Here is a 44,409-nt window from a genome sequence, read left to right on the forward strand (position 1 = left end):
CACGGTGTCGCTGTAGCCCTTGACGATGCCCTTGGAGGCAGCCCAGTTCACAGCGTCGGTGTACCACACGCCGCTCTCCACGTCGGTGAAGGACAGGGTAGCATCAGCCTTGGGCTGGCCTTCCAGCCGCCACAGCATGGTGACCACCATGGCACGGTTGGTGGTCATGAAGGGAGCGAAGGTGGTGGAGGCAGTACCGTCCATCAGCTTGTTGTCATAGGCATACTTCACAGCCTCATAGAACCAATCGTCGGCCTTCACGTCGGTGAAGGGCAGACCAGTGCTCACAGAGCCGTCATCCTTGGTGAAGGAGGCCTTCACAGTAACGGCGGAGGCGGGCATGGTGAAGGTGTACTTGCCGTTGCCCTTGTCGGTGAGCTTGAGCTCATTGCCGTTCTTGTCGGTGACGGTAAGCGTATCCAGCTTGTAGCCCTCGTCAGGCTTCACGGTCAGAGTGACGGTGATGCCCTTGGAAGCGCGGGTACGGCTGGGAGTCACGGTGCCGTTGTCGCTGTCCTCCACGGTGATGACGTAGGCGGTAGAGACGGTGGGGCCCTCAGGATCCACGGGGGCGCCCTCTACATCCACGGGCATGACGGCCTCGTAGGTCTGGCCGTTGTAGAGTACGGTGCCGCGGACGTACTGAGTGTCTTCGGCGTTGGGGTTGTAGGTGGTGCTGTCCCAGGTCACATCGCAGGCGACGCCGAAGCCGGTGGACAGCTCCAGGACCACCTGCTCAGGCAGGTTGAGCATCTCAAAGGAAGTGCCGTAGTCCACGCCCAGGCTGGTGGGGTTCACCAGCACATTGACCACAGTAGGCTCGCCGGACAGGTTTACAGTCACGGAAGCGGTAAGGTTCTCTTCGTTGAGGATGCCGGTACCGGACAGATCCAGTGTGCCGGTCAAGGTCTGAGGCTCAGTGGAGGCGGCATCATAGACCTCTTCGCTCCACGCCACGGGGAAGCGGAGGGTGGTGCCGTCGGACAGGGCAACTACGGCGCACGCAGGCAGCTCCAGATCGTTAAACGCGGTGTTGAGCCGACCGTAGGCCACGGAAGGCATTACGGTCTCCACCACCACATCTTCAGGCTCGCCCGGCTCAGTGGGATCCAGGTAGCGGGTACCGGTGACCTCCAGCTCGTTCAGGCCGATGGAGTGGCCGAAAGCGCTCTGGTTGATACTGGTGAAGTAGAGACGCAGGTAACGAGTACCCTCCGGAATGGCGGCTTCAAAGTTAGTCAGGGCATCGGTGCGGCCGTCGCCGCTCATACCGGTGTAGGTTCCGATGGTGGTCCAGCAGCTGGCGTCCTTAGCATTCTGGCCCTCAAAGGCGCTCTCATCGCTTACCGTACCTACATTGACAGTGCTGTAGTCGGTGGGTACAAAGTCAGAACCGGCCACTTGTACCACATAGTCGCTGGGCCATACCTTGGCATAATAGCTGGAGGAAACCTCAGTGATGTCGCACACATCCTCGCCCAGATCCACCACGATCCAGGAGTCGGCGGTGTCATCGACCTTCATCTTGTTGCCGCTCCAGCGAGTGTCAAGTTTACCGTCCACAGCATCAGCGGCGAAGGTCTGATGATTGACCTCAAGGCCGGAAGCATAGACAAGATGCTCCAGAGCCAGGTTCTCCTCTTCGCCGGCCGTCGTTACAGCGTCAGAAGACGTGTCAACGGGGTCGTTTACGGTGACGGTAGCGCTCAAAGCAAAGCCGCCGGGGTTGGACAGACCGCCGGAGAGGTCATAAGACCCAGTAAAGGTATACTGGCCGGCGGTATCAGCCTCGTAGTTGTCGCAGGTCCAGGTCACGGGGATCGTGACAGTATTGCCGCCGCTGAGCACAACGTCCGCCTGGAAGGGCAGACCCACCTTATCAATGGGGGTACCGTTGGGCACAGAGATGACGAGGGGAGTGGTATCGGCTTCGTAGATGGCGGGGAAACGCAGGGGAGCGGTGCCCACAGGCACTTCCGCGGCGGTGCCGCCTTCTGCCAGGATCAGCTCAGCGATGGCGGGCGCGGTACCGGGTTCCCAATTCAGGCGGACGCCCAGCAGGGGGCCGTAGCCTGCGGTGGGGAAGGTGTTGACGCCCTTATCCAGAACGCCCACGGTGATCCACTGCTCCTCCAGGTTCTGGACCTGGACCTCAGCGCCGCAGATGGCGGAGGGATCCTGGAGGATGGAGAGTTTTTCATAAGTCTTGGGTTCGGAGATCAGGTACTGCAGGTAGCCGCCTTCCTCGTCCACCTGATCCAGGGTGAAGAAGGTGGACAGCTTGCCGTCCACAATGAGGTCGAACTCTCCCTCGGGGGTTCCGGAGAAGCCGCCGGAGGGACCGTCCTGGTCCAGGTTCTTGTTGACCTCCAGCTCGTTCATCTTGATCCAGCCTGCGGCGGTCAGGGTGATCTCAATCTTGATGTAGCGGCCGGACACGCCGTTGCCGTTGCAGGCATAGTAGCGATAGGGCGGATCCATCTCGGAATTATCAGTAAAGTTGCCGATCACGGTCCAGCTGCCGTTGGGATCGCTGCCGTCGCTGACGCTGATACTGGTAAAGCGGGGGTGGTCGCCCTGCTCGGGGAAGAACAGAGTCACATCGTACACAGGCTGCTTGGCGCCCATGTCAAAGATGATATACTGGCCTTCCGTCTGTTTGGCGTCGGTCCATGCCAGGCTGCTGCGGTTGCCGTCCACAATATTGTTCCAGGAACCTTGGTAGAGGCCCATATTGGTGGACTCGTAAGAAAGGTCGGTCTTGATGAAGGCGGCCTTGGCGGAGACGGAGGGCAGGTCCCCGGTAACAGGGGTACCGCTGTTGTTCACCAGACGTATATAGCGCATGGTAGCGTCGCTCTCGGGGGCGCCGTCGGTCCAGATCACCCCGTTGGCGGAGTACTGGAGGGTAAGGCCTTCGGGCAGAGCGCCGTCCAAAGTAATCTCGCTGACACCCATGATCTCGGGCAGGCGGATACCCACATATTCACGGTTGGCCAGAGTGACGCCGGGCATGGCGGACATGGTGTAGTAGCCGCCGTCCTCGATCACGGTGCCGGTCAGTTCGGTGTTGGTGTAGAAAAGACCCTTTTCTGTCTCAGAATCGCCGGCGGTCTCCACGGTAAACTCGCGTACGTCGGTCCAGAAATCCGGCTTATTGCCGTAGCCGGTCTCCAGCAGGCGCAGGCGCACATAACGGGCGGCCAGGGAGAGACCGGATACCTGAATGTCATGGGAATTGACCTTCTCGGTCAGCGCGGTCCAGTGCTGGCCGTCCACGGAGCACTCCAGCACGGCTTTGTGGAAGTAGTCGTGATAGCTGTCGGTTTTGCCCTGAAGCACATGAACGGAGTGAAGCTCCTTCACCGCGCCCAGGTCGATGCCGAAGTAGTCGCCGGCCTTCTGGTTGACGCTGAAGGAGGCGTACGTGCTGGGTTTGCCGTCAAACATCTTATCGGACTCGGCGCTGGCCACCATCTCCCTGCCGCCCAGAACGGCGTAGAAGGTAGGCTCTTTGTTCAGCCCGCCGGGGTTGAGCAGCGGTACGATCTCGTCGGTCACATAGTCCATCAGATCGGTGGCGAAGGGCTCGAGATACCGGCTGCCGGCCTTGGCGGTTACGGTATCATAATTGGGGGTTTTGTAGTTGTCCCACTCGTCCAGGCCGATACCGGCGGCGGAATAGGCGGTCCAGGCGCCGTCCAGATCGCCGTTGTTGATGGCGATAGCAGCCTCGATCCCGCTCTTGGAGGCGTTGACGACGCCCACCAGGGAGTTGAGCCAGGGAGTCAGTTCTGCCACCAGGTTCTTATTGGCACAATCAGCCTGGAAAATCTCTACGGACGAAAGAATGTGGTCAAACTCAGCCAGAAGGGCCACAATCTCAGGGTCATCTGCCTTGGCTGTGCCGGCCAGGACCTTGGCCTGGACAGAATCCAGAGTGTCCTTCAAGTACTCAGACTCAGGGAAGCCCTGGGGCACACGACCGGAGTCGGGGCAGTTGGACACGTTGCGGGCAATGGTCAGATAGGCGTCATAGACCTCGGGCTGAAGGTACTTGAAGCAGTCCTCCCAGAGGGTGTCCATATAGCTGGTGTAGTTGTCCCGGTTCCAGCCCCAGGAGAACATCTGGAAGTAGGCCACCTTGTTGGCCTCCGGGTAGTCCACGGGGTTACAGATGATACCGGCCTGTCCGGTGATGTTGTCGGCATCGGCCAGGTAGTGGCTGCTGACGCCCAGATAGATGCCGGCCTTGTCGTGCTCGGAGCAGGGATAGTTCAGCCAGGTCACGGGATAGTGCTCGGACTTTTCATAAGGCCAGCTGATGTTCTCCTGTGTAATGGGGGAGTTGACGTCGGAGCCGGTCCAGTAGATGTAGATATCCTTGTCCAGACCAGCGCTCTTCAGATCAACCAGCTCGGCGCCATTACCTGCCCAGCCAACATTATAGCCCTTGGGGCAGTAGACGAGGGGACGACAGTCACCCTTGGACTTGAGCCAGGCGTTAATATCGTTGAGGAGCTTGGCCTGAGTAGCGGGTACGCCGCTGTTGTAGTCATCGTTCAGGATGTGGAAGCTGCGTACGCCTACATCGTACAGCTGCTGGAACTTGGCCTTTAGCTTTTCGAGATTCTGGGCATAGAGTTCATCACTAATCGTGGTGTCTCTCTGCCCCAGCACCATACCAATGCCAATGTGGACAGACCAGGTGTACTCCACATGCATTTCCTTGCCGACTTCAACCAGGTGCTTGATCTGATCCAGCTCTTCCTGGGGATAGGGCTTGTCCCAGTTTGCACCATGATAGGGATCTGTCTTGGACGCGAAGACATAGATATTGCCCTTCACATCCCGGATGGAGCGGATCTGGCTCTCGCGGCCCTCATAGGTATGGCCTCCATAGAAGCCCTCGATAAAGCCGCGGAAGATGGTGTTGGAATAGTCCTCGATCACTACGGGCAGGAATTTATTGCCGTAAAAGGAGGTAAACATCATCTGCAGGGTGGACACACCATAATAGACGGCATCCACGTTCTGACCCTGGATGGTGATGATGCCGTTGGGATTGGTATCGGCATCGGCACGCAGCAGATAGGAGTCATACTTGTGGACGGTACCGGGCTCATTGGCCGGATTGAACAGGTCGGGGTAAGCTTTCGGCTCGCCCGCCTGACCGTCTACCAGGGTGTTTTCGCCCTTGATGCCCAGCAGAATGTTGGTTTTGGAGGGATCCAGAGTGGCGCTCACGACCATGGTGCGGTCAAAGCGGGTCAGGATCTCTTTCAAAAAGTCTACGGTGTACTGGTCTACATTGGTACTCTTTACCACGTTGACCTCTTTGGTCATGGTAAAAGAGCCGGTTCCGTACTCCACGGAGTGGGGCACGGGATAGATCTCATAGGCGTTGGGATCTTCTGAGTATCCCTCCGAGAGATCTACCGCCGGGGGAGGCAATGTGAGCTCAGTTTCTGCTGCTGCCGTTGGCAGTGGGCCTGTAAGCCCCAAAGCCAGCGCCAGAGTAAGCAGCAGGCTGAGGGCTCTGCCCATTTGTTTTTTCATCCTACTTCCTCCTTTTCTAATCTACAAAAATCCTCGTCAGTGGTATGGCGGGGACTATTGCCTGGTTTGCTTGTGCACTATAGCCAAAAAATCCCATTATTTTATATTGGTAGTTTTATATTGGTAGTTTTATATTACTCCATATACTTCCGATCAGGAAAGTATGAAATTTTATCATACTTTAATAACAGCGATATACCAGCGATGGCCGGGGACAATGTCCCCGGCCATCGCCTGGAAAAGAAGTAAAGAAATATGGGTGGTCTTACGCGGTCAAAAAACGCATGAGAATAGTGGCAACCTCAGAGCGGGTGGCGGTGCCGGTGGGATCCAGCTTGCCGCCATCTTTGCCGGTGATCAGCTCAGCGCCAACCGCCCAGGTCATGCCGTCGGCCGCCCAGGTGGACACGGCGCTGCCATCGGTGAAGGTGGTCAGGTCGCCCTTGGCGGACACGTCATACTCCTTGTACTCGGCATAGCGGTACAGGATGGTGGCCAGCTGCTCGCGGGTTACGGTGTCGTTGGGAGCAAACACGGTGTCGCTGTAGCCCTTGACGATGCCTTTGGAGGTAGCCCAGTTCACAGCGTCGGTGTACCACACGCCGCTCTCCACGTCGGTGAAGGACAGGGTGGCGTCGGTCTCAGGCTGGCCCTCCAGCCGCCACAGGATGGTGACGACCATGGCACGGTTGGTGGTCATGAGGGGGGCGAAGGTGGTGGAGGAAGTACCGTCCATCAGCTTGTTGTCGTAGACGTGCTTCACGGCCTCATAGAACCAGTCGTCGGCCTCCACGTCGGTGAAGGGCAGGCCGGTGTCCACGGGGGTGTCGTCCTCCACAAAGGAAGCTTCCACGGTGACGGCGGAGGCGGGCATGGTAAAGGTGTACTTGCCGTCGCCCTTGTCGGTGAGCTTCAGTTCATTGCCGTTCTTATCGGTGACGGTGATGGTATCCAGCTTGTAGCCCTCGTCAGGCTTCACGGTCAGGGTGACGGTGAGGCCCTTGGGGGCGCGGGTGCGGCTGGAAGTCACAGTGCCGTTGTCGCTGTCCTCCACGGTGATAGCGTAGGAGGTGGAAGGCGTAGTAGCGTTCTCCAGAGCCTGCATGGCCTCCTCCAGAGCGGCCACGGCAGCGGTCACCTCTTCAATGGTGGCCAGAGGACTGTTGTTCAGAGCGCGGGCATAGACCACAGCCTGGAACAGGTCGCCTTCCAACCCGGTGCTGGTAAAGTCCAGTCCCTTTTCGGTCACGATTTCCTCTGCCTTGGCCAGCAGATCGTTGAGAGCAGTTTTGTCCACCGTCTGGCAAACCAGGAATTCCTGGATGTCATAGCGGCTGCCGTTGAAGGCCACGCCCTGGAATTTTACATAGCGGGCGCTGACGGGGTCAAAGGAACCGTGGCTTACGCCGTTTTCGTCCCGGTCGGAAGCGCTGCCGGTGTAGACCACATCCCAGGTCTCGCCGTCCATAGAGGTTTCGATCTGGTACTCTCTGGCATAGTTGCTGCCCTTCCACTGGATGAGGGTCTGGTCGATGAGCCGCTCCTGGCCCAGATCCACCAGCAGGTAGCTGTCCGCGGCAAAGCCGTACCAGGTGGAGTGGATCTCAGAGTTCTTGTTGGTGTCACCGGAGACGGTCTTATTTACATAGTCAAAACCGTCGCCGTCCACTGCCTTAGCCGCATAGTAGATTCGGTTGATGGCCTGATCCTGAGCGGGCTTCTGATAGCTGGTGGAGCTGGCATCCTGAGCAACGTTTACCAGGTTGTCACCCTCCAGCAGCCCGGCCTCGGCGGCCACCTCCTCGGCGGAGAGGGCCTTATTGTAGACCTTCAGACCGGACAGACTGCCGTAGAAGTTTTCGCCGATCTGCTCCAGCGGCAGGACGAAGGAGGAGTAGATGGAATTCATGTACTTGGGCGGATAGGAGGCACCCTCGCTCTTGATGGACAGGAAGGTCACGAGCTGTCCGTCCACATAGAGCTTCATGCCGTGCATGGTGCCCACCAGGGTAATATTGACCTCCTGGTCGGCGGGGAGCTTGTACCCCAGGTCGCGGATGTAGTAGTTGACGTCGGCGCTTACGTTGCCGTTGTGACCCACCAGCTGGAGCCGTCCGTCATAGCCGGAGAGCAGGTTAGCGTCGTTGGTGGCGTCATTGTCTCCGTAAGCGGCGGCAGAGGCATCAATGTCCGCCTGGGTAAGGGTCACGTCAAAGGAGACGGTGAAGGGATAGCCTACGCTGCCCAGACCGGTCTCCATCAGGGTATTGCCGTCAAAGGTGAGCACGCCGTCCTTGACAGTGCCGCCGGTAAGCGCGGCGTTATAGCCGTTGCCGCTGGCATCATAGACGGTCTTGCCGTCGGCGGATACGTTGTTGAAGTCATAGTCCACAACCAGGGAGGACTTGGTATCCACATCCATGGCGATGCCGGTGCCGGGGCCCTCAGCCAGGTCGTTGGAGCGCAGCTCAAACTCCTGGAAGGTGTCGTCGGTGTCGCTGCCCCAGCACTTCTCGCTGGTCACGGGGATGGCGCGCATAATGCGCTGATGGAGGTCCAGTTCGATGATGCCCTCGGAGCTTTCGTCGCCCCACAGGCAGGTGGTGCCGCCCAGCAGGTTGGGCTCGCCCTTGAGCAGATTGCCTTTGGTAAAGACGGTGGGGTCCCAGCTGTTGTAGATGTACTCGGCATTGACCACATCCCGGCGTTCCCGGGCGGGGTTGCCGTACATAAAGGCGTCCTCGTCATTGATGATCTGGAAGCCCTGAGCGGCCCGCTTGATGGGGTCGTCGTTGCCGGAGCTCCACATATCGATCTGATAGTTCTCGGGACCCAGAGCCTCTACCTCTTTATCGGTGAGCTGCATCCGGTTGAAGGAGGCCCACACACGGACCTTCTCTTTGCCGTTGTCCATGACCGTCTGGCGCATGGTTTCCATGAAGTCGATGAAGCCTTCCTTGGTGCCGGGTCTGTTGTGGTCCCAGTACTCATCGCAGCCGATGTGGACAACATCGCCCTGGAATACGGGGTCATCCCCGCGGGTGTACTCATCCCACAGAGTCTGGGCGAATCTCTTTGCAATGGGCGCCTTATCCGGGTCGGTCAGATTCAGCAATTCCTTTTCGGTGGGATTGCTGATGTCCACACCGTTGCCCTTTTCACCCAGCCACTCAATGCCGTCCGGATTTTCCTGGGCATAGCGGATGTAGACCAGGGAGTGACCGGGCATATCCAGCTCGCTGATGATCTGGACACCCAAGTCCTTGCTGTCCTTCTGGAACTGGATCCATTCCTCCTGGGTATAGAAGGGCACCTCGTAGACGTCCTCGTAATAATTGTAGGCGGTCAGGTCGGGGCCTAGGCTGGATTTGCGGATTTCGGCGCCCAGACTGGGGAACTCCTTGCTCTCCAGGCGGTGGAAGCCCTCATAGTCCTCGGGATGGCTGTTGGCGCTGCCGTCCTTGACGGAACGGTTGTCCGCCAGATGGACGTGGAACTCATTCATCTTGTACCACAGCAGGATCTTGCTGTAGTCCTCCAGCAGGTCCAGCCGGTAGGGGGTACGGGCCACATCCAGGAATAGGCCGCGCACCTCATAAGCCGGGAAGTCCCGGATGACGCCCATGGGGATGGAGACATGGTCCTCCGCCAGCCACAGCATCTGCTCGGCAGAGATGGTGCCGTACAGGGCGCCGGTATAGGTGGAGCTGTAGATCTTCAGGCCGTTCTCATCGGTGACCAGGACATAGCCTTCCTTGCCGGTCTGGTACACATCCTGGGTTTGGGATTCGATGTAGATGTCGTTGGGGCCGGCGGTGGTGCCGGTCTCCACGGTCAGGGTGATGCCGCTGATCTCCTTTACATCTTCCGCCATGTTGTCGGCCACTTTGTCCAGACCCACATTGGCGGTGTCGTTGAGCACGATCTTGGAGCTGGTGGTCAGGGTAAAACTGCCGTCATAGCCAAACCACTCCTGCACGGAGGGGACGATGCCCGGCTTGGCATTGGAGCCACGGGTCTCAAACCAGTCGGTTCCGGCGTAGGCGGCGCTGCCGCTGTGATCGGGGATGGTCACATTGATGTTTTTCCGCGCGGTGTCCTCCGGATCGGTATCACTGCTCATCTCCAGCAGCAGGGCTACCTCCCGCTGGCCGATGTTAGTGCCCAGAATGGTGCCGTCATTGGCTACGACCTGCTCCAGCTCGCTGCCAACGACCTTCAGGGTAAATCCGTCGGCCACTTCCGGCAGCGGGATCTGGGTATCGGAGGGGCCGACCTCAGGCAGAGAGGCGATCTTGTCCAGCTCCGAATCGGCATCCACGGGAGGCACATAAACATTGCCCTGGATGGAGATATCGTCATAGTAGCCGGGAGCAACGCCGGCCGGATTGGTCCAGTCATCGCCAAAGGTCAGCTTGTCGAAGGATGTGATATCGGTGGCGGTGTTGATCAGCTTCCCATCAATATACATCTTCATGCTCTTGCCGTCGGAGCAATCCCATTTGAACTCGTGCCAGCCCTCAGAGCGGGCCACTCCGGTGGCCTTATAGTTACCCGCGCCGGGATAGCGCATCATGTACTGATTGGCATTCTGCTTGCTGTTAATGCCGATGCCCGCCATCTTGCCCGGCGCATCGGAGCTTTCCACAAAGGCCACATGGAGGGTCACACCGGACGTAGTCTTCATGGTATCGTAGTACCATACCGTAATGACGCCGTTGAGAACCTCATCGTTGGACCAGACCAGCGCGGTTTGCTCTGCACCGGCAGAAAAGCTGTTGCCGCCGCCCTGCGTGTGGTTCTGGTCGGCGCTGGTTTCCGCTGTGGCATATTTTTTGGTCCAGTGGGAATCGATCCCATCCTCAAAATCGTCCAGGAATTCCACATCCCAGGTAACCTGAGGAGCGGCAGCGGTGGTAAAGGAAATGCTGGCGGCAGTGGAGCGATTGCCTGCCCCGTCCAGCGCCACGACCTTTGCCGTATACTCAGTCTCAGAGGCCAGGCCGGTCAGGGTAAAGGAGGTTGCTACTGTGTTGCCTCTGGGGTCAGTCTCGTCCCCCACATACACGTCGTAGCCGGTCACACCCACGTTATCTGTAGCCGCGGTCCAGGTCAGCACGGCACCGTCGCTGGTGGGCTTGGCGGTGAGACCGGTGGGAGCGGTGGGAGCCTCTTCATCCAGTTTTACAGGCCCATAGATTTCAATTTCCTTTAGATTGACATTGACGCCGGGGGCCTGTGCGTTTACCTTCTCGCAGTAAAAACGTACATACCGGTCTACTGTTGTGGCGGTAAGCTTGGGATTGCTTTCAGTGGTGATGGTGTCCACATTGGCGGCGGTAGCTGGATTGGTGTTGCCGCTCTCATCGGCGATGGTCTGACCATCCGCGTTTTCGACTGCCCCATTAAAGGAGCCACGCTCCACACGCACGATGGTTTTCCAGTCCTTGGAATCCGGGCCGCCGGTAGGAGAAGTCTGGATCTCATACACCATGGGCCAGACCTTCATGTTGTAATACAACTTGATAGAGCTGATGTCGTGGGTTCCTTCACCCAGATCGACCTGAAACCACTGATGCGTCTGCTCGGCGGTATCATCAACCGTGCCCGAAGTTTTCATGACGCCGGAGGCCCATTGTTTGTCGAATTTTCCATCCACGGCGAGGCCGGCGGTGGTTCCATCACCATCCTCAGAGGATAGTACAGGCCGGCCCAAGGCCAAATTGCCTGTTTGTGTCGTCCCTTCTGCTTGCGTGAAATGGACGTCTTCGTTTTGTGTTGATCCGTCAGCTGGCGCTGCCATTGCAGAGAACGGCAGACAGCCTGTCAGCATAAGTAAGACCAACAGTGTGCTGAGGATTCGTTTGCTTGCGGTATACTTCATTTGTAGTTTCCCTCCCTGGTTATAGACCTCCTGGTCTATATTTTAGAGAGACACTTTTGGGGTTGCAAGTATGATTTTTTGTCATACCTTTTTGAAATATTGAAACTTTTTTCGGTATGTAGTATAATATAAAAAAGTTTTTCTTTCATAAGCCGCTACCAGCGGAAGGAGTGATACAGCATGACCCAGGAAGAGCGCCGGAGCCAGATGAGAGAGCGGATTATAGCAGCGGCCTGCCATGAATTTGGGAGTAGGAGCTATGAAGCGGCCTCTGTCAATCGTATTTGTCAGCAGGGGGAGTTCTCCAAAGGCGTTTTGTACCATTATTATTCCAGCAAGGACGCGCTGTTTCTGGGCTGTGTAGACCATAGCTTTCAGAGAATGACCGGCTATTGCAGGGAACACTTGCCGGATTCGGCCCCCGTTACCTGGGAGACTGTTCTCTACTACTTTCAGTGCCGGCACGACTTTTTCCTGGCCTATCCGGATTTGCAAGGGGTGGTTTCTCTTGCCTTGACAAATCCGCCTGCCCATCTTGCGGAAGAGGTTACCCGCCTGAAGCAGCCCTTTGATCAGCTCAATTACCAACTGCTGGACGGCTATTTGAATGTTCAGAAAAAGGTGGCGGGGATTCCGCTGGCGGATATGCTTGCGCTGATGGAGTTCTATCAATCCTACTGCAATAGTTGCAGCCAGATGAGAGAGGCAGCGGCCCAGGGGATAGAGGCTTGTGAGGAATTGCGGAAAACTTATCTGGATGCGTTTTTGCATGGCGTGATCCGTGACAGCGACTCCTCCGCCCAACCGGCGGACTGATTGCGCTACAAAAAAGAGGCTCTGCCCATCCATAGGGGCAGAGCCTCTTTTTGCATTTTTTACACGGCAGGCCGGTACATCCAGCCGGACTGCTGGGCGGTGTTGGAGCTGGTGCCGCTGAGATCCGTGGTCTGGGTCATCAGCTGGGCGATCAGATCCGCCACGTCGGAGATGGGGATGGCGTAGCCCATGCCCTCCACGTCGGTGTCGGAGAGCTTGGCGGTGTTGATGCCGATGAGTTCTCCGTCCAGATTCAGCAGCGCTCCGCCGCTGTTGCCGGGGTTGATGGCGGCATCGGTCTGGATGTAGGTGGAGGTGGTGCCGTTTTCATTGGTGAGACTGCGGTTCAGCGCGCTGACGATGCCGGTGGTCACGGACTGGCCGTAGCCCAGAGCGTTGCCGATGGCCACCACCTGCTCGCCCACCTCCAGCGCGTCGGAGTCGCCCACGGCGATGACCGCGATCTGGGAGAGGGTGTCATTGGATAGGTCGGACAGGGCTACCTTGAGTACCGCCAGATCGGCCTCCTCGTCGGCGCCGCACAGCTGGGCCTCATATACGGCGTTGTCCACAAAACTCACCGACAGGGTGGTGGCATTCTCCACCACATGGGCGTTGGTAACAATGTAGAGGTAGGTTCCGTCATTGGCGATGATCACGCCTGAGCCGCAGCTGGTGGTCTCCTGCAGCTGGGCCTGTCCCCCGTTGGGGCCAAAGCGGTTGAAATAGCTGCGTACCTCCTGTACGGAAATATTGGTAATGGCTACCACACTGGGCAGAGCTGCGGCGGCAATGTCCGACACGTCCATACCGTACCGGGTGGAGGAGTAGGAGGTGCTGGCCAGACTGGTCACTACCGTGCCCGAGGAGGCAGCGGCTGTGCCGCTGTCGGTGCCCTCAGCCTGGGGCAGCAGCCGCCCCACGCCATAGAAGGCGCCGGCGGCCACCCCACCGAACAGGGCGGCGCTGAGTACCAGGCAGGCCAGCCGCCGGAACGGCCGGGGTCTATTTCGCTTGTTGCGGGGGTGGGGAGGATCGGTTCCATGGGGGTATATCTGACATCCATCGATAAGACTCCTTTCCTGTTTCACGGGGTGTTTCAGTTTCTGTGTTCAGGATAAGGGGTCAAACCTAATTGGAGTTAAAAATCCGAAAAAATCAGGCCGGCAGACTGACCACAATGGACAGGGTGGTTTTCTCCGGACCTTCCGCCCGGATTTTTCCCTTGTGAGCCTGCACGATACTGCGGGCAATGGACAGGCCCAGGCCGTAGCCGCCGGTCTGGCTGCTGCGGGACTGGTCGGTGCGGTAAAAGCGGTCAAAGAGATGGGGCAGCTTGTCCCGCTCCAACGGCTGGGCGGTGGTGTTGGATACCGTCAGGATCAGATTGCGGCCCTGCCGCTCCAGCTTCAGCGCCAGACGGCCTCCGGCGGGGGAATACTTCAGGGCGTTGTCCAGCAGGATGGACAGCAGCTGGCGGATGGCCTTCTCGTCCCCGGTAAAGGAGAGCATGGGCTGGATATGGAGGGACAGATCCTTGTTCTGGCTTTTGGCAGGGGCCAGGAAGGACTGGGCCATCTCCTCGGCTACGTCGGAGAGAGGAAACTCGATGCATTGCAGTTTGGGCTGTTCCTCCTCCATCCGGGAGAGGTAGATGAGGTCGTTGGTCAGACCGGTCAGCCGCTGGGCCTGACGGCGGATGTCGGCCAGCCACTGGTTCTCGCCGCATTCCATCTCTGCCAGATCCGCGTCGGCGCTGATGATGGTCATGGGGGTTTTCAGCTCGTGGCCGGCGTCGGTGATGAACTGCTTCTGCTTTTCATAACTCTCCGCCATGGGGCGGACGATCCGGCTGGACAGGATGAGCAGCAGCACCAGCACCGCGCCCAGCCCCACCAGGGCCAGCGTTACACTGGCCAGCAGGGTGGTGCGGAAGGAGGACAGGCTCCGGCCACAGTCCAGAAAGATGGCCCGGCTGCCCAGCTCGTCGGTCTGGACCAGATAGCGGTAATTCCCCCAGAAGCCGGAGGTGTGCCCGGAGGCCAGCGCGGCCTGGGCGTAGGCCGCTGCCTCCTGGTCGTCCACCGCCGCGATCTGCCCTGTATCGGTCTGGAGCACCTGCCCGTCCGTTCCCAGCAGGACAGAGAAGAAACGGGACTCATAGGGGGTCTCCGGCGAGATGCCCCGCTGGCCAAAGAAGTCCTTTTTCCCGCCGGGCAGGCTGTCCGGGGGAAGGTCGCCGGAGGGGGTCTCCCCCTGTCCCGGATGATTCTTGGGGAAAGCCCCGTCGTTGGCGTCCAGCAGGGCCAGCACGGCGTCGGCGTCGGATACCACCTTATGATAGCTCATCAAATTGACTCCGCCCAGGATTACCAGCAGCACAAGGGCCAGGGAGAGCATACAGGCGGCAATAAGCTTGCGGCGCAGGCGTTTGATCATGACTGTTCCTCCAGCGCATAGCCCGCGTTCCGGGTGGCCTTGATCTGGATGTTGGCCTTGAGGGCGGTCAGCTTTTTCCGCAGGTAGGAGATGTACACCCACACCACGTTCAGTTCCACATCGCTGTCATAACCCCAGATTCGCTCCAGAAAACGCTCGGAGGGAATAAGCTGCCGGGGGTTGCGCAGCAGCAGCTCCATCATCTGATATTCCTTGTTGGCCAGGCGGAAGCTGCCGTGGGGGGAGGAGAGCTCGAAGGTGGCCTGATCCAGGGTGATGTTGCCCAGGGTGAGGCGGCTGGTCACCTGGCCCCCGGCCTGACTGCGGGTCATGGCCCGGATGCGGGCCATCAGCTCGGCGGTGGAGAAGGGCTTGGTCAGGTAGTCGTTGGCCCCCATATCCAGACCGGTCACCTTGTCCTCCACCTCCGACTTGGCGGTGAGCAGCAGCACCGGAATGGGATTGCCCCCCTCCCGCAGCCGCCGCAGCACCTCCAGACCGTCCAGCTTGGGCATCATGATGTCCAGGACCAGGGCGTCGTAGTTGCCCGCCTCCAGGTAGGCCAATGCCTCCTCGCCGTCGTATACCGCATCCACAGAGTAGTTGTTTTTCTCCAGCAGGGCAGCCACCGCCCGGGACAGGGAGTGTTCATCCTCTGCCAGTAAAATACGCATCTTTATCGCCCCTTCTGTTTCTATAGTAACGCCAGCATACCCCGGCGGCCTTAACTCTAATTAAAAGGATAGCACCGGGAGAAAATCTTGTCAGTAAAAAATTGTTTTGTTTTTAAGTTCAGTTAGGGCTGCGTTTTTACACTGAGTTTACCCTATCCCAACAAGGAGGTAGATCTCAGTGAAAACCAAGACGGTTTTTCAGCGCTATGAACTGAAATATCTCATGACCTGCCGGCAGCAGCAGGCCGTTCTGGTCGCCATGGCGGAGCACATGGTGCCCGATGAATACAGTCACAGCTCCATCCGTAACCTTTATCTGGATACCCCTGACTACCGGCTCATCCGCCGCAGCCTGGAGAAGCCGGTCTATAAGGAGAAGCTCCGGGTACGCAGCTATGGCCGGGCGGGAGAGACCGGGTCGGTCTTTGTGGAACTGAAGAAGAAGTACCGCTCTGTGGTGTACAAGCGGCGCATCTCCATGCCCCAGGACCGGGCCCTGAGGTGCCTGGCGGGGGCGGACTTCTGGCCGGATACCCAGATCGGGCGGGAGCTGGCCTACGCTGTGGAATTTTATCAGACCCTGTACCCCGCTGTGTTCCTCTCCTACGAGCGGGATTCCTACCGCGGGATGGAGGACCCTGACTTTCGGGTGACCTTTGACGAAGCCATCCGCTACCGCCGGGAGGCGCTCACCCTGGACTCCGACCCCTGGGGCAGGGCCCTCCTGCCGGCGGGCTGGGTGCTGATGGAGGCGAAGGTGGCGGGAGGACTTCCACTGTGGATGGCCCGTGTGCTGTCCGAGCAGGGGATCTTCAAAACCTCCTTTTCCAAGTATGGCGCCGCCTATCAGGACCTGATGGGGGCGGGGCAGAGAGGAGAGAGAAAGTATGCTTGATACGCTGTTTCAGGGCCTGTTTGATACTGCCCTTACCGACACCATCGCCCCCGGCAAATTTCTGCTGTGCGTGGGGGTATCCCTGCTGCTGGGGCTGATGCTGTGCGCTATGACTCTGTGGCGGTCCCGGTTCAGCCGGAGCCTGACCGTTACCTTGGCCATTTTGCCCGCTGTGGTGTGTGTGGTCATTTTGATGGTCAATGGCAACGTGGGTACCGGTGTGGCGGTGGCCGGGGCCTTCAACCTGGTGCGCTTCCGCTCTGCCCCCGGCTCCGCCCGGGAGATCGGGGCCCTCTTCGTGGCCATGGGGACCGGCCTTATCACCGGCATGGGCTACCTGGCCTACGGGGCCCTGTTTACCCTGATTCTGGGGGCGGCCATGATGCTCTACAATGCCGTCAGCCTCCGGCCCGGAACGGGAGGCTCCACCGAGCGCACCCTCCACATCACCATTCCGGAGGATCTGGACTATGCGGGTGTATTCGACCCCATCCTGCGCCAGTACGCCCGCCGGTACACCCTGACCCAGGTCAAGACCACCAACATGGGCAGCCTGTTCAAGCTGACCTACGACCTGACTCTGAAGGACCGGAACCAGGAAAAAGCCTTTATCGACCAGCTGCGCCTGCGCAATGGAAACCTGGAGATCGCTCTGGGCCACCAGGACAGCACTGCAGCCACCCTGTAAAAAGGAGATGAATCTGCTATGAAGCGAACAAAACGAGGATTGACTGCAGCTGCGCTGTGTGCCCTTGTGACACTCAGCGGCTGTCAAAGCCAGTCTGCCAGCCAAGCAACCCCGGTGCCGGAGACCACCGCCGCCCAGCAGGAGACGGCCACAGCCGTTTCCGCTGCCGGCACTTCCGACCTCTTCAGCGACCGGGATCTGGCGGGCACCTATGACGAGAGCCAGGCCGTTCAGATCCAGCTCAACGGGGACAGCGCGGCGTGCGACTCCGCTGCCGTCACCATCCAGAACGGCCAGATCACCATCGGGGCAGAGGGGGTCTACCTTATTTCCGGCACCCTCACCGACGGCCAGATCATTGTAAACGCCGGCGACACCGATAAGGTGCAGCTGGTACTGGCGGGAGCGGATATCACCAGCAGCACCTCCGCCGCCATTTACGCCCTGGAGGCGGATAAGGTCTTTGTGACCCTGGCGGAGGGAACGGAAAATACCCTGACCAACGGCGGAGAGTATATCGCCATTGACGACAACAACATCGACGCCGTCATTTTTGCCAAGACCGATCTGACCCTCAACGGCTCGGGCAGCCTGACCATCAACGCCCAGGCGGGCCACGGAGTGGTATCCAAGGACGACCTGGTGATCACCGGGGGCAGCTATACCATTACCGCAGCCAGTCACGGCCTGTCCGGCAAGGACAGCATAGCCATTGCCGCCGGAACCTTTACCATTACCTCGGGGAAGGACGGCATTCATGCGGAAAACAGCGATGACCTCACCCTGGGCACCCTCTATATTGCCGACGGCAGCTTTTCCATCCATGCCCAGGGAGATGGAGTCAGTGCCCAGGGCGCGCTCCAGATCGACGGCGGTACCTTTGATCTGACTACCGGCGAGGGAAGCGCCAGCGTTACGTTCACCACCGACGACACCTTTGACCGGGGCGGCGGGTGGACGGAGCAGACCCAGACCACCACGGAGGAGGACACCACCAGCCAGAAAGGCATTAAGGGGGAGAGTACCTTCACCATCAACGGCGGCACCTTTACCGTGGATACGGTAGATGATTGCCTCCATGCCGGTGGGGATATGCTCCTTGCTGACGGCACCTTTACCCTGAACAGCGGAGACGACGCCGTCCACTGCGACGCCGCCCTCACCATCCAGAGCGGTACCTTCACCATTCCCTACTGCTATGAAGGCATTGAGGGCCTGTCCATCACCATTGAGGACGGTATTTTTGACATCGTCTCCAGCGATGACGGCCTCAACGCCGCCGGCGGGGCGGACAGCTCCGGCTTTGGTGGCTTCGGCGGACGGCCCCAGGATACCTTCGCCTCCGACTCCGACAGTTTTATCATCATCAATGGCGGCACATTTACCGTAACCTCTTCCGGTGACTGCATCGACTCCAACGGGGACCTGACCATCAACGGCGGTACGCTGACCCTCACTTTCAATGGCGCGGGAGACACCGCGCTGGACTGCGACGGTACCTATACCAACAACGGCGGCGACCTTACCACCAACGATGGCTCCGAGAGCAATCCGGGCCAGATGGGAGGCGGTATGGGCGGCGGTATGGGCGGACAGCGGCCTGACCGTCAGCAGTCCGGTACCCAGCAGGCTCCCGCCGGGACATAACGCAAAATCAACAAAATACAACATTCAGAAGGTATTTCTGTGAGTTACCGCAAACCTTTGGCGCTGTTTCTGAGCTGCGCCATAACGCTCTCCCTGTGTGCCTGCAGTCAGGCTGACAGTGGGGAACAGGAGAGTGAAGAGCCCCAGACCACCGCCGCCGTGGCCGATGTCCAGGAAAAGGCCTATATCGAAGAGACCCTGAACCTGGCCAACAACGCTGACCAGGCCTGGACCTATGATGCCGATGCCGACGCCTGGGTCATGTCCATCGTGTCGGCGGTGGCCTATCCGGAACTGCCCGATCAGCAGGGCGTGTCCGTCTGCGTCCCCGGGGCCTATGTCACCGGCATTGACACCGACGGCGACGGCTCCGCCGATGTGACCGGGGCAGACACCGGTCAGGATGCAGTCTCCGGCTGTCTGGTCATCGACTATGAGGCGGAGATCACCAGCACCAACGGTCAGACCTATACCGCCGCCACTGCTCCCGTCATCCTCAACACCGGCGCGGCGGGCTACGGTTCCCAGATGAACGCCCTGGCCGCCACCACCTATGCCGCGGAGGGTTATATCAATGTGGCCTGCGGCAACCGGGGCAAGCAGGATACCGTCACCGACGAAAACGGCGACACCTATTATACCGGCGACGCCCCCTCCTGTCTGGCCGACCAGAAGGCGGCCGCCCGCTTTATCCAGTACAACATCCTCCTGGGCAATCTGCCCGGCTGCGGGGAGTACCTGGTCTCCACCGGCGGCTCCGGCGGCGGGGCCCATGCCGTGATGTTTGCCGCCACCTCCGACAGCCCGGATTTCTATGACTATCAGATCGAGGCAGGCGCGGTGGGCGTCTATTACACCGAGGACGGAGGCTACTCCACCTCTGTTACCATTGACGGCACCGACTACCAGATCTCCGACGGGGCCTGGGGGTGCATTGCCTACAGCGCCATCACACCGCTTGCAGAGGCTGATATGGCTCTGGCTTTTGAATATTCTCTGGACGCCGATTACGACTTCTCCACGGAATTCCAGGCCCAGCTGGCGCAGTATCTGTCGGCGGCCTATATGGAGTATATCAATGCCCAGGAGCTTACCGTCAACGAGGCCGATGTGGGCTTTGACCTGAACGATGACGGCGACATGGAGGACACCATTGCCCTGACCATTCAGTATGACCCGGAGGCCTACCCTGAGACCAACGGCTATTACGGCACCTATCTGGATCTGTATCTGGCGGAATTTACCCAGAATCTCCAGTGGTATGTGGACAATCTGGACTACGCCTCCGACTGGACCTGGTTTGACGAGGAGGGTAATGCCCTCAGCGACGAGGAAGTGGCGGCTATGACCAGCCAGGACAAGGCGCAGGCCTTCCTGGAGGGCCGCTACGCCAAAGGCACCTCCGCCGGCGGCCCTGGAGGCGGCATGATGGGCGGCGGCCGTGGGGATCTGGGCCAACCTCCCGAGGGCCTGGAGGAGGGGCAGCTGCCGGAAGGCATCCAACCTGGCCAGGGCGGCGACGCCGGCAACCGGGAGATGATTGTAGGTACCCCCGATGCGGGCACTACCCAGGCCTCGGGCAGCACAGTGGATTCCAACAACTACGCCACCTATGAGGAGATGGTGGAGGCCTACCGGGCTGACATCGAGAGCATTCAGGCCGGAGATGAGTACGGCAACAACCTGGTGGAACTCTACAATCCCCTGAACTATATCGGAGCTGAGGACACGGAAGACCCCACCTGGGTCAAGATTCTGTGCGGCGCGGCGGAGGGCGACATCTCCATGTTCAACTCTCTGAATCTGCAGATCGCTATGCTGAACGCCGGTATTGACGCCGAACTCCAGTGGCAGTGGGACGGCGGTCATGTACCTTCCGAGGTGCTGGGAGACTCCTTCAGCCTGTATGTGGATCAGATGTACGGCCAGTATGTGGAGGGCGCGGCAACCGTCACCAAGGCTGAGGCCCAGCCCCAGACCACCAACGGTACCGCCACGGAGGCCAGCGGCACTGACCTGACCGGCTGGGTCAGCATGGAGAACGGCACGGTGTCTTTCTCTCTGGCCGACGCGGCCGCCTACCGCACGGCCGGAGCCAGCAAGGCCATGCCCGGCTTTGACGTGATCGATTACGGCCAGGAGGACTATGTGTTCGGTACGGCGGAGCAGGATGCCCGCCATTGGGACAGCGTGCTGCTGGATATCTTCGAGACCTATGCCGACGTGCTGGCACCCCTGTTTAACAACGGAATAGCCTCCTGACGAATGAGAATAAAAGCCATCCGCCGGAACAGAATACCCAGGAGGATGGCTTTTACAGAACAAAGAAAAAACCCTTGAAACCGTTTGGCTTCAAGGGTTTTATATGGTGGACGATACAGGACTTGAACCTGTGACCTCCCGCACGTCAAGCGGATGCTCTACCAGCTGAGCTAATCGTCCGAACAGCATGGACTATTATAGCGAAAATAAAAGAGCTTGTCAATACTTTTTTAAATTTCTCTTTTCAAGGCCGGAAAGTGCTGGTATACTGAGAAAAACGCCATAAACAAGGAGGAAATGGTATGGCAGGACGGGTGGTTCTCATTACCGGCGGCAGCCGGGGCATCGGCGCGGCGGCGGCCCGGCGGTTTGCCGCCGGGGGAGACCGGGTGGTGGTCAACTACTGCCGCTCCAGAAAGAAAGCGGAGGCTCTGGCGGAGGAGATCGGCGGCTGGGCGGTCCAGGCCGACGTGTCAGACTCGGCCCAGGTACGGAATATGGTTGACAATGTGTTGGATAAATTTTGTCAACTTGACATTCTGATATGCAACGCAGGCATCGCCCAGCAGAAATTATTTGGCGATCTGACGGACGAGGATTGGCGGCGGATGTTTGCCGTCAACGTGGACGGAATGTTCTACACCATCCGGGCGGCGCTGCCTCATTTTATCCATCGCAAGGCGGGAAAAATTTTGACTTTGTCCTCTATGTGGGGACAGGTGGGAGGCTCCTGCGAGGTGGCCTATTCTGCCGCAAAAGCTGCTGTCATCGGGCTTACAAAGGCTCTGGCCAAGGAGGTTGGGCCCTCTGGGATCACGGTGAACTGTGTGTCTCCCGGGGTCATTGATACGGAGATGAACGGCAACCTGGGCCCCGAGGATCTGGCCGCTTTGGCGGAGGAGACCCCCCTGGAGCGCATCGGCCGGCCGGAGGATGTGGCGGAGGCCCTGTGGTATCTGGCTTCCGACGCTGCAAACTTTATCACGGGACAGGTTTTGTCCCCCAATGGCGGACTGATTATCTGAAAATGCCTGCCTACGTTCATAAATTGTTCATACTTCACACAAGGGCCACCTGCTGAAGGGCGGCCCTTGTGCATTTTTAAGGTTGACAATTTCCGACGACACGCATATAATTGTCAACAACTTCTTGAAGGAGGAATGAACGATGAAAAAGTCTCGCATCCTGTCTCTTGCGCTGGCGGGTGCGCTCAGCTTCTCCATGCTGGCCGGCTGCGGCGGCGGCACCGAGAGCGGCTCCGCCAATACCCCCGCCGGTGGCAATGAAACCACCAGCGGCAACACCGAAGGCACCATTCAGATCGGCGGCATCGGCCCCCTGACCGGCTCCGCTGCTGTTTACGGCCTGGCCACCAAGCAGGGCGCCGAAATCGCCATTGAGGAGATTAACGCTCTGGGCGGCCTGCAGTTCTCCCTGAACGCTCAGGACGACGAAGGCGATATTGAGAAGGCGGTCAACGCCTACGGCAAGCTGAAGGACGACGGCGCCAAGATCATCTACGGCTGCACCACCACCAACCCCTGCGTGGCTGTGGCTGCTGAGACCTTCAACGACCGCTACTTCCAGCTCACCCCCTCCGCCTCTTCCACCGACGTGACTGCGGGCAAGGACAACGTGTTCCAGGTGTGCTTTACCGACCCCAACCAGGGTATCACCGCCGCCAACTATATTAAGGATAACAACCTGGGAACCAAGATCGCGGTGATCTACAACAACGGCGACGCCTACTCTACCGGCATTTACAATGCCTTCCAGACCACCGCTGACGATATCGGTCTGGAGGTCGTGACCGTTCAGACCTTCCCCGATGACACCAACACCGACTTCAACGTGCAGCTGTCTGCCGCCAAGGACGCCGGCGCCGACCTGGTGTTCATGCCCATCTACTACACCCCCGCTTCCCTGATCCTGTCCCAGGCCAAGAGCATGGGCTATGAGCCCACCTTCTTCGGCTGCGACGGTATGGACGGTATCCTGGACCTGGAGGGCTTTGACAAGAGCCTGGCCGAGGGCCTGATGCTCATGACTCCCTTCAACGCCTGGGGCGAGGACGAGCGCACCAAGACCTTCGTCAGCGAGTATGAGGCTGCTTACGGCGGTATCCCCAACCAGTTCGCCGCTGACGGCTACGACTGTATGTACGCCATCTATGAGGCCTGCACCGCTGCCGGCGTTACCGCCGACATGAGCGCCGAGGAGATCTGCGAGGCTCTGATCGCTCAGTTCACCTCCAGCGACTTCAGCGTGGACGGCCTGACCGGCACCGGCATGACCTGGTCCGCCAACGGCGAGGTCTCCAAGGCCCCCGTGGTGGTCAAGGTCGAGGGCGGCGTGTACGTCACCCAGTAATCTGGAGCAGAATACTACCGCTTAACAGGGACTCAGAAGCGGGTTGCCGGGGGGACCCGGCAGCCCGCTTTTCCCCATGTATCCCCAATCGGATGTATGGTGGAAACATCGGCAGCCCGCAGGACCGCCGATGTTTCTGCCATACACAGAACAGAGAAAACAAGTAGAGAGGTGAATGGTTTGAGCTTCCTCAATAATCTGATCACCGGTATCAGCCTGGGCAGCGTCTACGCCATCATCGCCCTGGGCTACACCATGGTGTACGGCATCGCAAAGATGCTGAACTTTGCCCACGGCGACGTCATCATGGTGGGCGCCTATGTGACCTTCTTTGCCACCGGCAGCTTTAATCTGCCCCCTGTGGTGGGCGTACTGCTGGCTGTGGTGGTGTGTACCGTCCTGGGCGTCGTCATCGAAGGACTGGCCTACAAGCCCCTGCGTCAGGCGTCCTCCCTGGCGGTGCTCATCACCGCCATTGGCGTCAGCTATTTCCTGCAAAACGCCGCCCTGCTGCTGTGGGGCGCCGATCCCAAGGTGTTTACCCCTGTCATCCCTGAGGGCTCCCTGCCCATCTCCGGTGTGAACATCACCTATGTGTCTCTGGTTACCGTACTGGCCTGCATCATCATCATGCTGGCCCTCACCTGGTTCACCAGTAAGACCAAGATGGGCAAGGCCATGCGGGCCTGCTCCGAGGATAAGGCGGCCGCTCAGCTCATGGGCATCAACGTCAACCGCACCATCTCCATGACCTTTGCCATCGGCTCCGCTCTGGCCGCCATCGCCGGTGTGCTGCTGTGCTCCAGCTACCGGACTCTGATGCCCACCACCGGCTCCCTGCCCGGCATCAAGGCCTTTACCGCTGCCGTGTTTGGCGGCATCGGCTCCATCCCCGGCGCCATGCTGGGCGGCATCCTGCTGGGTATCATCGAGACCTTTGCCAAGGTGATCAATACCAACATCTCCGACGCGGTGGTCTTTGCGGTGCTCATCATCGTGCTGCTGGTGAAGCCCGCCGGCCTGCTGGGCAAGACCGTCCGCGAGAAAGTGTGAGGTGAGGGATATGAAGAAATTGACTTCCGGCCGGAAACGGCTGATCAACAACACCATCACCTACGCCATTGTCATTGCGGCCTTTGTGATCCTTCAGGTGCTCAATGCGGGCGATATGCTGTCCTCCTCTCTGCAGGGCCAGCTGGTGCCCATCTGCGCCTATATCGTCATGGCTCTGTCCCTCAATCTGGTGGTAGGTATCTCCGGTGAGCTGAGCCTGGGCCACGCCGGATTTATGAGCGTGGGCGCCTTTTCCGGCGTAGTGACCGCCATGTCCCTCCAGGATGCCATTCCCAACGGAGCGGTCCGCCTGGTGGTGGCCATGATCGTGGGTGCGGCGCTGGCCGGTATTGCCGGCGTCATCGTGGGTGTGCCTGTGCTCCGTCTGCGGGGCGACTACCTGGCCATCGTGACTCTGGCCTTCGGCGAGATCATCCGCAACATCATGAACGTGCTCTATGTGGGCGTGGATAAGAACGGCCTCCACTTCTCTCTGGAGAATGAGATGGCCCTCAACCTGGAGGAGGGCGGCAAGGCTATCCTGAAGGGGCCCATGGGCTTCACCACCAACGTGAAGCTGGCCTCCTTCACCGCCGGCTTCATCCTGGTGCTCATTGCCCTGACTGTGGTGCTCAACCTGGTGAACAGCCGCTCCGGTCGGGCCATTATGGCCCTGCGGGACAACCGCATCGCCGCCGAGAGCGTGGGCATCGGCGCTACCAAGTACAAGCTGATGGCCTTCGTTACCTCCGCCGTTATGGCGGGTGCCGCGGGCGTGCTCTACGCCATGAACTTCTCTTCCGTGGCCCCCAAGAAGTTTGACTTCAACACCTCTATTCTGGTGCTGGTGTTCGTGGTGCTGGGCGGTATCGGCAACATCCGCGGCTCCATCATTGCCGCCGCCTTCCTCACCTACCTGCCCGAGCTGCTGCGTGCCATCAACCTGGATGAGTACCGGATGCTGGTGTACGCCATTGTGCTCATTCTGGTGATGATTGCCACCAATAACCCGGTGATGCGCGGATTCTTCAACGGCATCAAGGAGAAATTCCGCAAGTCGCCGGAACAGCCGGCCGAGAAGGGAGGCGTCAGCCATGAGTAAGCCCAAGCGTCCCGAGACCAAGCTGGTCCCGGTGCCCAGCCCCAATATTATCCCCGAGCGCGACATCAAGCAGACCCCCATCCTGGAGTGCCAGCACCTGGGCATCGACTTCGGCGGCCTCACCGCCGTGAATGAGTTCAACATGGCCATCGGCCGTACCGAGATCGCCGGCCTCATCGGCCCCAACGGCGCCGGTAAGACCACCGTGTTCAACCTGCTGACCAAGGTGTATCAGCCCACCCGGGGCACCGTGCTGCTGGACGGCATCGACACCCACAATATGTCCACCGTTCAGGTGAACAAGGCGGGCATCGCCCGTACCTTCCAGAACATCCGCCTGTTCGACAACCTGACGGTGGAGGACAACGTAAAGATCGGCCTGCACAACCATGTCCGCTACCCCATGTGGAGCGGCATCCTCCGTCTGCCCAGCTACTGGAAGAAGGAGAAGCTGGCCCATGAGAGCGCCCTGGAACTGCTGAGCATCTTCGATATGCAGCATCTGGCCAACGCCAAGGCAGGCAGCCTGCCCTACGGCGCCCAGCGCAAGCTGGAGATCGTCCGTGCCCTGGCCACCAACCCCTCTCTGCTGCTGCTGGACGAGCCGGCGGCGGGCATGAACCCCTCCGAGACCGCCGAGCTGATGGACAACATCGTCAAGATCCGGGATACCTTCCACATCGCCATTCTGCTCATCGAGCACGACATGAATCTGGTTATGGGCATCTGTGAGGGTATCTGCGTGCTCAACTTCGGACAGATCATCGCCAAGGGCACCCCCTCGGAGATCCAGAACAACCCGGAGGTCATCAAGGCCTATCTGGGCGACCAGAAGGAGGTATAAGCCATGGCGGTATTGCTGGACGTCAAGAACATCAATGTGTACTACGGCGCCATCCACGCCGTGAAAGACATCTCCTTCCACGTGGAGGAGGGGGAGATCGTCACCCTCATCGGCGCCAACGGCGCCGGTAAGACCACCACACTCCAGACCGTCTCCGGTCTGCTCCACACCCGCACCGGCTCCATCGAGTTCATGGGCAAGCCCATTCAGGCGGTACCTGCCTCCAAGCTGGTGGCCCAGGGCCTGGCCCAGGTGCCCGAGGGCCGCCGGGTGTTCCAGCAGATGACGGTGGAGGAGAACCTGGAGATGGGCGCCTTTACCCAGCCCAACTCTACTATTGCCCCCAACCTGGAGCGGGTGTACGCCCAGTTCCCCCGGCTGAAAGAGCGCCGCAAGCAGGTGGCGGGCACCCTGTCCGGCGGCGAGCAGCAAATGCTGGCCATGGGCCGTGCCCTCATGTCCAACCCCAAGCTGCTCATGCTGGATGAGCCCTCCATGGGTCTGGCCCCCATCCTGGTGGAGCAGATCTTCGACATCATCAAGGAGCTGCACAAGGCGGGCACCACCATCCTGCTGGTGGAGCAGAACGCCCAGATGGCTCTGTCCGTGGCTGATCGGGGCTACGTGCTGGAGACCGGCCGGGTGACCCTGACCGGTCCGGGCCGGCAGCTGCTGGCCGACGAGGCGGTGAAGAAGGCCTACCTGGGCGGTTAAGCCCCAATAAAACGAGAGAGAAAGCGCGCTGCAATTTGCAGCGCGCTTTTTTAAGAAAAGCTATGGCGAAACTAAATTTAGTGTGGTAAAATGATGGGGTAAATATTGGAATGTCTGGAAGGGGAGGGATATGCAGCGGCATATTCTTCCGGACCGCGCTGTCTGAAACAGGCCCTGACAAACCGGCCAGAGCCGTTTTGGAAGAAACCGCCCTCCATGCCGGAGCGGAGATCAAAAAGGGAGGAAATCTGTATGAAAAAGACGCTGCGTAAACGTATCCTGGCTGGCGCTGCTGTTGCCGCCCTGTTGTGCGGGACGGCTGTGGCGGCCAGTACCGTCACCACCAAGATGATCGAAGCCAACTACATGGGTATCAAGATCGTGGTGGACGGGGTGGAGGTCACCCCCAAGGACGCCAACGGCAAGGTTGTGGAGCCCTTTGCCAGCAGCGGCACCACCTATCTGCCTGTCCGCGCCATCGGTGAGGCTCTGGGCAAGGAGGTCACCTGGGACGGCAGCACCGCCACCGTCTATGTGGGCGAGGTGCCCGGCCAGGCCACCGACTGGATGAAGAAGCTGCCCCCCTATCAGGTGAGCACCAATACCAAAATCTTTGACGGCAGCGACCCCAAGAGCTATATGACCATCTCCGGCAACAAAATCACCAAGGGCGTCCAGATGTCGGGCGGCTACAAGAATGAGGGCTACGCCATCTGGAACACCAACCTCCAGTATGACACCATGACCTTTACCATCGGCCATGTGGACGGCTCTAAGGAGTACAAGATCAGCCTGGACGTGTACCTGGACGGCGAGCTGGCCGAGACCTATACCATTGACTGGAGCGACGCCCCCCAGACCATCACCATCCCCCTGGACCACGCTGCCAATGTGCGGCTGGAGACTCTCAACGTGGAGGGCACCAGCGGCTGGAACCATGAGTTCGGCATCTACGACATCTCCTTCTCCTGAATCCACCCAAAGGAGCGCGCCGCAGCGGCGCGCTCCTTTTTATATGGAAAAAGATTTAACATTTTTCTGCTTTCTCTCCCTGACACAGCGTGATACAATAAACACATATAATGGATCGCTATGGACTGTGACAGGAGGGAATCAACGGAACTATGCCAAATTACTACGCGCATCTAAAATTTGGAGATAAAGTACTGGGCGGGCTGCCTCAGCCTCTGGCCCAGGTCATCGATGAGGAGCGGGAGGCCTTTGATCTGGGCTGCCTGGGTCCCGATCCGCTGTTTTTCTACCAGCCCATCCGACCCAACGCTGTCCGGCGGGAGGGCGTTAGGATGCACCGCAACTCCGCCCTGCCCGCGGTGGAGCGGCTGCGCCAGGCCATTGAGGAGGGTGTGCCCATGTCGGTGGGCTATGGCGCCGGATTTTTGTGCCACCTGGCCCTGGACAGCGCCTGTCACGGCTATGTGGACGAGCGGGCCGCCGACGGCCCCATCTCCCACATGGCCATGGAGGGGGAGTTCGACCGGATGCTGATGGAGAGCGACGGCCTGGATACCGTCAGCCAGGCCCATCTGCCCACCCCGCCCCAGAAGGGAAGCCAGGTGTGGGACGCCGCTGCCTGCGCCTATATCCACGCCTCTCCCCGGCAGGTTCGCCGGGCCTACCGGGCCATGAATTTTTACTTGGGCTTCTTTGCCCGCTCCTGCGGCACCCGCCGGGGCAAGGTCATCGGCGCGGTGAGCCGGATGCTCCCCATCCAGTCCGCCAAGGATGTGGCCCTGAAGGAGACCCCCCATCCCGCCTCCCTGGAGAGCAGCGCCGATCTGGACCGGTTGCTGGAGGGTGCGGTGGATGAGACCACCCAGCAGATCGACGCCTTTTTCCAGGCCATCCGGGAGGACGCCCCGGTGCCCGCCTGGTTTGACCGGGATTTCAAGGGCACGCCCCAGACAGGGGAGAAAACCTGGACCGCGGTGCTGGGCGGCTCCCTCTCCTGAAGCGATTCCACCATGATGCGGGCGACCATAAAGGTCGCCCCTACACAAGATACCTCGTAGGGGCGGCCTTTATGGCCGCCCGATTTTTTTAAGACGGGTCCACCGCCTCCAGCAGAAAGGTGACCGGGCGGAGGAAAAATTTTCGAAAAAGGGATTGACAAGGATGGTTAGTTGGTGTAAACTCATACTCGTTCAAAGGGGTTAGCGACAACTAATCTAACATATCACCAAGGAAAGCAGGCGGCCCGGCCGCCGTTGGGAGGGAAGAACCATGATGCCGCTGACATTGGCAAAACAGGGGGAGCCGGTGACCATCCGGAAGATCACGGGAAAGGATGAGCTCCGCCAGCACCTGGCCGAGTTGGGCTTCGTGATGGATGCCACGGTCACCGTGGTCAGCCAGCTAGGCGGGAACCTGATCGTGCAGGTGAAGGATAGCCGCATCGCCCTGGACCGGAATATGGCCGGACGAATCATGATCTGAGAGGAGCAGAGCAATGAGAACTTTGAAGGACGCCAAGGTGGGGGACACCGTCACGGTAGTACGCCTCCACGGCGAGGGCGCGGTGAAGCGCCGCATCATGGATATGGGCATCACCAAGGGTGTGGCCATCCAGATCCGGAAGGTGGCTCCCCTGGGGGACCCCATGGAGCTGAATGTGCGGGGCTATGAGCTGAGCGTACGCAAAGCAGACGCTGAAATGATTGAGATTGCGTAAGGGCTATTTGGCAGCCCGTAGGGGCGCACACTGTGCGCCCGCCTTCCCATGGGGGAAGGCTATTTTTCAGACTAATGGTTAGCTAACGCTAATCAAGAAGGGAGTAAGAAGATGGAGTTGAAGATCGCGCTGGCGGGCAACCCGAACTGCGGTAAAACCACCCTGTTCAATGCCCTGACCGGCTCCAGCCAATACGTGGGCAACTGGCCCGGCGTGACGGTGGAAAAGAAGGAGGGCAAGCTGAAGGGCCACAAGGATGTGGTGATCCAGGACCTGCCCGGCATCTATTCCCTGTCCCCCTACACCCTGGAAGAGGTGGTGGCCCGGAACTATCTGGTGAACGAGAAGCCGGACGCCATCCTGAACATTGTGGACGGCACCAACATCGAGCGCAACCTGTACCTCACCACCCAGCTCATCGAGCTGGGCATCCCGGTGGTGGTGGCGGTGAACATGATCGACCTGGTCCGCAAGAACGGGGACGTGATTGATCTGGAGAAGCTGGGGGCCGCCCTGGGCTGCCAGGTGGTGGAGATGAGCGCCCTGAAGGGCGAGGGCGGCAAGGAGGCCGCCGAGCGGGCGGTGGTGCTGGCCAAGACCAAGAAGGCCGGTGAGCTGCCCCATGTGTTTACCGGCAGTGTGGAGCACGCCATTGCCCACATTGAGGAGTCCATCGCCGACCTGGTGGATGAGCGGTATCTTCGCTGGTACGCCATCAAGGTCTTTGAGCGAGACGAGAAGGTGCTGGAGACCCTCAACCTCACCGGCGAGCTGAAGGAGCATCTGGAGGCCCACATTGCCGACTGCGAGCGGGAACTGGACGACGACGCCGAGAGCATCATCACCAACCAGCGCTACGTCTACATCAGCTCCGTGGTGGGCAAGGCCGTGAAAAAGAAGAAGGCCGCCCATTCCATGACCACCTCCGACAAGATCGACCGCATTGTCACCAACCGCATCCTGGCCCTGCCCATCTTTGTGGCGGTGATGATTCTGGTGTACGCCATCGCCATGGGCGGCAGCGCCTTTGCGCTGGGCACCAGGGCCACCGAGTGGGCCAACGACGGACTCTTCGGCGACGGCTGGTTTGTCCCCTTCACCGCCGACACCGAGGCCTGGGAAGAGGCCTCCGGCGCCTGGGAGGAGGCTTCCACCATGATCGCGGGCTATGAGGCCGGCGACAGCGAGGTCTACTTCTACGATGACGAGACCGGCGAGACCACCGTGGTGCCCGTCACCGAGGAGGCCTATCAGGCCGCCCTCCAGGTGTCCGAGCCCGATCCCAACGACTACGGCACCTGGGTACCCGGCATCCCTGTACTGGCCGAGGGGGCGCTTACTGCCATCAACGCTCACCCGGTGCTCCAGTCCCTGATCCTGGACGGCATCATCGGCGGCGTAGGGGCCGTGCTGGGCTTCGTGCCCCAGATGCTGGTGCTCTTCCTGCTGCTGGCCATTCTGGAGGACGTGGGCTATATGGCCCGTATCGCCTTCATCATGGATCGGATCTTCCGCCGCTTCGGCCTGTCCGGCAAGAGCTTCATCCCCATGCTGGTGGCCACCGGCTGCGGCGTGCCCGGCATCATGGCCTCCCGCACCATTGAGCAGGAGCGGGACCGCCGCATGACCATCATGACCACCGGCTTCATCCCCTGCGGCGCCAAGATGCCCATCATTGCCCTCTTTGCCGGAGCCCTGTTCGGCGGCTCCGCCTGGGTGGCTACCTCCGCCTACTTCATAGGTGTGGCGGCGGTGGTGATCTCCGGCATCATTCTGAAGAAAACGAAGGGTTTCGCCGGTGATCCCGCCCCCTTCGTTATGGAGCTGCCCGCCTACCACGCCCCCGCTGCCGGCAATGTGCTGCGGGCCATGTGGGAGCGTGGCTGGTCCTTCATCAAGCGGGCCGGTACCGTCATCCTGCTTTCTTCCATCATTCTGTGGTTCCTCCAGGGCTTCGGCTTCGTGGACGGCGTGTTCCAGATGGTGGAGGACAACAACGACTCCCTGCTGGCCGCTGTGGGCCACGCCGTGTCCTTTATCTTTGCGCCCCTGGGCTTCGGCTTCTGGGAGGCCACCGTGGCGGTGGTCACCGGCCTCATCGCCAAGGAGGAGGTGGTTTCCACCTTCGGCGTGCTCTTCCCGGGCAACCTGACCGTGGATATGGCTGCCGCCTTCACTGCCATTTCCGCCTACTCCTTCATGATCTTTAACCTGCTGTGCGCCCCCTGCTTCGCCGCCATGGGCGCCATCAAGCGGGAGATGAACAGCCCCAAGTGGACCCTGGCCGCCATCGGCTATATGTGCGGCTTTGCCTATGTGATCTCCCTCATCGTCTACCAGATCGGCGGACTCATTCTGGGCCAGGTGGCCTTTGGCGTGGGCACCGTGGCTGCCCTCATCTGCCTGGCGGGCCTCATCTACCTGCTGGTGCGCAAGAACAAGTATGAGGAGTCCGGTATCAACCTGCGGGCGGTGGCCGCTGCCAAGTAAGGCGGCCCGCCCATCCCATCAAAGAAAGGAGCATCTTTATGCTACCCACGATTCTCATCAGTCTGGCCATTGCGGCTGTCTGCGCGGCCATTGTGGCCCGGGGCATCCACAACCGGCGCCACGGCAAGAGCAGCTGCTCTTGCGGCGGCTCCTGCGGGAGCTGCGGATGCTCCGGTATGTGCCACCCCGGCCGGGAAGAACCCGCCAAACGCTAGGAAGGAGCATACCATGGAACTGACCAACACCAACATCCGCTATCTGCTGACCATCTATGACCTCTCCCAAGTCCGGCTGGAGGTCTCCTCCAAGGACATTGCCGCGTCGCTGGCGGTCTCCCGGGCGTCGGTCACCAGTATGATGTCCATCCTCATTGATAAAAACCTGGTGGATAAGGAGCGCTACGGCAAGATCCATCTGACCGGCCTGGGCCGGGCACTGGCCCGGGAGCTGGCCGGTCAGGCCGGACGGCTGGCCACCGATCTCCAGACCCGGATGGATCTGTCCGGGGAGGAGGCCTGGAAGGCCGCCTGCGCCGCCGTATCCGAGCTGCCCCGGCGCTGCTTCCAGCAGCCCCTGGCGGCGGTGCCCCTGCCTGCCTGAGTTTCCCTCTCTCTTTCCATTCCCCTCATACCGCCCCGCCCGCCGGATATTCCGGCGGGCGGGGACTTTTTGTGCAAAAAGGCGGAGGCGGCAGGCTTGAAATGCCTGCGGCGGGTATGATATAGTATCAGAGTATGTATTTCAGCGGGAGGCGCTTTTTCTTGTTTGACGGACTGTTATTTGATCTGGACGGCACCCTGTGGGATTCGGTGGACTCCATCTGTCTGTCCTGGAACCGGGTGTTGGAGCGGATCGCGCCCCAGTATGCCGGGCAGATCACCCGGCCCCGGCTCATCGGCTGTATGGGGATGCTGCTGCCTGATATTGTGAAGAAGCTGCTGCCCGATTTGGACTGGAAGGAGATCCAGCCCCTGCTGGACGGGCTGCTGAAAGAGGAGAACGCCCATGTGGCCCGCCACGGCGGCATCCTCTATCCCCAGGTGCCTGAGACCCTGGAGCTCCTGGCCCGGGACTACCCCCTGTTTATCGTCAGCAACTGCCAGGACGGCTACATCGAGGCCTTTTTCCAGGCCCATGGGATGGGGAAGTATTTCACCGACTATGAAAACCCCGGCCGCACCGGCAAACCCAAGGGGGACAACATCGCCCTGGTGGTACAGCGCAACGGTCTGAAAAAGCCCCTGTACATTGGGGATACCCAGGGAGATTACAACGCCGCCACCCAGGCGGGGGTGCCCTTCCTTCACGCCGCCTATGGCTTCGGGCACATCGACCATGAGGTGCCCCATGTGGATACCTTCGCGGATATCCCGGCGGCGGTGAAACGGCTCAGCCCGCCGTAAGAGGAAGCGGGGCGATGTGGGCATCGCCCCCTACCCCTGTGATATTATTACAAGGAGGAACCATACCTTGTCTCAATACGAATCTGAAATCAAACGGCGCAGAACCTTTGCCATCATCAGCCACCCCGACGCCGGCAAGACCACTCTGACGGAAAAGTTCCTGCTCTACGGCGGAGCCATTGCCCAGGCCGGTCAGGTCAAGGGCAAGAAAAACACCCGTGCCGCCACCTCCGACTGGATGGAGATCGAGAAGCAGCGCGGCATCTCGGTCACCTCTTCCGTCATGCAGTTCCAGTACGAGGGCTACTGCATCAACATCCTGGACACCCCCGGCCACCAGGACTTCTCCGAGGACACCTACCGTACCCTGATGGCCGCCGACTCCGCCGTCATGGTCATCGACGCCGCCAAGGGCGTGGAGGCCCAGACCCGGAAGCTGTTCAAGGTGTGCGCCATGCGGGATATCCCCATCTTTACCTTCATCAACAAGATGGATCGGGAAGCCCGGGACTCCTTTGAACTGCTGGAGGAGCTGGAGAAGGAGCTGGGCATCGAGACCTACCCCGTCAACTGGCCCATCGGCTGCGGCAAGGAGTTCAAGGGCGTGTATGACCGGGGCAGCAAGAAGATCATCCACTTCACTTCCAACGGCGGCGCCAAAGCCGCCACCGCTACCGAGGTGGAGCTGGGGGACCCCAACCTGGACGGACTTATCGGCCAGCGGCTCCATCAGCAGCTCAATGATGAGATCGAGCTGCTGGACGGCGCCGCCGCTGAGTTTGACCTGGACCGGGTGCGCCATGGCAAGCTGTCTCCCGTGTTCTTCGGCTCCGCCCTCACCAACTTCGGCGTGGAGCCCTTCCTGGAGCACTTCCTCCAGATGACTACTGCCCCGCTGCCCCGAAAGGCGGGGGACGAGGTCATCGACTCCATGGACGACAACTTCTCCGCCTTCGTGTTCAAGATCCAGGCCAACATGAACAAGGCCCACCGGGACCGGATCGCCTTCATGCGCATCGTCTCCGGCAAGTTCGAGGCGGACAAGGAGGTCTACCACGTCCAGGGCGGCAAGAAGATCCGCCTGTCCCGGCCTCAGCAGCTGATGGCCGCCGAGCGGGAGATCATCGAGGAGGCCTACGCCGGCGACATCATCGGCGTGTTTGATCCCGGCATCTTCTCCATCGGCGATACCCTGTGTACCGCCTCCAAGAAGTTCAAGTTTGACCCCATCCCCACCTTCGCCCCCGAGCACTTCAAGCGGGTGCGCTCCCTGGACACCATGAAGCGCAAGCAGTTTTTGAAGGGCATGGAGCAGATCGCCCAGGAGGGCGCCATCCAGATCTTCAAGACCCCCTACTCCGGCATGGAGGAAGTCATTGTGGGCGTGGTGGGTACCCTGCAGTTCGACGTGCTGGAGTACCGCCTGAAGAACGAGTACAACGTGGACCTCTACATGGAGGGCCTGCCCTACGAGTACCTGCGGTGGATCGAGACCGAGGACGGCCAGCCGGTGAAGGAGGAGGACCTGAACCTAGGTACCGACACCAAGCTGGTGGAGGACTACAAGGGCAACCAGCTGCTGCTGTTCGGATCCCAGTGGGCCATCAACTGGACCGAGGAGCGCAACAAGAACCTCACCTTCCACGAGTTCGGCGGCACCAAGTTTTAATCAAAAATGCGGTTCGGAACTATTTTGTTCCGAACCGCATTTTTTGTTGTATTTAAAAGGTTTACCGCCGTAGGGAGGCGCTCTCCCGATACTGGATGGCCTCGGCCAGATGCTCCACTCCGATGTGCTCCGCCCCGTCCAGATCGGCGATGGTGCGGGCCACCCGCAGGATGCGGTCGTAGCTGCGGGCGGTAAGGCCCATCCGGTCGAAGGCCCCTTTCATAAGGGCGGTGCCCGCCTCGTCCAGCTGGCAGAACTGGGAGAGTTCCTGCTGCCCCATGTGGGCGTTGCAGTCGGGGCCCTCCGGCCCGAAGCGGGCGGTCTGAATGGCACGAGCGGCGTTCACCCGGGCCTTGATAACGGCGGAGGGCTCCGCGTCGGACCGCCGGGACAGCTGGTCAAAGTCCAGAGCGGGTACCTCCACATACAGGTCGATCCGGTCCAGCAGAGGACCCGACAGCCGGCTCAGGTACTTGTCCACCGCCTGGGGGGAGCAGTGGCACCGGTCGGTGCCGTACCAGCCGCACTTGCAGGGGTTCATGGCGCACACCAGCATGAACCGGGCGGGAAAGACCGCCGTGCCCGCTACCCGGCTGATCTGCACCACCCCGTCCTCCAGGGGCTGGCGCAACGTCTCCAGTACCTCCTTATGGAACTCGGGCAGCTCGTCCAGAAAGAGCACTCCGTTGTGGGCCAGGGAGATCTCTCCCGGCCGGGGAGTGGAGCCTCCGCCTGCCATGCCCATGGCGGAGACAGTATGGTGAGGGGCCCGGAAGGGCCGCCGGGTGAGCAGGGGCTTGTCTTCGCTGGTCAGACCCATCACCGAGTGGACCTCGGTGCACTCCAGAGCCTCCCGGCGGGTCATGTCGGGCAGGATGGAGGGCAGGCGGCGGGCCAGCATGGACTTGCCCGAGCCCGGCGGGCCAACCATCAAAAGGTTGTGGCCTCCCGCGGCGGCGATCTCCAGAGCCCGCTTGCCGTTCTCCTGGCCCTTCACGTCGGCAAAGTCCAGTTCCGCCTCCACCGAATCCCCCGGCGTCCAGGGGTCGGCGGGGAGGATGGGGGTCTCCTCCCGCAGGTGGGCCACCAACTGGGAGACGCTCTCCACCGGGTAGACGTTCAGCCCACTGGCCAGGGTGGCCTCAGCAGCGGAGGAGGCGGGGACGTACAGATCCTTGATACCCGCCCGAACGGCGGCCAGGGCCATGGGCAGCATACCGGGGATGGGCCGCAGCTGCCCGGACAGGGACAACTCTCCCACGAAGGCGCAGGGGCGGGCCGGCAGGCGGAGCTGCTCTCCCGCCGCCAGGATACCTACCAGGATGGGCAGGTCATATACCGTGCCTCCCTTTTTACGGTCCGCCGGGGCCAGATTGACGGTAATGCGGGAAACCGGGAAGGAGAAGCCGCAGTTTTTGATGGCGGCGCGTACCCGGTCCCGGGCCTCTTTCACCGCCGCGTCGGGCAGGCCTACGATCTCAAAGGCGGGCAGCCCGCCGGACAGGTCGCACTCCGCCCGCACCTCATAGCCTGAGATGCCGGTGAGCCCCAGGGAACGCACTTCACACAGCATGGCCTGTCGCCTTCTTTCCGCCCCGGGCCGCGGCTCCGGGGGCTGTATTCTTATACCATATTAAATTATAGCACATAAGGGCGTCTGCTGCCAGAGCGGAGGGACAGGTACGGGTTGTCTGACAGTCTGCAAAACAGGGGAGAGGGGCTTCCAAAGACGGCAATTTTCCAGAATATGAAGTCTAGTACGGGCGGTTCAGCAAAAAAAGGGAGTTCTGAATTTTTTTCGAGTAAAAGCGGTAAAACCGGGTGTATTCCTAGGAATTTGAGAATTTGAAGAAAATTGTTATAGATAAGTAAGATTTGATTTACAAACGGTTTGGATGGTGTTACAATGAAGGCGCTCCGGGAAAGTTTCTTTCCGGTAAGCGGGGAAAAAGCCAGGGTAATGGGAATCCGGCCCGGCCTCTAAGGTGAGGCGGGGACCGATTCCCATTGCCCTGGAACAACGAACAAGGAGGAATCGTTTCAATGGCTAGAAAGCTGAAATCCATGGACGGCAATACCGCAGCCGCCCACGTGTCTTACGCCTTCACCGAAGTGGCGGGTATCTATCCCATCACCCCGTCCAGCCCCATGGCCGATAACGTTGACCAGTGGGCCGCTCAGGGCCGGAAGAACATTTTCGGCACTACCGTCAACGTGGTGGAGATGCAGTCTGAGGCTGGCGCCGCCGGTACCGTTCACGGCTCCCTGGCCGCCGGTGCCCTGACCACTACTTACACCGCTTCTCAGGGCCTGCTGCTTATGATCCCCAATATGTACAAGCTGGCCGGTGAGCTGATGCCCTGCGTGTTCCACGTGTCCGCCCGTACCGTGGCCACCCACGCGCTGAACATCTTCGGCGACCACTCCGACGTTATGGCCTGCCGCCAGACCGGCTTTGCCATGCTGTGTGAGTCCAATCCCCAGGAGGTTATGGACCTGGGCGCCGTTGCCCACCTGGCCGCCATCAAGGGCCGCGTTCCCTTCCTGAACTTCTTCGACGGCTTCCGTACCTCCCACGAGATCCAGAAGATCGCCATCTGGGACTACGATGACCTGAAGGACATGGTGGACATGGACGCTGTGGAAGCTTTCCGTAAGCGCGCCCTGAACCCCGAGCATCCTGTGATGCGCGGTTCTCACGAGAACGGCGACATCTTCTTCCAGCACCGCGAGGCTGCCAACAAGTACTACGACGCTATCCCCGGCATCGTCGAGGAGTACATGGGCAAGGTCAACGCCAAGCTGGGCACCAACTATCAGCTGTTCAACTACTATGGCGCTCCCGACGCCGACCGCGTCATCATCGCCATGGGTTCCATCTGCGACGTGGCTGAGGAAGTCATCGACTACCTGAACGCTCACGGCGAGAAGGTCGGCCTGGTGAAGGTCCGCCTGTATCGTCCTTTCCGCGCCGACAAGCTGCTGGAGGCCATTCCTGCCACCGCCACCAAGATCGCTGTGCTGGACCGCACCAAGGAGCCCGGCGCTCAGGGCGATCCTCTGTACCTGGATGTGGTTACCGCCTTCGCCAACGCCGGCCGTCAGGCTACCATCATCGGCGGCCGCTACGGTCTGGGCTCCAAGGACACCCCGCCCAGCAACGTGTTTGCCGTGTATGAGGAGCTGACCAAGGATCAGCCCAAGCGTCAGTTCACCGTGGGTATCGTGGACGACGTGACCTTCACCTCTCTGGAGGAGAAGCCCGCTCCCAACACCGCTGCTCTCGGCACCATCGAGTGCAAGTTCTGGGGTCTGGGCGGCGACGGCACCGTGGGCGCCAACAAGAACTCCATCAAGATCATCGGCGACCACACCGACAAGTACGTCCAGGCTTACTTCCAGTATGACTCCAAGAAGACCGGCGGCGTGACCATCAGCCACCTGCGCTTCGGCGATCAGCCCATCCGCGCTCCCTACTACATCAACAAGGCCGACTTCGTGGCCTGCCACGTGCCCGCTTACATCGTCAAGGGCTTCCCCATGGTCCGCGACGTGAAGGACGGCGGCGTGTTCCTGATCAACTGCCAGTGGAGCGATGAGGAGCTGGATCACCATATGCCCGCCGTGGCCAAGCGCTACATCGCCGAGCACAACATCCAGGTCTACACCATCAACGCCATCGACCTGGCCATCGAGATCGGCATGGGCAAGCGTACCAACACCATCCTGCAGTCCGCTTTCTTCAAGCTGGCTAAGGTGATGCCCGAGGCCGAGGCCATCCAGTACATGAAGGACGCTGCTACCCACTCCTACCTGAAGAAGGGCCAGGACGTGGTTGACATGAACCACAAGGCCATCGACGCCGGCGCCACCGCCTTCCACAAGTTCGAGGTTCCCGCTTCCTGGGCTACCGCCGAGGACAAGCCTGTTGCCGAGCACCTGGAGGGCAAGGCCGAGACCGTGAAGATGGTCAAGGAGATCATGGAGCCCGTGGGCCGCATGGACGGCGACAGCCTGCCTGTTTCCGCCTTTGTCAACGGCCACGAGGACGGCACCTTCCAGCAGGGCGCTGCCGCTTACGAGAAGCGCGGCGTGGCCGTGTCCGTGCCCGAGTGGGATGCCTCCAAGTGTATCCAGTGTAACCAGTGCTCCTATGTCTGCCCCCACGCCACCATCCGTCCCTTCGCCCTCACCGAGGAGGAGGCCAAGAACGCCCCCGCTCAGGCGAAGATCGTGGACATCAAGGCCGGCAAGGGCAAGGGCGTGTACAAGTTCGCTCTGGCTGTCAGCCCCCTGGACTGCATGGGCTGCACCGTCTGCGTGAGCACCTGCCCCGTGAAGGCTCTGACCATGAAGCCCCAGGAGTCCCAGGCTGCCGAGCAGGAAGTCTTCGACTACATGGTGGCCAAGGTTGCCCCCAAGGCCGACGTGGAGGATATCGCCACTGTCAAGGGCAGCCAGTTCAAGCAGCCTCTGCTTGAGTTCTCCGGCTCCTGCGCCGGCTGTGCTGAGACCGCCTATGCCCGCCTGATCACTCAGGTGTGCGGCGACCGGATGTTCGTCTCCAACGCCACCGGTTGTTCCTCCATCTGGGGCGGCCCCGCTGCTACCTCTCCCTACACCGTCAACAAGGAGGGCAAGGGTCCCGCTTGGGCCAACTCCCTGTTTGAGGATAACGCCGAGCACGGCCTGGGCCTGTATCTGGGCCAGAAGGCCATCCGTGACCGCCTGGCTGACCATACCCGCAAGCTGATCGCCCTGGACTACACCGACGAGGGCATCGTGGCTGCCGGCCAGAAGTGGCTGGACACCATGGATGACGGCATTGCCAACGGCGAGGCCGCTAAGGCTTACATCGCCGCCATGGAGGCCGTTATCGGCCAGCGCGAGGGCTGCACCTGCGAGGCCTGCACCCTGGTCCGTGAGATCCTGAAGGAGAAGGAGTACCTGAACAAGAAGTCCGTCTGGATCTTCGGCGGCGACGGCTGGGCCTACGACATCGGTTACGGCGGCCTGGATCACGTCATCGCTTCCGGTGAGGACGTCAACATCTTCGTGTTCGACACCGAGGTGTACTCCAACACCGGTGGACAGGCTTCCAAGTCCTCCAACATCGGCCAGGTGGCTCAGTTCGCGGCTGCCGGTAAGACCCAGCCCAAGAAGAGCCTGGCTGAGATCGCCATGCAGTACGGCTACGTCTACGTGGCTCAGATCGCCATGGGCGCCAATCCCAACCAGACCCTGAAGGCCATCACCGAGGCCGAGGCCTATCATGGTCCTTCCCTGGTCATCGGCTACGCTCCCTGTGAGATGCACAGCATCAAGGGCGGCATGGCCAACTGCCAGCAGGAGATGAAGAAGGCTGTGGACTGCGGCTACTGGAACCTGTTCCGGTACAACCCCGCTCTCAAGGCTGAGGGCAAGAACCCCTTCACCCTGGACTCCAAGGCCCCCGCTGGCGGCTATCAGGAGTTCCTGATGAACGAGGCTCGTTACTCCTCCCTGACCCGCGCCTTCCCCGAGCGTGCCAAGGAGCTCTTTGCCAAGAACGAAGAGGCTGCCAAGGAGCGCTACGAGCACCTGACCCGTCTGGTGGAGCTGTACAAGTAATTGATCACCAAAAAGACCCCCGGGCAACAGCCCGGGGGTCTTTTTATTCTGCCCTGTGAAGCAAAAAACTGGAACAATCCACTTATATGTATCATGCTTTAGTAAAATTATGGATTTGCAGCTGGGATATACCAAAAAGGACTGTAAAAATGAGCGTAGATGTGTTATATTTTTAGCGTCAGCAAATTTTGCCTCTGCATTGAGCACGCAGATCTCTGAAGTGGCAGGGGCTTTGTCATTCGGATCATATGTGAAAGGGAGAATTAGAATGGCACGGGAAAAATCGGACTCCGCGAACGTAAAAAAGGCTGCGGCTGAAAAGAAGCCTGTGGAAAAGGAGATTCCCGCCGCAGTAAGCCCCACCTCCACTGCGAAGGAGGCTGCGCCTGCCCCGGAAAAGACAGCCGCTGCAAAGAAAAAGACGGCTCCTGCCGCGAAAGAGGCTGAGCCCGCCCCAAAGGCGGCTCCTGCCGCCAAAGAAGCCGAGCCTGTCAAAAAGGCGGCCCCTGCCACGAAGGAAACTGAGTCTGCCAAGAAGACGGCTCCCGCGGCAAAGGAAGCTGAGCCTGCCAAGAAGGCGGCCCCCGTGGCAAAGGAAGCTGAGCCTGCCAAGAAGGCAGCCCCCACCGCGAAAAAAGCGGAGCCTGCTAAAAAGACAGCCTCCACCGCGAAAAAGGCCGAACCCGCCAAAAAGACGGCGGCTACCAAGAAGAAGGCCGCCTCTGCCGACAAACGGAAGGCAAAGGCCCCTGTGGTCGAGCCGGAAAGCACCCCCGCGGTGGCGGAGCCTGCCCCGGTGATGGAAGAGTCCAACCTGCCCCGCCGGAGCGTGGCCTTCATCGGCTCGGAGTGCCATCCCTTTGTAAAGACAGGCGGTCTGGGAGATGTGATGTACGCCCTGCCCCGGGAGCTGGCCCGGCTGAACTGTGACGTCCGGGTGATCCTGCCCCGCTATGCCTGCATTCCCCAGGAGTATCAGAACAAGATGATCTACCGCGGCGAATTCTACATGGACCTGGGCAACACCGGCCGCAGCTACTATGTGGGGATCATGGAGTACATCTGGGACGGCGTGGTGTACGACTTCATTGACAACGAGGAGTTCTTCTCCTGGGGCAATCCCTATACCAATCTGGTGGACGATATCCCCAAGTACTGCTTTTTCAGCAAGGCCGCCCTGGCTGCCCTGAACTACATGAACTGGATTCCCGACGTGGTCCACTGCCACGACTGGCAGGCGGCTCTGGTGCCGGTGTATCTGCGTACCCTGTTCAAGGATTCCCCGGTGGGCCGGGCCAGATCGGTAATCACCATCCACAACCTCCGCTTCCAGGGCGTGTACAATATCCCCACCATCAAGTACTGGTCCGGTCTGCCTGACGAGGCCTTCGGCATGGGCGCGTTGAAGCAGGACTGGGTGGAGGCCAATATGCTAAAAGGCGGCCTGGCCTACGCCGACCGGATCACCACCGTCAGCGGTACCTACGCCTGGGAGATCCAGACCAGTGAGTACGGTGAGCGGCTGGAGGATCACCTGCGCTATCACAGCCACAAGCTCCGGGGCATCGTCAACGGCATTGACTACGGTATGTGGAACCCGGAGACCGACCCCGCCCTGGCGGAAAACTACGGTCTGGGCAACGTGCTTGACCACAAGATGGCTAATAAACTGGCCCTCCAGAAGGAACTGGGTCTGGAGCAGGACACCGGCAAATTTGTCATTGGACTGATTTCCCGGCTCACCAACCAGAAGGGCCTGGATCTGGTCAACGCCATCGTTCCCCAGGTGCTGGACGGCAACACCCAGGTGGTGGTGCTGGGTACTGGTGACAAGCAGTATGAGGACGCCTTCCGGGCCTATGAAGGGAGCTACAAGGGCACCTTTAGCGCCTGCATCCAGTATGACGAGGGGAGAGCCCACCGTATTTATGCCGGTGCGGACGCCCTGCTGGTGCCCTCCCGCTTTGAGCCCTGCGGGCTGACCCAACTCAACGCCATGCACTATGGAACCCTGCCCATCGTTCGTGAGACCGGCGGACTGAAGGATACCGTAGAGCCCTACAACGAGTTCAATGGCGAGGGCAACGGCTTCACCTTTGACCGGTATGACGCCGGCCTGCTGCTGGACGCCATCAACCGGGCCAAGTCGCTTTACTTCAACAACCGTTACCATTGGGACGAGGTGGTCCAGCGGGATATGGCCAAGGACGTCTCCTGGGAGAAGTCTGCCCGCCAGTACAAGGACCTGTACCTGGAACTGACTCAGTGGTAAAGTTCTGAAAAGAAGAAATAGAAACCGGTCCATAAGAAAAGGCCCCCTGATGCAGGACACTGCATCAGGGGGCCTTGCTGTCAAACTGCTTGTGGCGGCATATGGGGAAAAGGGGGCTTAAACATTGAAGCGGAAGAGGACGATATCGCCGTCCTTCATGACGTACTCCTTGCCCTCGGACCGGACCAGGCCCTTTTCCTTGGCGCCGTTCATGGAGCCGCAGGCCATCAGGTCGTCAAAGTTGACCACCTCGGCCCGGATGAAGCCACGCTCAAAGTCGGTGTGGATCTTACCGGCAGCCTGGGGAGCCTTGGTGCCCTTCTTGATGGTCCAGGCACGGCACTCGTCCTCGCCGGAGGTGAGGAAGGAGATCAGACCCAGCAGGGCGTAGCTGGCCTTGATGAGCCGGTCCAGGCCGGACTCGGCGATGCCCAGGTCGTCCAGGAACATCTTCTTCTCGTCGGCGTCCAGCTCGGCGATCTCGGCCTCCAGCTTGGCACACACGGGGATGACCTGAGCGCCCTCCTTGGCGGCCAGATCCTCCACGATCTTGTAGTAAGCGTTGCTGTGGCAGTCGGCAAAGCCATCCTCGTCCAGGTTGGCGGCGTAGATGATGGGCTTCAGGGAGAGCAGCTCGGCGGTGGCGATGATGGCGGCGTCGTCCTCATCACACTCGAAGGAGCGGGCGGAGTTGCCGTCGTTGAGCCAGTCCTTCAGAGCGGTGAACACCTCCACCTCCCTCAGGTACTTCTTGTCACCCTTTGCGGCCTTCTGAGCCTTGTCGATGCGGCGCTCCACCATCTCCACGTCGGCCATGATGAGCTCGATGTCGATGACGCCGATATCCCCGGCGGGGTCCACCGGCACGTTGGTGCTGGTGTCGGCCACCACGTGCATGATGTTCTCGTCGTCAAAGCAGCGCACCACATGGACGATGGCGTCGCACTCCCGGATGTTGGCCAGGAATTTGTTGCCCAGACCCTGGCCCTGGCTGGCGCCCTTGACCAGACCGGCGATGTCCACGAACTCCACCACGGCGGGGGTGGTCTTTTTGGGGTGGTACATCTCGGTCAGCGCGTCCAGACGAGCGTCGGGCACGGCCACCACGCCCACGTTGGGGTCGATGGTGCAGAAGGGGTAGTTGGCGCTCTCGGCGCCGGCATTGGTGATGGCGTTGAAAAGGGTCGATTTGCCCACGTTGGGCAGGCCCACGATACCTAATTTCATAGTTCTCTACATCTCCTTAAAAAATGCTGTATTTACAAGGGTTTTCGCGCTTTGGCGTTTTGGTGGCTACGCCATTTTTACGCCATTTGCGCATCGACTTGT

29 protein-coding genes and 1 tRNA gene are annotated in these 44,409 nt (G+C 60.1%); 22 read left to right on the forward strand and 8 right to left on the reverse strand.

Translation table 11 applies throughout. The features are described 5' to 3' along the window. Positions 1-5,559, reverse strand: a 5,559-nt coding sequence (locus IHN22_RS02860; protein ID WP_191433348.1) for a beta-N-acetylglucosaminidase domain-containing protein, incomplete at its 3' end; no start/stop codon positions are given. A gap of 265 nt (positions 5,560-5,824) precedes the next feature. Then, positions 5,825-11,179: an S-layer homology domain-containing protein gene (locus IHN22_RS02865; RefSeq protein ID WP_365813660.1), complete on the reverse strand. Its 5,355-nt coding sequence runs from the start codon at positions 11,177-11,179 to the stop codon at positions 5,825-5,827. Between the two features lie 444 nt (positions 11,180-11,623). Between IHN22_RS02865 and IHN22_RS02870 the strand changes: the two genes are divergently transcribed. After that, positions 11,624-12,259, forward strand: coding sequence for a TetR/AcrR family transcriptional regulator (locus IHN22_RS02870; RefSeq protein WP_191433350.1), 636 nt, complete (start codon positions 11,624-11,626; stop codon positions 12,257-12,259). Between the two features lie 59 nt (positions 12,260-12,318). Here IHN22_RS02870 and IHN22_RS02875 read toward each other — a convergent pair whose 3' ends face one another. From IHN22_RS02875 to IHN22_RS02885, 3 genes are all read right to left on the reverse strand, one after another. Continuing rightward, positions 12,319-13,350, reverse strand: a complete 1,032-nt coding sequence (locus IHN22_RS02875; RefSeq protein ID WP_191433351.1) for a S1C family serine protease — start codon at positions 13,348-13,350, stop codon at positions 12,319-12,321. Positions 13,351-13,417: 67 nt separating this feature from the next. Further along, positions 13,418-14,698 (reverse strand): sensor histidine kinase, encoded by a 1,281-nt coding sequence (locus tag IHN22_RS02880; RefSeq protein ID WP_191433352.1) that lies wholly within the window; start codon positions 14,696-14,698, stop codon positions 13,418-13,420. Beyond that, entirely contained in the window at positions 14,695-15,372 is a 678-nt protein-coding gene (locus tag IHN22_RS02885; RefSeq protein ID WP_191433353.1) for a response regulator transcription factor, read from the reverse strand. Before IHN22_RS02885 ends, IHN22_RS02880 begins: the two co-directional genes overlap by 4 nt. Before the next feature lie 178 nt (positions 15,373-15,550). On the opposite strand from IHN22_RS02885, the gene IHN22_RS02890 reads away from it, so the two are divergent. From IHN22_RS02890 to IHN22_RS02905, 4 genes are read left to right on the forward strand one after another with little or no spacing between them, the layout of a single operon-like run. Beyond that, positions 15,551-16,267 carry a polyphosphate polymerase domain-containing protein gene (locus IHN22_RS02890; RefSeq protein ID WP_191433354.1) on the forward strand — a complete coding sequence of 239 codons (717 nt, stop codon included), beginning with the start codon at positions 15,551-15,553 and terminating at the stop codon, positions 16,265-16,267. Continuing rightward, a complete protein-coding gene (locus tag IHN22_RS02895; protein ID WP_191433355.1) occupies positions 16,260-16,955 on the forward strand; it encodes a DUF4956 domain-containing protein in 696 nt (231 codons plus the stop codon). The genes IHN22_RS02890 and IHN22_RS02895 overlap by 8 nt, the downstream gene beginning before the upstream one ends. Before the next feature lie 18 nt (positions 16,956-16,973). After that, entirely contained in the window at positions 16,974-18,602 is a 1,629-nt protein-coding gene (locus tag IHN22_RS02900) for a carbohydrate-binding domain-containing protein (protein ID WP_191433356.1), read from the forward strand. A 39-nt stretch (positions 18,603-18,641) separates the two neighbouring features. Further along, positions 18,642-20,864, forward strand: a complete 2,223-nt coding sequence (locus tag IHN22_RS02905) for a hypothetical protein (RefSeq protein WP_191433357.1) — start codon at positions 18,642-18,644, stop codon at positions 20,862-20,864. A 104-nt stretch (positions 20,865-20,968) separates the two neighbouring features. Here IHN22_RS02905 and IHN22_RS02910 read toward each other — a convergent pair. Then, positions 20,969-21,044, reverse strand: a tRNA-Val gene (locus tag IHN22_RS02910). 122 nt (positions 21,045-21,166) lie between these two features. Between IHN22_RS02910 and fabG the strand changes: the two genes are divergently transcribed. The 15 genes from fabG (at position 21,167) to IHN22_RS02985 (ending at position 35,198) form a co-directional block, all read left to right on the forward strand. Continuing rightward, positions 21,167-21,889 (forward strand): elongation factor P 5-aminopentanone reductase, encoded by a 723-nt coding sequence (gene fabG / locus IHN22_RS02915; protein ID WP_191433358.1) that lies wholly within the window; start codon positions 21,167-21,169, stop codon positions 21,887-21,889. A gap of 142 nt (positions 21,890-22,031) precedes the next feature. Beyond that, positions 22,032-23,234 carry an ABC transporter substrate-binding protein gene (locus tag IHN22_RS02920; protein WP_191433359.1) on the forward strand — a complete coding sequence of 401 codons (1,203 nt, stop codon included), beginning with the start codon at positions 22,032-22,034 and terminating at the stop codon, positions 23,232-23,234. Between the two features lie 180 nt (positions 23,235-23,414). Continuing rightward, positions 23,415-24,287, forward strand: a complete 873-nt coding sequence (locus IHN22_RS02925) for a branched-chain amino acid ABC transporter permease (RefSeq protein ID WP_087188438.1) — start codon at positions 23,415-23,417, stop codon at positions 24,285-24,287. A 10-nt stretch (positions 24,288-24,297) separates the two neighbouring features. After that, entirely contained in the window at positions 24,298-25,389 is a 1,092-nt protein-coding gene (locus IHN22_RS02930; protein ID WP_191433360.1) for a branched-chain amino acid ABC transporter permease, read from the forward strand. Beyond that, positions 25,382-26,233 (forward strand): ABC transporter ATP-binding protein, encoded by an 852-nt coding sequence (locus IHN22_RS02935; protein ID WP_087188436.1) that lies wholly within the window; start codon positions 25,382-25,384, stop codon positions 26,231-26,233. The genes IHN22_RS02930 and IHN22_RS02935 overlap by 8 nt, the downstream gene beginning before the upstream one ends. Positions 26,234-26,245: 12 nt before the next feature. Next, positions 26,246-26,947, forward strand: coding sequence for an ABC transporter ATP-binding protein (locus tag IHN22_RS02940; RefSeq protein WP_343212813.1), 702 nt, complete (start codon positions 26,246-26,248; stop codon positions 26,945-26,947). A 252-nt stretch (positions 26,948-27,199) separates the two neighbouring features. Next, positions 27,200-27,919: a stalk domain-containing protein gene (locus tag IHN22_RS02945; protein ID WP_191433361.1), complete on the forward strand. Its 720-nt coding sequence runs from the start codon at positions 27,200-27,202 to the stop codon at positions 27,917-27,919. 152 nt (positions 27,920-28,071) lie between these two features. Beyond that, a complete protein-coding gene (locus tag IHN22_RS02950) occupies positions 28,072-28,917 on the forward strand; it encodes a zinc dependent phospholipase C family protein (RefSeq protein WP_087267148.1) in 846 nt (281 codons plus the stop codon). A 271-nt stretch (positions 28,918-29,188) separates the two neighbouring features. Further along, positions 29,189-29,401: a FeoA family protein gene (locus IHN22_RS02955; protein WP_087267152.1), complete on the forward strand. Its 213-nt coding sequence runs from the start codon at positions 29,189-29,191 to the stop codon at positions 29,399-29,401. Positions 29,402-29,414: 13 nt separating this feature from the next. After that, positions 29,415-29,636 (forward strand): FeoA family protein, encoded by a 222-nt coding sequence (locus IHN22_RS02960; RefSeq protein ID WP_087188430.1) that lies wholly within the window; start codon positions 29,415-29,417, stop codon positions 29,634-29,636. Positions 29,637-29,747: 111 nt separating this feature from the next. Beyond that, on the forward strand, positions 29,748-32,126 hold the full coding sequence (locus IHN22_RS02965; RefSeq protein ID WP_191433362.1) for a ferrous iron transporter B: 2,379 nt from the start codon (positions 29,748-29,750) through the stop codon (positions 32,124-32,126). 38 nt (positions 32,127-32,164) lie between these two features. Then, a complete protein-coding gene (locus IHN22_RS02970; protein ID WP_143383172.1) occupies positions 32,165-32,341 on the forward strand; it encodes a FeoB-associated Cys-rich membrane protein in 177 nt (58 codons plus the stop codon). Between the two features lie 13 nt (positions 32,342-32,354). After that, entirely contained in the window at positions 32,355-32,726 is a 372-nt protein-coding gene (locus tag IHN22_RS02975; protein ID WP_087188427.1) for a metal-dependent transcriptional regulator, read from the forward strand. Between the two features lie 161 nt (positions 32,727-32,887). Continuing rightward, on the forward strand, positions 32,888-33,529 hold the full coding sequence (locus tag IHN22_RS02980) for an HAD family hydrolase (RefSeq protein ID WP_300985332.1): 642 nt from the start codon (positions 32,888-32,890) through the stop codon (positions 33,527-33,529). A gap of 67 nt (positions 33,530-33,596) precedes the next feature. Beyond that, the gene (locus IHN22_RS02985) at positions 33,597-35,198 is read left to right on the forward strand and encodes a peptide chain release factor 3 (RefSeq protein WP_191433364.1); all 1,602 of its coding nucleotides are present in this window, start codon (positions 33,597-33,599) and stop codon (positions 35,196-35,198) included. 61 nt (positions 35,199-35,259) lie between these two features. Here the strand turns inward: IHN22_RS02985 and IHN22_RS02990 are convergent, their stop codons facing one another. Further along, positions 35,260-36,771 (reverse strand): YifB family Mg chelatase-like AAA ATPase, encoded by a 1,512-nt coding sequence (locus IHN22_RS02990; protein WP_191433365.1) that lies wholly within the window; start codon positions 36,769-36,771, stop codon positions 35,260-35,262. 470 nt (positions 36,772-37,241) lie between these two features. Here IHN22_RS02990 and nifJ point away from each other — a divergent pair, with 470 nt between their 5' ends. Further along, on the forward strand, positions 37,242-40,808 hold the full coding sequence (gene nifJ / locus IHN22_RS02995; protein WP_191433366.1) for a pyruvate:ferredoxin (flavodoxin) oxidoreductase: 3,567 nt from the start codon (positions 37,242-37,244) through the stop codon (positions 40,806-40,808). 586 nt (positions 40,809-41,394) lie between these two features. Further along, positions 41,395-43,080, forward strand: coding sequence for a glycogen synthase (locus IHN22_RS03000; RefSeq protein WP_207733066.1), 1,686 nt, complete (start codon positions 41,395-41,397; stop codon positions 43,078-43,080). A 117-nt stretch (positions 43,081-43,197) separates the two neighbouring features. On the opposite strand, the gene ychF is transcribed toward IHN22_RS03000, so the two are convergent. After that, positions 43,198-44,307, reverse strand: coding sequence for a redox-regulated ATPase YchF (gene ychF, locus IHN22_RS03005; RefSeq protein WP_087390738.1), 1,110 nt, complete (start codon positions 44,305-44,307; stop codon positions 43,198-43,200). Positions 44,308-44,409: the final 102 nt, after the last annotated feature.

It is taken from the genome of Flavonifractor sp. An112, assembly GCF_904377885.1.
Taxonomy (GTDB): Bacteria; Bacillota; Clostridia; order Oscillospirales; family Oscillospiraceae; genus Flavonifractor; species Flavonifractor avicola.

What these genes read in the sequence shown, in the direction of transcription:
- ychF (WP_087390738.1), bottom strand. Translation starts at nt 44,307, where the DNA reads ATGAAATTAGGTATCGTGGGCCTGCCCAACGTGGGCAAATCGACCCTT.
- IHN22_RS02870 (WP_191433350.1), top strand. Translation starts at nt 11,624, where the DNA reads ATGACCCAGGAAGAGCGCCGGAGCCAGATGAGAGAGCGGATTATAGCA.
- fabG (WP_191433358.1), top strand. Translation starts at nt 21,167, where the DNA reads ATGGCAGGACGGGTGGTTCTCATTACCGGCGGCAGCCGGGGCATCGGC.
- IHN22_RS02920 (WP_191433359.1), top strand. Translation starts at nt 22,032, where the DNA reads ATGAAAAAGTCTCGCATCCTGTCTCTTGCGCTGGCGGGTGCGCTCAGC.
- IHN22_RS02930 (WP_191433360.1), top strand. Translation starts at nt 24,298, where the DNA reads ATGAAGAAATTGACTTCCGGCCGGAAACGGCTGATCAACAACACCATC.
- IHN22_RS02950 (WP_087267148.1), top strand. Translation starts at nt 28,072, where the DNA reads ATGCCAAATTACTACGCGCATCTAAAATTTGGAGATAAAGTACTGGGC.
- IHN22_RS02945 (WP_191433361.1), top strand. Translation starts at nt 27,200, where the DNA reads ATGAAAAAGACGCTGCGTAAACGTATCCTGGCTGGCGCTGCTGTTGCC.
- IHN22_RS02885 (WP_191433353.1), bottom strand. Translation starts at nt 15,372, where the DNA reads ATGCGTATTTTACTGGCAGAGGATGAACACTCCCTGTCCCGGGCGGTG.
- IHN22_RS02865 (WP_365813660.1), bottom strand. Translation starts at nt 11,179, where the DNA reads ATGAAAACTTCGGGCACGGTTGATGATACCGCCGAGCAGACGCATCAG.
- IHN22_RS02935 (WP_087188436.1), top strand. Translation starts at nt 25,382, where the DNA reads ATGAGTAAGCCCAAGCGTCCCGAGACCAAGCTGGTCCCGGTGCCCAGC.
- IHN22_RS02965 (WP_191433362.1), top strand. Translation starts at nt 29,748, where the DNA reads ATGGAGTTGAAGATCGCGCTGGCGGGCAACCCGAACTGCGGTAAAACC.
- nifJ (WP_191433366.1), top strand. Translation starts at nt 37,242, where the DNA reads ATGGCTAGAAAGCTGAAATCCATGGACGGCAATACCGCAGCCGCCCAC.
- IHN22_RS02895 (WP_191433355.1), top strand. Translation starts at nt 16,260, where the DNA reads ATGCTTGATACGCTGTTTCAGGGCCTGTTTGATACTGCCCTTACCGAC.
- IHN22_RS02990 (WP_191433365.1), bottom strand. Translation starts at nt 36,771, where the DNA reads ATGCTGTGTGAAGTGCGTTCCCTGGGGCTCACCGGCATCTCAGGCTAT.
- IHN22_RS02880 (WP_191433352.1), bottom strand. Translation starts at nt 14,698, where the DNA reads ATGATCAAACGCCTGCGCCGCAAGCTTATTGCCGCCTGTATGCTCTCC.
- IHN22_RS02900 (WP_191433356.1), top strand. Translation starts at nt 16,974, where the DNA reads ATGAAGCGAACAAAACGAGGATTGACTGCAGCTGCGCTGTGTGCCCTT.
- IHN22_RS02975 (WP_087188427.1), top strand. Translation starts at nt 32,355, where the DNA reads ATGGAACTGACCAACACCAACATCCGCTATCTGCTGACCATCTATGAC.
- IHN22_RS02970 (WP_143383172.1), top strand. Translation starts at nt 32,165, where the DNA reads ATGCTACCCACGATTCTCATCAGTCTGGCCATTGCGGCTGTCTGCGCG.
- IHN22_RS02960 (WP_087188430.1), top strand. Translation starts at nt 29,415, where the DNA reads ATGAGAACTTTGAAGGACGCCAAGGTGGGGGACACCGTCACGGTAGTA.
- IHN22_RS02955 (WP_087267152.1), top strand. Translation starts at nt 29,189, where the DNA reads ATGATGCCGCTGACATTGGCAAAACAGGGGGAGCCGGTGACCATCCGG.